This window comes from Phocaeicola coprocola DSM 17136 (assembly GCF_000154845.1).
GTDB lineage: Bacteria > Bacteroidota > Bacteroidia > Bacteroidales > Bacteroidaceae > Phocaeicola > Phocaeicola coprocola.
Genome location: NZ_DS981470.1, coordinates 1 through 57,671, shown reverse-complemented (window position 1 = coordinate 57,671; position 57,671 = coordinate 1). Strand labels below are relative to the sequence as shown.

The following is a 57,671-nucleotide window of genomic DNA, read 5'->3' as shown; positions in this document are numbered from 1 at the left end:
AAGGTGTAAGAAAATAGGACGTATCACTCCAATATTCTTACACCTTGTTTATATCCGATTAAATGATATGCTGCTTTTCCAATTCTTCAGCGACATTCTCCAATTCGGCATACCATGCTTCGCCAAATTTTCTTATCAATGGTTCTTTCAAGAACTTGTAAACCGGTACATTTTCTTTCTTTCCCAATAAAACCGCAGCCTTGCATACATCCCAGCGATGATAATTCACTGCCTTATAAGGTCCGTAATCGCCTACACGAATAGGATATAAATGACACGATACTGGCTTGTAAAAATTACAGCGGCCTTCACGATAGGCTTTCTCTATTGCACAATAACAATAGCCTTTATCATCGTAACAAGTAAACACACAGTCTTTGCCATTCACGATAGAAGTAACCAGATCTCCCTCCGAATCGGTATAGACGACTCCCTGCTTATCGATTACCGCACGAGCTTCCGGAGAAAGTTCGTCCCATATAACAGGAAGTACCTCTTCCAGCTTTTCTACTTCTTCCAGCTCTACAGGAGCACCAGCATCTCCTTCAATGCAGCACTCTCCCTTACAGGCATCGAGATTACAAACAAACTTCTCACGAAATACATCCAAACTGACTATTACATCATCTATCTGTACCATTTTCTTTTTATCTATATCGGTTAGTCATTAATGCTGCAAAATTACAAAAAAGTATGGTAAAGAAGCAAATAGCAGAATTATAACAGTCACAACCAAGATTTTTCAACAAAGAAATATACCTAAAAGTAGGTATTGCCCGTACGGTAAGAGAAGCGTACCTTTGTATTGTAATAATTACAAATTTAAAAATAATCAACTAAAAACATATAAATTATGACTACAATTATCAACTCTAGAGTACCTGAATTTAAGGTACAGGCTTTTCACAATGGTCAGTTCATTACAGTATCAAACGAAGACATCAAAGGTAAATGGGCTATTTTCTTTTTCTATCCTGCCGATTTTACCTTTGTTTGCCCGACCGAGCTGGTAGATATGGCAGAGAAATACGAACAGTTTAAAGCAATGGGTGTGGAAGTTTATTCTGTAAGTACCGATTCACACTTTGTACATAAGGCATGGCATGATGCATCCGAAAGTATCCGTAAAATACAGTATCCGATGCTTGCCGATCCGACAGGAGCTTTATCACGTGCATTTGGAGTAATGATTGAAGAAGATGGAATGGCATACAGAGGTACATTTGTTGTGAATCCGGAAGGCCTTATCAAACTAGTAGAAATACAGGACAACAGTATCGGACGAAATGCTGATGAACTATTGAGAAAGGTAGAAGCAGCTCAGTTTGTAGCTTCTCACGACGGTGAGGTATGTCCTGCTAAGTGGAAAAAAGGTAAGGAAACATTGAAGCCAAGCATCGATCTGGTAGGTAAAATCTGATAATGAAAGGGAGGACTGTTTATGTTGGATACAGCGTTAAAGAACAACTAAGACAGATTTTTGCCGGACTGGAAGCTGACTATGTATTCGACATTGCAGTACATCCTCAGCATGAGAGCCGCAATGAACTGATTGAGTTACTCGAAGATACAGCATCGTGTTCGGATAAAATATCGTGTACCGTCCGCGAAAGCGAAGGACTGGAGTTCCGGATTTTAAGAAATGGAGAAGACTTGCGTATCTGTTTTCAGGCAGTGCCCAACGGACATGAATTCAGTTCACTGCTGCTCGCAGTGCTGAATGCTGATGGCAAAGGGAAAAATCTTCCCGACGATGCTACCCGACGGAGAATTGAATGTCTGCAAGGAAATGCTACGGTAACAACTTATATGTCACTTTCTTGTACAAACTGTCCGGACGTAGTACAAGCGATCAATGTAATGACACTGCTTAACCCTCGGCTCTCACACCGTATCGTAGACGGGGCATTACATGAAAATGAGGTTCAACAACTCAAGATTCAGGCAGTTCCTTCTGTCTGGTTGAATGGAGAATCCATACATGTAGGACGCAGTAACCTGGGAGAACTGCTGGATAAGCTGGAAAGTAAAATGGGAACTGACTCTTCTTCTCAACCTACAACAGAAGAGCGACACTTTGATGTATTGGTAGCAGGAGGGGGTCCCGCCGGTGTTTCTGCTGCCATTTATTCAGCACGAAAAGGGCTGAAGGTCGGACTGGTTGCCGGACGCATAGGAGGTCAGGTAAACGAAACAGTAGGAATCGAAAACGTAACTTCCATTCCTTACACCACTGGAAAAAACCTATCTTCCGATTTACGGACCCATCTGTCGCATTATGAAAACATCACAATATGTGACAACCGCCAGATAGAATCATTCTCCTTGCAGGGCAGTGATAAGCAATTGACCGTTAAAGGTGGAGAAAAATTTCTTGCACCCGCTCTAATTATCGCTACCGGAGCTTCCTGGCGTAAACTGAATGTGCCGGGAGAAAGCGAATATATCGGTCGTGGAGTAGCCTTCTGTCCGCATTGCGACGGTCCTTTCTACAAAGGAAAACATGTAGCCGTAATCGGTGGAGGAAATTCCGGAGTAGAAGCGGCTATCGATTTGGCAGGTATCTGTGCAAAAGTGACCGTGCTGGAATTTATGGATACACTGAAGGCCGACCAAGTGTTGCAGGATAAATTACGTTCACTGGAGAATGTCGAGGTTTCTACTTCGATACAGACCCTCGAAGTACAAGGCAACGGAGAGGCTATGACTGCGTTGCGCATCAAGAACCGCCTGGATGAAACAGAAAGCATATTACCGCTTGATGGTGTTTTTGTTCAAATCGGGCTCGCAGCAAACAGCCAGCCTTTCGCCGGAGAGCTGGATACCAACCGCATGGGAGAAATCTTAACCGACAGAAATTGTCGTACAGCCATACCAGGTGTTTATGCAGCCGGCGACGTGTCCGACGTAGCATATAAACAAATTATCATATCGATGGGTGAAGGAGCTAAGGCTGCCCTTTCTGCCTTTGAAGACAGAATAAAAGGTATTTGCTAATATTAAAGTGAGTCTGGTATAAAATGCAAGATCTGTCAGTAAGAATCTACTTACAGTTTCCTGATTTTATATCAGACTCGCCTTATTTATCATTTCAAGTTCCTATTACTCTTTTCTTGTTCCACACTATTACTTATCAGAAGCTCATACACATCTCTTGCTTCTGCCTCTTTCAGACTTCTCACTTTGAATGAAGTTCCATTTGTAGAAATAATAAGATTTACCCGGTGAAAGAAAGGAGTGAATGGCGTTTGTTTAAGACTTACAAACTCAACATTCGTATATTTAATGTAGTTTCTGATATCGGCCAACTTACCGTTGTTTATTTCAAGATAATCCTCTTTTAAGATGATGCTGCTTCTGCAAGCGGCCAGAATTCCTTTTACTAAAGATATGAGCATATATACCACAGGTACTGCCAGCCATGAGTATAATTCGTAATAACATAATACGATACAGACAATCAGCGAAACAGGAATATCAAACCTGACAGTATACCCTATAACCCCTTTACCGGATTTCGCAGATATTATACTCTGCGAAGACACATAATCTTTGCCTAGCCACCAGTTCAGAAAATGTTCGGAAGTGTTCGATCCGTATATTTTCACATCACTCTCATTATCTTTTTGGGTTGCATTGAAGGCTTGCTTCAGCATAATCGTACAACAGCCCAGGCATTTTTCTATAATATTTTGTTTTACGTAAACTGTACAAACCTTATCGTACGAAAACCGACTGCTGAAACGAGTAAACAAACCACTCTCGAAAGATAACTGAGCTTTGTCTATCTGTACCTCCATATTGTAATACTGCATAAATACGTTCACAATCCACAATATCATTATGACAAGATATAATACGATAATGCATATGACAAATACCGTTACCGACAAAGAAGCATAATCGGCATGTTCATTGACATAATCGATGAAGAGATTCAATATTCTATCGCTTGCCGAAAGTACTTTATCGTAAAATGTAAACAGAATACCCAGCAACACAATCATTCCCCGGAAATGATTCTGACAGAAGGCCCCTTTTATCAGATTCAGATTACTCAGTTTCAGCGTGTATTTATTAGCAACAGGCTTTGCTTCTCGGATTACACAATTCTCTTCCGTCGGCTGTTTATCCTCCTCCGGCATTTGTTCCTGCTGTTCGATCCTTTCAATCAGGGCGTCCCAGTCCTTATAATCCAAAATGAGTTCTACTTCCGCTGCTTTGGACGCAAGTGTATCGAACGAAACACCTTTCATATCGAGCAGACGGTACATAAAGCCTCGTCGGGTTCTCAACGACTGTATTTTTTGCAACGGTATGACTGTTTCTTTCTTAAGAAATCCGTAAATAAAAATCAGATTTCCGTTTTTAATATAATACTTCTTGTAGTAATAACTGATAAATGCCGTCACTACAGAGAATACCAGATAACAGATAAACAGAAACAACAACATCTCCATTGTTTCCATAAGGGAACGCTGCCTGCCGGAATTGAACAGCTTGATAATAGCCCAAATAAGAAATGGACCGGCATAACTCAATAATTCCTTTACCAACAGGATGATAAAGGCACTCTTACTCATTCTGCGCGGTACAGAGAAGTCAGATCGTTCCATGTTGTATGTACTCCATTATGATTGTTTTCATTTCGTCTGCTCTCGCTTTCGTCAGTCCCGGGATAACTGTTTCAGCCTCAAACTGTGCTCCGTTGACTATAGCTATCGAATACAGACCGAAAATCTTGCTGATAGGATTCTGCTGTATACTCACTTGCTGTACCTTACACAAAGGAATCGTCACAATAGTAGGGAAAAAGAGGCCGGACCGGTAGGTGATATCGTGCTCACGGAAAGCAAACCCTTTATAGGCATATGCCTTGGGTAGAAGAATCAGATTGATAATAGCTGAACAAAGCAGCAAACCTTCCATACCGGCAACAATGAAAGTACGATAGGATAATTTTTCTACCAAAAGGATGAACAGCACAAGAAGCATCATACCGATATACGTCAATACAGTTCCTACGACCTGTACGTTGATGTATTTCTTTTCCAGAGATTCGTATGTAAGATTTTCTACTCTATGAATATTCTCAAAATTCAATTGTCGATTCGTCATAGCATATTTATATAAGTTCGATTTAAGATTGGAGCAACCTGTTAATTACTAAAATCATAAAGCTATCAAAACTGGCAATATCAATATAACAGGAAAAACAATTGCTCCTATTTTCAAAGTATAAAATTATGGAATTTTATTGTATCACAAAAGATTATTGCAAGGAGTTTTGTCGTACAACAAAGAAAACAGACACGAAAAAAGGCTCTGAAGACCTGAGCTGAGAAAAGAACATATAGATGTATCAATCAAAAAAAGGGAATAATCCAGTGAGATTATTCCCTTTTGATATAAAAAAGTATTTTATTACTTAATCAAATCTTTACCTGACATTTCAGCAGGCTGAGGCATTCCCATGATGTGCAGAATAGAAGGAGCAACATCAGCAAGTACACCGTTTTCTACTTTAGCATCCTTGTTTGCAGTTACATAAACAAACGGAACCGGATTCAAAGAGTGTGCTGTATTTGGAGTTCCATCTTCATTCAGTGCATGGTCTGCATTACCGTGGTCAGCAATGATGATAACTTCATAATCATTAGCTTTGGCAGCTTCTACAGTATCTTTCACGCAGTCGTCAATAGCTTTTACAGCTTTTTCGATAGCTTCATAAATACCAGTATGTCCTACCATATCACCGTTAGCATAGTTTACTACGATGAAATCGTACTTCTGAGTATTGATAGCTTCAACCAGTTTATCTTTCACTTCGTAAGCACTCATTTCAGGTTTCAAGTCGTAAGTAGCAACTTTCGGGCTCGGAACCAAGATACGATCTTCGTTATCGTACGGAGTTTCACGTCCACCGTTGAAGAAGAATGTTACGTGAGCATATTTTTCTGTTTCAGCAATGTGAAGCTGAGTCTTTCCATTGGCAGCCAGATATTCGCCCAATGTATTCTGTACATTTTCCTTATCGAACAGGATATGAACACCCTTGAAAGATGCATCATACGGAGTCATACAGTAATACTGCAATCCCGGAATAGTCTTCATACCTGCTTCAGGCATATCCTGCTGAGTCAATACAATAGTCAATTCCTTTGCACGGTCGTTACGATAGTTGAAGAAGATAACTACATCACCTTCCTTGATAGTACCATCGAAGTTTGCATTAACGATAGGTTTGATAAATTCATCAGTTACACCTTCGTCGTAAGATTCCTGCATAGCCTGAACCATATCAGTAGCTTTCTTTCCAATACCGTTTACCAACAGGCTGTAAGCTTCTTTTACACGTTCCCAACGTTTGTCACGGTCCATTGCATAGAAACGACCAACAATAGAAGCAATCTTACCAGCAGACTGTGCACAATGAGCTGTCAGTTCTTCGATAAATCCTTTACCACTCTTCGGGTCTGTATCACGACCATCCATGAAGCAGTGGATAAATGTATTTTCCAGTCCGTATTCTTTAGCAATGTCGCACAATTTGAACAAGTGATCCAATGAAGAGTGTACACCACCATTTGAAGTCAATCCCATGAAATGGATATTCTTTCCATGTTCCTTAGCATATGAGAAGGCTGAAACAACTTCTTTGTTTTGCATGATGCTACCGTCGGCACAAGCACGATTGATCTTCACCAAGTCCTGATAAACGATACGTCCTGCACCGATGTTCAAGTGACCTACTTCAGAGTTACCCATCTGGCCATCAGGCAAACCAACATTTTCACCGCTAGCCTGCAACTGTGAATGAGGATATTCTGCCAGCAAACTGTCCCAATACGGAGTAGGAGTGTTAAAGATCACATCATCTTTCTTGTGGTCGCCACATCCCCAACCATCAAGAATCATTAAAAGAGCTTTCTTAGCCATAATATTATTTTGTTTAAAAGTTGATATATCGAGTGTATGCTTTACAACATGCAAAAATACAAAATATCCCTCGTATTAAGCATAAGTTTTCACTCTTTTTATGTATCATCCCAACTGAATATATCCCCTGATAAACAGAACCGTCAATAAAAACAAATCCCCCTTTCTATCTTCACACAGACTGAGAGGGGGAATAATCAAAATAAAAAACAGGTATTTCTACAATTCTACTTCCTGTATAAAGATTTCACCAAATCGATTCTTTACTTCAATTTTTATTTTTTTTGCTTGTTTAGAAGGACATGCCCGGAATAAATGACGGGTATGATAGCCAGTACGCTTGCCCTTCTTCATTGTCAGATAGTCCTGGTCTTCGTCATCGAATTGCTGCATGGCACCTTTCAGCACTCCGTCTTCATACCAGTTTACAGTATAGGCTATATCCCAATCCCAAATATTGGCAACAACATATTGTTTCTGAGTTTCAAATTCGCCAGGCTTATATACACGGAACTGGTAGTCAGCCGGACGTCCGGTTGCCTTATAACGCCATTTCACATCATTCCCTTTGACCGTCACCACCAGATAACCATTAGGAGCACCGCAACGATTCACATCACCTGCCCACCAGGCTCCACAAGCTGCCCCGATGTTATGCTCATATATACCGGCAGCCGGAAGCGAGTTTTCATAAAAATGTGTATGACCCGAAAAGATATGAACCTTATAAGGCCGTAAAATACGGAACAATGCATTGGCATTACGCACATTGTCGCCCCCTTTTACCGTTGTATTCGCTACCGGAGCATGAATATTCAAAAAGACAGTTGTTCCTTCTGGTACATAACTTAAATCTTTTTTCAACCATTCAAGCTGCTCTTCGGTAAAACGTTCTACATACTTTTTCTTTCCTTCGTAATCTGTACTCTTCATTGCTATGACGTGTACCTTACCTATATTGAAAGAATAATTTGTTGGCCCGAATATCTCATAATAGTTCTTCTCTCCATATCCGTTTCCAGGATCTGCCGTACGTTCCATATCCGAATACAGTAAATTGAAATCATGGTTACCCATAACCTGAAACATAGTCAATCCCAAGTTGGATACAATTTTCCGGTAAGGAGCATACAAATCCATAGCATCCCATACCAGATCGCCCAATCCCATACCTACAACTTCTAAAGATTTCAGAGAATCGGCAGTATGAATCAAATCGGGAACGGTTTCTTTACGGAATCTATCCAACTGTGCTTCATTTTTAGCCTGAGGATCTGAAATAGGAATAAATACAAAATCATCGGTCTGTTTACTACGTTTCTGAAGAATAAAATCACAACGATTCCCCACTTTTGAAGTATCCTGATAGTGATAAAAGCCATCAGCCACTCCTTCCTTCTCGGGAAGAACATAATCAGCAGGAGTAGAAATATAAACCATTGGCTGACGGAACGGATCAGTATCCAACATATATATACCTTGTCTATCAGTAGCTGTCACATGCTTTCCATCTGTTACAACGACTCCTGCAATCGGATTGCCTTGAGTATCTTTCACAGTACCTGTTACCACCGCCTTATTTCCGGCAGCTTGCATCGTAATGTGGCAAAGCAGAGCCGCTATACCCAACCATTGTCTATACATTTTTTTCATATACTTACATCTGATTTATTGTTTGGGCAAAATAACGGAAACCATTTTAAGAATATACGACAGTACGTTTAATATAGGACGACAAAGGTGTTTCACCTCTATTACATCACTACAAATTATTAACAGCCTGTTGATAACTTCAGAGTTTTCAACAGGCTGTTAATAAATACTGGTTAATATAACCGTTTCTCTTTTTAAAAATCGAAGGAGAGTTGTCCGTCTCCCAGTAAATTATATGTCATCCGGTGGTAAGGAGTGGTCCCATAACGGGCAATTGCTTCCCGATGCTTTTTTGTCGGATAACCTTTATTCTTCTGCCAGTCATATAAAGGATACTCTTCTGCAAGCCGGTTCATATAGTCGTCACGATAAGTTTTTGCCAAAATAGAAGCAGCCGCAATCGACAGATACTTACCATCTCCCTTAACTACAGTCGTGTGAGGAAGATCCTCGTATTTATTGAATCGGTTTCCGTCAATCAGCAAATGTTGCGGACGTACCTTCAACTGGTCTATCGCACGATGCATTGCCAGAAAAGAAGCATTCAGAATGTTTATTTTATCAATTTCCTGAGGTGTCACTACCCCTACAGCCCATGCTATTGCATCCCTTTCTATCACTTCCCGAAGTGCATATCGCTGATGCTCTGTAAGCTTTTTGGAATCGTTCAGCTGCTGGTTCTCATAATCGGAAGGCAGGATTACTGCTGCCGCATACACGGCTCCAGCCAGACAACCACGTCCGGCTTCATCACATCCGGCTTCAATCAGGTCTTTATGCAAATAAGGCAATAACATATACGTCGTTTTATTTTCGGGGTGCAAAGGTACGGCTTTTTGAAGGAATTACGTATCTATTTTATTTCTAAGTTATCAATAACTTATCTACTATGATTGTTAATATTCTGTTTTTCATATCTTTTTTTTATGATTATAAGAGTTTTTATAACTTTGTAAAAATCAAAAAACAAAAATGAAAAACATCAGCTTTTATATAATAGGATTATTGTTCCTTTTTCTCCCCCAATTCATCCATGCCCAGACAACAGATACTGATGTCAACAGTTTCTTAGACAAGGCTGAGAAAGAATTGTATACGAATCCGCAACAAGCGGCATATTATGCAACAAAGGCACGAGCAATGGCAACCTCATCTTCTCAACAATCACAAGCACTCTATATTTATGCACAAGCTGAAAAATTACTTGGAGATTTCGACGGATGTATTCAAGCTTTATACGAAGCAGACGCATTAGTTTCCAAAAATGAGAATGACTTGAAAGGGCATATCTATAATTTAATGAGTGTAGGATACTGCAACTTGGGAGATTATACTAAAGCAATCAATCTAAGCGATAAAGCCATTTCACTGTTTAAAACGGAAAACGATTCCCTTAATTTAGCTTTATGCTATAACAACCGTGGTATCATACATACCTATATTAATGAATTTCAACAAGCGGAACGTTTCTTAAAACAAGCATTGGCCATTAACCGATCCTCAAAGAATCTTAAAAGCATAGCCAGTAATCTAAACAATTTATGTTTGTTCGAAGGTAATATAGAAGAACAGCTGGAATGGATAAATGAAGCAATCATTATCAACAAACACCTGAATGCGACATGGTCATTGGGAGAAAACTATAATAATCTAGGAAAACTTTATTATTATGCTCATAAATATCCACAAGCTATTGCTGCACTAGAGAAAGCCTATCAACTGGCCTTAAATATAGGAGCCAAAGGAGTTATATGTGACAATTACGAATATTCGGCATTAGTATATAGTGCCATAGGTGACTATCGGACTGCTTATGAAAAACAAACTTCACTGTATGCTTTAAGTAAAGAAATACAAAGTGAAAACAAACTTCGCACCGTAGAACAGCGCATTGCGCAGGAAAAGCTCCTGGCGCAACAGCAAAAAGAAGAGTTACAGCAACAAGAGTATAAAATCAGATTACTCCGACGCAATATCGTCACAATTCTGACTGTTGCTGCATTAGTGGCCATAATCGGTTTTCTACTACACCAGCGATTTAAACGTAAAAAGAAAATCCAGCTGCTTAATGCCCAATACCGAATAGAACAATCTGAACATGAAATAGCCAAACTCAAAATGCAAAAACAAAAGGCAGAGTTGGAAAATGTACAACATGCACTTGAAACCAGCAAACAAGAAACAACAAACTTTGCTGTATTCTTGCAAAGTCGTAATGAACTTCTGGACAAGATACAAGAGCAGGTGCGCCAAGGTTATCGGATGGAAAAGCAAGAATTAATCCCTCACCTAAAAAAGATCAATGCATTTATCAGCCAATATCAAGCCACCAACAAGAACAACAGCATGACACTACAGACAATAGACGAAAAAATGAAAGAATTTCTTGCTCACCTTACCGAACGCCATCCTAATTTGACGCAGGGAGAAAAGCATTTGGCAAGTCTATTACGTGTCAATTTGTCGACCAAAGAAATAGCTATGCTAACAGGAAACACACCAAAGACTATCAACATGAATCGTTATCGACTGCGTAAGGCATTAGGCTTATCCTCCGAAGAAGATCTTATCGCTTATATCCAGTCTATCTAAGTAAATCTCAAAATAAACTTATCTGATAAAAATCCCGGCAATAGTTACACAATAACCATTGCCGGGATTTTTACATTCTTAAACAAATTAAAACAACAGGAAGAGTAATCTGAACAGCAAGAAAAAGGATGTTTCTACGACTATTTTCCGTGACAATATCAAAATGCTCTTTTGTAGATATACAAGTAAAGCATATATTATTAATAATCAATACATTAGAATAACACGAGTAGACATAAAACAAGCGTAAAAATCCCTTATGTAGATACTTTGTAACAACAAAACATATTCACTTCAATGGCATTTTGAATATATTTGGATATCGAAAAAATCAGTTGACTAACCTTAACATAAACAAAAAACACAAATGAAAAAAGATGTTGTATCTAAAGTATGGCAGTTAATATTTCTGCTAGCTTTATCAATTCCGATGTCAGGATTTGCACAAGCAATCCAAGTGAAAGGAACGGTACTCGATGCATCAGGCATGACAGTTATCGGTGCCAGCGTATTAGAAAAAGGAACAACCAATGGAGTCATCACCGACATGGATGGTAACTTTGAATTAAGCGTGTCTCCTAAAGGTACTCTTGTTATTTCTTATGTAGGTTTCCAAACTCAGGAAATCGCAGTAAACAATCAACGCAATTTTAAAATTACACTTAAAGAAGATACAGAAGTTTTAGACGAAGTAGTCGTAGTAGGTTATGGTACAATGAAGAAAAGCGACATGACCGGAGCTATTTCATCAGTAGATGTTGACGAACTGACTAAGCGTACGACTACCAATCCGGCAGAAGCGCTGCAGGGAAAGATTGCCGGAGTCAATATCATGAAGTCGGGAGGTAATGCAGGAGCTGGAGTTTCTGTTAAGATTCGTGGTGTCAAATCATTCGGCGATAATGAACCTCTCTACATTATTGATGGATTCCCCGGTGATATCAACAGTGTAAACCCTGTCGATATTCAATCTATGGAAGTACTGAAAGACGGTGCAGCAGCTGCCATCTATGGTTCTGTAGCAGCAAACGGTGTAGTCATTATCACAACCAAGAACGGTAAAAAAGGTGAAACACACATTGATTTCAACACTTATCTGAGTATGACTACCGTAGCCAAACGTATGGAGTTCTTAAACGCAGAACAATATAAGTCTACTATCAAACAAATGTATATCAATGCAGGACGTGAAGACGAAATTCCTGCTTACTGTACAACCGACACAGGTGTAGACACTAACTGGCAAGACGAAATGATGCGCAACGGTCTTTCACAAAACTACATGTTCAGTGTACGTGGAGGTGGAGAAACAGCTCAATACTCTGTATCATATAATCATGCTGACGATAAAGGTATCTTCCTCGGAAACGATTTCCGTCAGGATAATGCGCGTATGAAACTCCACATGAGTAAATACATCTTTGATCTGGATGCTAACTTAGGCTTCCGCTATACAAAAAGTCATCAGCCGACTTATTCATTGAAAGAAGTCTACAACATTTCACCGCTTGTTCCGGTATACGATGAAAATGAAAAATATGGTTTCGGACTGACAGCCTCTCAGGGATTACCTTCGAACAATAACCCGATGGCAGACTATTACTATCAGGATGAAACAGAAAAAACATTCAGCACTACCGCAAATGTTTCTCTAGGTATTAAAATCACTTCATGGTTGAATTTCAAAACCAGCTACGCTTATCGTGGTAAACATTACCGTTACACTTTACATTATCCTGATTACATTTCAAATGCACAGCAAACACACTTATATCCTTACAACAGTGAATCTACTTATTATTGGGAAGAACAGACTATAGACAACATTTTAAACTTCAACAAGGAATTTGGCAAACACAGCCTGAACGCCATGATAGGTTCTTCTATCACTTCTACAAAAAATACTTCAAATGGTGTTGCAGTAGAAGGATTTGCAACCAGATATACAGTAGATAAAAACGGTAATTTGGTCAGCACCAACGAACCTTCAGGATTCCTGGATCCTAGTTTCGACACGATCGATGCAGGAAAAGGTGGTACATATACAGGAGAAGGAACAAAATACGAATATAACCGTGCCTCTTTCTTCGGACGTATCAACTATAACTTTGACAATCGCTATCTGATTCAGGCAACCATGCGTTACGACGGTTCTTCAAAATTCGGAAAGAACAACCGTTGGGGATGTTTCCCATCTATAGCATTAGGCTGGCGCATCAGTGAAGAAAAATTCTTCCCGAAGAATACATTTATCAATAACTTGAAGTTCCGCGTCAGCTGGGGACGTCTGGGTAATGAAAATGCATTAGGATATTACGATTTCCAGGCATTGATATCTTCTTACAATACTTATTACGGAGGTTACGTACAAGGTAGTGGAAGCAACCCATGGGCAGGTGCTGTTGCATGGAACATGGAGCGTAACGACTTGAAATGGGAAACAACAGATACCAAGAATATCGGATTCGACTACGCTATGTTCAATAACCGTCTGACTGGTAGCATCAACTACTATATCAACCAGACTGAAGATTTGCTGATTACCAAAAAACTTTCTCCGTCTGCCGGATATCAAAATCCGATTTTAAATGTCGGCAAAATCAGAAACAGAGGATTCGAATTAGAATTGAACTGGAACGACCGCATTAAAGACTTTGAATATGGCATCGGATTCAACCTCAGTACAACTCATAATGAAGTAATCAGCCTTGCAGATAAAGGTCAGGCCCTTTACTGTACAGGTCTGGTATATGGAACCGACTATACACCTGCTTATGCAACAGAAGGTAAGCCTATCAGTGCCTTCTACTTATATCGCACAGACGGTATTTTCCAGAGTGATGCTGAAGCAGCTGCATATGTAAATGCCAATGGTGAAAGACTTCAACCTAATGCTAAAGCCGGTGATATCCGTTTCAAGGATATCAATGGTGATGGAGTATTGGACGAAAACGACCGTGAATATTGTGGAACCGGTATTCCTAAAGTAGAAGCCAACCTGAACCTGACCGCAGGTTATAAAGGATTTGACCTGAGCCTTTTATTTGGAAGCGCATGGGGACATAAGCTGTTCAACGGTAACCGATATTTCTACGAAAGCATGCAGACACCGGGACAAATGCTGACCAGCGTGTTAGATGCATGGACACCGACAAATACGGATACAGACATGCCTCGTGCCGTGCTGAACGATCCTAACAGAAACGCACGTGAATCTGACCGTTTCCTCGAAAACGGAAACTTTGTCCGCTTGCGTCAGGCTCAGCTCGGATACACCTTGCCGACAAATATCCTGAAGAAGGCATATATCGAAAAATTACGTTTCTATATCAGCGGTGAAAATCTGTTTACTATCACGAAGTATTCTGGAACAGATCCTGAATTCTCAAGAAGCAGTCCTCTGGATACAGGTATTGACAGTTACATTTTCCCATTTACCCGTTCATTTACAATAGGAGCGCAATTAACATTCTAATACATACAAACTCAGCATTAAGAATATGAAAAAGATATTTTATTTAGCAAGTATAATATGCCTCGCCCTGTCATCTACTTCATGCGAGGACTTCCTGACCGTAGAGTCACCGGACGAACTGACAACAGACAATTACTGGAGAAATGAACAGGATGCACAAGCTGGACTGGCAGCAGCCTATTCACAACTCTATCATGGTGATACATATGCAACTAGTGAAGTGCGATGGCCAACCGAAGAATACCGTGCAGACATTGTCAATTTAGGTAGTGATGCCGGTAACTACGACCAGTGGGTAGCACTTTATTATTTCAACTATACCAATGGTAATACTCAGTTCTCTTATTATTATCAGGATTTATACAGAGGAATCAACTTTGCCAACCAGGTATTAGCCAATGTTCCGAATATCCCGAATCTGGATGAGAACAAGCGTAACGAACTTCTTAACGAAGCACATTTTCTGAGAGGATATTATCATATGATGTTACTGCTCAACTGGGAAAAAATCATCATCCGCAACGAATACATTAAAGAGTCTTCTCAATTGAACCGTCCGTTATCCGAACGTACAGCCTGCTGGGATTTCATTCTGGAAGAACTGGAAAACTACGCAGCCCAACTGCCGGAAAGCCGGAACGAAAATGAATTAGGACGTGCTACCAGCGGTACTGCTTATGCTTATATCGGTTTTGCCTATCTGACTCGTGCATACGAAGAACCAGAAAAGAAAAGCACTTATCTGGACAAAGCTCTTACAGCGCTGAACAATGTAAAAGGATATTCACTAGTAAGCGGAGAAAACCTGATAGGAATGTTTAACGGAACAAACAAAAACTGTTCTGAATCTATATTCGAAGTACAGTACAGCAAGAGCGAAGCAAATGGTTCTGTGCACTATTCTTACCTGAACCAATGGATTGGCGCGAAAGAGTTGAACGGATATGATGAAATTCTGCCTAGCAACATGCTGATGGAAGAATATATGAAAGAAGGTAAGTTGAACGACGGACGCTATGACGAACGTCTGTACAACACAATCTACTTCCAGTGCGACTACTTCAACGACGGAACAGGAAGAGTTATGGGAAAAGAATATGACGAATTGTTTGGAGGTGAGAATAAACCGGTATTCCGTAGATTTACCTCTCCGACACTTGAAGAGATGCAAGAAGCATGCGCTATAAACATTCCATTGATGCGCTATGTGAATGTATTGCTCATGAAAGCTGAAGTATTAAACGAACAAAACCATCCAGAACAGGCTATTCCTATTATCAATGAAATTAGAAGTGTACATGGTAATATGCCTCCGATGGAAGGTACAACCCAGCAAGAGGTACGCGATCAGATAGAACATGAACGCATTCTTGAATTCCCATTGGAAAGTTACCGCTGGTATGATTTACGCCGGTGGGGAAAGACAGCTTCTGCATTACAAAAGGCAGGTCGCACAGGATTCGATGAAAGCAAGTTGTTCTACCCAATACCTAAATGGGAGATTGACGCAAATCCTGAAGTAAAATAAAGAAATCTTCCGGTTCGGAAGATGTTGCTCTTCCGAACCCTTTTCTTTACTTTTGCCCACAAAAAAGATTACAAAAAAAGAATATGTTTACTGTTATCGGATTAATGTTAGGAGGTATGGCAATAGGTTTCCTGCTCCGTCGCCAAGAATTTTCGTGGATAAATAAAGTCATAACATCACTAATCTGGGTACTCCTTTTTTTATTAGGAGTAGAAGTAGGAGGAAATCGCCAGATAGTAGAAGGACTTGCAACTTTAGGAGTAGAAGCCTTTACCATTACGCTGGCATGCGTATTGGGAAGTTGTATCTTCGCTTGGGGGCTATGGTATCTCCTGTATAAAAAGAAAGGAGGAAAAGCATGAAAGGCAGTTTGATCATTGTCGGATTTTTTGTTCTTGGAACATTATGCGGGGCTTTTCATCTCATCCCTTTCGACGTAGCACAAAGCAATATCAGCTTCTATGCCTTATGTGCATTGATGTTCAGTGTAGGCCTAAGTATCGGAAACGATCCACAGACCTTGAGAAATTTCCGTTCGCTGAATCCAAGGCTGATCTTCCTGCCTGTTGCTACTATACTGGGAACCATATCGGCAGCTGCACTGGTGAGCCTCATTCTTCCCCACCGGAGTGCCGCCGACTGTATGGCAGTTGGTTCGGGCTTTGGTTATTATTCACTATCCAGCATCTTCATTACGCAATATAAAGGGCCGGAGCTAGGAACCATTGCTTTACTTTCTAACATAACCCGTGAAATAATTACTTTGTTGTGTGCCCCTCTACTGGTTCGGTGGTTCGGAAATCTGGCACCGATATCAGCAGGAGGAGCTACGACAATGGATACTACCCTGCCTATTATAACCCGTTATGCAGGTCAGCAATTTGTCGTAGTTTCCATTTTTCACGGATTCGTAACCGATTTTAGTGTACCATTTCTTGTCACCTTCTTTTGTTCCATCTAAGAAAAATACCAAATTCTATGAAGAAGCACTTTTTTTATCTAACATACATGTTTGCCCTTGCAGCTACATTGCCGGCTAATGCCGACAATGTGCCCTGGCAAAACCCACAGATAAACGAAATAAACCGTGAAGCAATGCATGCACACTTCATTCCATTCATCAATGAAGATGCAGCATTGGCACAGCAGGCATTACCTGACTTGCAACGTTTCGAAATAAACTCACAGACCGAACGACGCGTTTCACTTAACGGCACTTGGAAATTTCTTTTCTCCAAGAATAACGATGCTTGTCCTGCCGATTTTCATAAACCGGGATACAGCACACGCAAATGGAAAAACATAGAAGTACCAGGCAGTTGGGAACTTCAAGGATTTGATGCCCCCATTTATACCGACGTATCTTATCCATTCCCTTGCAATCCACCGTATGTACCAGCAGACTATAATCCGGTAGGAGCTTATGTCCGTGAATTCACAGTACCCGAAGACTGGAACGGAATGGATATCTTCCTCGACTTCGAAGGGGTAGAATCTGCATATTACTGCTGGGTAAACGGAGAACTTGCCGGATACAGCGAAGACAGCCGTCTGCCGGCTCACTTTAATGTAACCAAGCTATTAAAAAAAGGGAAAAACAAGCTGGCTGTCAAGGTATTCAGATACAGTGACGGATCTTACATGGAAGATCAGGACTACTGGAAATATAGTGGAATAGAACGAGATGTCTATTTGTATGCGCGTCCACAAAGCCGAGTAAAAGACTTCAAACTCACGGCCGAACTGATCAATCAATATAAAGACGGTGATTTTGATGTAAATATCACACTGAATCAGCCTCAGCAAGGTCAGCGTGTAGAGTTCAAATTACTGGATGCAAAAGGTAATGCTCTTTACACTCAGGATAAAGAAATAAAAAACAACACCGACACATTATTGTCTGGCAAAAAACTACTTAAGGATGCTCTGGCATGGACAGCCGAAACACCTAATCTTTACACACTGGTTGTCAACACATTCGACCAGCAAGGAAAACCGATGGAATCATTTGCACATCCATTCGGATTCCGCACTGTAGAAATGAAAAACGGACAACAACTTATTAATGGTGTACCCGTATTGTTCAAAGGAGTAAACCGACACGAACACGATCCATATAAAGGACGCTCCATCGATGTCGCAAGTATGTTGACGGATATCCGGCTGATGAAGCAATTCAACATAAACGCTGTACGTAACTGCCATTATCCAGACCACTACCAATGGTATGCATTGTGCGACAAGTACGGACTGTATCTGGTTGGCGAAGCAAATATCGAAAGCCATGGAATGATGAGTCACAAAGATGGAACACTTGCCAATTATCCGGAATGGGAACCTGCATTCATGCAACGCATGAGCCGTATGGTTATGCGCGACCGCAACTGTACAGCTATTGTTACATGGTCATTAGGTAACGAATCAGGTTATGGTAAACATTTCGAAACAATATACGACTGGACCAAGAAAACAGATCCTACCCGTCCGGTACAATACGAAGGTGGAGGTTACGAAGCTAAATCGGATATTTATTGCCCGATGTATCCCCGCATCTGGTCGCTCCGTCGTCACATTAATCAGCGCGATGCACGCCCGATGATTATGTGCGAATATGCTCATGCAATGGGAAACAGTGTCGGCAACCTGCAAGATTATTGGGATTTAATCTATAAGTACGACCAGTTACAAGGTGGATTTATCTGGGACTGGGTAGACCAGACATTTGCAAAGAAAGACGAAAAAGGAAAAGACATCTGGGCGTATGGAGGAGATATGGGCTATGTAGGAGTACACAACGACTCCAACTTCTGTGCCAATGGACTGATTGCAGCCGACCGTTCTTTACATCCGCATATTTATGAAGTGAAGAAGGTATATCAGTACATTCACTTCCGTCCTGTAGCCTTTACTGCCAATCGGATTAATATCACTAACTGGCATGATTTCATCGACCTATCCGGTTATCAGTTGCGCTGGACAATAGAAGCTGACGGTAAAAGCATTCAGCAGGGAGTAATGGATTTTCCACAGATACCGGCACGACAAAGCCGGGAGATCGTACTTCCTATGCAGACTATTGCCGCAAGTGAAAAAGAATATTTCTTGAAACTGGAAGCAATTACCCGCCAGGATGCTCCTATGATTCCGGCAGGACATATAGCTGCAATGGAACAGTGGCAACTGCCTGTAGAGCAGATAGCTCAAAACATAGAGCCAATTGACGGTTCACTAAGATCGGAAAGTACTCCGGAAAGCATCAGTCTGAGTGGAACTAACTTCCGTATCAGCTTCTCCACAGCCGACGGAGAAATGACGGCTCTAGAATATAACGGAAAGAATCTCATAAAAGAAGGTCTGCAAGCTAACTTCTGGCGTGGATTGACAGATAATGACGTAGCCAATGGCACTCCCGAACGTTGCAGAATCTGGAAAGAAGCAGGTAAGGATGCGAAACTGAAAGACTTGAAATTAAATGAAAGGAGCGACAAACGTCAGGCCATTGTCACTGCTACATACCGCATGGAAAAGCAAGATGCCGACCTTAATATTAATTATATAATCCGCCCTGACGGTGCAGTGAAAGTTACCATGTCATTTATCCCTGGTCAAAAACAATTACCAGAAATGCCTCGTCTGGGTATGCGTATGATTTTGCCTGCCGATTATGAAATGATGACATGGCTCGGACGCGGCCCACATGAAAACTATGCCGACCGTAAGAACAGTGCTGCAATAGGTGTCTACACTGCTAGCGTATGGGAACAGTATCATCCGTACGTACGTGCACAGGAAACAGCAAACAAATGTGATGTACGCTGGGTAGCATTACGTAACCAGTCAGGAGAAGGTCTGCTTGTCACCGGAGAAGAACCTTTGAGTATCAGTGCATGGAACTTCCCACTTGAAGACATCGGCTATCGCCCATTCAGCGTAGAGCGTCATCATGGAGGAAGCATAGAAAAACAAGATCTGGTATGGCTGAACATCGATCACATGCAAATGGGAGTAGGTGGCGATAACACTTGGGGAGCACAGGTACATCCTGAATATACAATAACTCCTCATGCATGGCAGTACAGCTTCACCATTCAACCTCTGGATAAGGAAATGGATGCAGCCTCACAGGCTCATAAGAGATTCTTCTAAAAGAAGCGTTTTTGGTTTACATACTTAAAAACATCAATCAACAATGAAAAAAAATACAATAAAGGTTTTGCTTCTGGGACTGGCTGCCGGCATTTCAGCCTGCACCACAGGTTCCCGACAGAATATGTCTCAGGAAAGAAACCGATATGAATTCAGCAATATCCTGAATATTGCGCTGACACCCGATTCAACCGTTCATCGCGCAGGATGTTTTACCGATGCAGGTTCGTGGATGGGATTTACCATACCGCAACAAGATAAATGGGTAAACGGATTTTGCGGTCCGTTCAGCATCGACAACCGGATATGGTTTGCCCAATCGATCGTGGAAGCCAGTCTTATAGGAGAAACAACAGCAATGACTCCCGACTCGGCATCTTACTTTCCAGGTGAAGTATATATATCCTCATCCTCCGGAACAGAAAGTATCAGCCAGCGCATGAATTTCATCAATGCTTCTACAGCTCTACTGCAAATAGAGAGTAACAGTGGAAAAGGACTTTGCTTTACAGCCAGACAATGGAATAATAATGTACATCTGGAAGCTGAGCGTAACATCGTTACAGTACGTCACTCCAACGGAGAGATTGTAACGTTAACGTTCGATTCTGACATCACGTTGACATGCGACGGGAAAAATTATGTTGCACAGACTGAACCCGGATGTAAGAAAACTGATATTGCCATTTCGTTCTTCGCTTCCGAAAAAGAACTTCCAGTAAGCGAACAACGCATACAAGCTCTGCTGAACAATCCTTCACAAGAGCTGAAGGCAAATGCAGACCGATGGAACGGATACTTACAAAAGATTCTACGCAACGACATGAAGCCTGAGTACGACCGTATTGCCGTAAAGTCTGCTGTAACACTGATTTCCAACTGGCGTACACACCGAGAAGGACTGTTACATGAAGGAGTTATTCCCAGCCATGCGGTAGGCTATTTCGTCGGATTCTGGGCCTGGGACAGCTGGCGTTTCTCAGCAGCTCTGGCAAGCTTTGCTCCCGAACTGGCGAAAAACAATATTCGTGCCATGTTCGACTACCAGTTGCCCGACGGTATGATTATCGACTGTATCTATACCAATTCGGCAGATAATAATGCCCGCGACAGTAAGCCACCTTTGGTTTGCTGGGCTGTAGATGAAATATTTACTCACACCCAAGATACCACCTTCGTAAAAGAGATGTATCCGCAACTGCTTGCCTATTACAAATGGTGGTATGCAAAACGCGACCACAACCGTAACGGCATCTGTGAGTTTGGTTCTACCGACGGCACCCTGGAAGCTGCCGCATGGGAAAGTGGTATGGACAATGCCATTCGCTTCGACAACACAAAGATGCTGAAAAATGCAGACGATGCATGGAGTATGGATCAGGAAAGTGTGGACCTGAATGCATATCTAGCCTACGAATGTAAATTACTGAAGAAATTTGCTTCGTTGATCGGCATTAGCTTTGATGGTCCCGACTACAGCGATAAAATCGCCGATTATTTCTTCGATGAAAAAATCGGATGGTTCTGTGACCGCCGGTTGAGCGATGGCAGCTTCATTGAAGAACCTGGATGCGAAGGATATACTCCGTTCTGGGTACAAATAGCCAGCAAGAAGCAAATGGATAAAGCCATTACACTGCTGACTGATACAACTAAGTTTTCAACTTATATCCCCTTCCCTACGGCTGCTGCCGATAATCCGAAATGTGATCCGAACGGATATTGGAGAGGTCCGATATGGCTCGACCAGACTTATCAGGCTATCAGGGGATTGCGTAACTATGGCTACGGAAAACTTGCAGATCAATATACGGAGCAAGTATTCGAACGCTGCCAAGGGCTGAAAGAAGATGCTCCTATACATGAAAACTATGGCACACACAACGGAGAGCGCCTCCAGGCTCCTCACTTCAGCTGGAGCTCGTCGCATCTGCTGATGATGTACGAAGATTACGGAAAATAACATAACTCTTCATCTTACTTCAACAAGGGAAGGCTACTTTGTCTATCGGGTAGTCTTCCCTATTTTTTATCCCCATATAAACCACTCATTTCTCCTATTTTATTTATTTAACTATAAAAATTAGTTTATAAACTATATATTTTAGTTATTTGCAAAAAACAAGAGAAATATATGAAAAGACTCACTGCAAAAGAAGAAGAAATTATGGGTTTCTTCTGGACGAAAGGTCCTCTATTTGTAAAAGAACTGCTGACTTTTTACGATGATCCTAAACCGCACTTCAATACACTTTCTACCATTGTACGTGGATTAGAAGAAAAAGGTTATCTCTCGCACGAAGCATTCGGGAATACATATCGCTATTTCGCCATAGTAACAGAAGACAGCTTCCGTACCCGGACGTTGAAGAGTGTTATCAGCAAGTACTTTAATAATTCTTTTTTGGGAGCAGTATCGTCACTCGTAAAAGAAGAGGATATTTCCATCGAAGAACTAAAGGAACTGATACGGCAGGTGGAAGAAGGAGAAAACGAAAAGAAACAATAAACAATTCTGGATTATGGGAGCATTTTTTGTCTACATACTGAAATCATCGCTCTGTCTGGCTGTATTTTACCTGTTCTACCGGTTACTGTTAAGCAAGGAAACATTTCACCGCTGCAACCGGATAGCCTTACTGAGTATCATACTGCTTTCGTACATACTACCTCTGGCAACAATCACAACCAACCAGCATACTATGGTCAGTACAGCTGTAACAACTGTAGAAGACTTGCTGATAATGTATGAGCAGAATGTGGTTCCCAATCAAGGATTGCAGCCAGAATTCGGTTTTCCCTGGCAAGAAATATTAATAATCTGTTATGTGGCAGGAGCTATATTTTTCATTCTTTGCCACCTCTGGTCGTTGGGGCGCATGCTCTATTTCATCCGTCACAATCAGCGAGAGCAACTCCCCGACGGAACGCTTCTGATAATTCACTCATGCAACTTTGCCCCTTTTAGCTGGATGAAATATATTGTTATTTCACAAGCCGACCTTAAAGAGAACGGACATGACATTCTGCTACATGAACAGGCACATATCCGTAATCATCACTCGTGGGATCTGCTGCTGGTTGAGGTTTGTAGCTGGCTACAATGGTTCAACCCCGCTATATGGCTACTTAAACAAGAACTGCAAAATATTCACGAATATGAAGCCGACGAAGAAGTCCTTCGTCAAGGAATCGATGCCAGACAATATCAAATGCTATTAATAAAAAAAGCCGTTGGCGCAAGGCTCTACTCTATTGCCAACAGCTTTAATCACAGTTCACTTAAAAAACGTATTACTATGATGATTCGAAAAAAATCCAATCCGTGGGCACGAGTCAAGTACTTGTATGTACTTCCACTGGCAACTGTTGCAGTTACCGTTTTTGCCCGTCCCGAAGTATCTCAACCATTAGAAGAGATTTCAAATGTCAAAGTTAGTGATTTATCGGATGCTATGAAAACGTATACCGACAAAAATCAACAAAACAATCAGTCTGCTCCGGATAAAAAAATACGTCTGAGCATGAAAGTCGTAGACGAAACCGGACAGCCAGTACCACAAGCTACAGTAGTCATCACCAATACATCCAATGGTACGCTTACAGACGATGACGGACATTTTTCACTGGAAGTAGGCGAAGATCAGAGTTTATGGATTTCGTATGTGGGTATGGAGTCGAAAAACATATCGGTAAAAGACTGTATCAAGCAGACGGATAAAACAATTCGACTAACAAGTGCTACCAATGAATTAGATCTGACAGTTTCTCCTTCTGCACCTAAACCTACTGTACAAAATGGAGAAACATTTACTGTAGTAGAACAAATGCCGGAATATCCTGGGGGAATGAAAGCATTGATGGGTTATCTCGCAGAAAACATACAATATCCGGCAGAATGTCAGAAAGCAGGCATTCAGGGAAGGGTTATTGTCCAGTTTGTAGTAAAGGCAGACGGCTCACTCGACAACTTCGAAATAAAGCGTTCTGTAAATCCGTTATTAGATGCAGAAGCTCTAAGAGTTATAAAAACTACCCCTAAATGGAAACCCGGAACCCAACATGGAAAGCCTGTTGACGTAAAATTTACTATTCCGATTACTTTCTCACTTCCTGACAAACAAAAAGGACATACACCAACAGGAAACATATCTGACAACTCGCTTACATTAAAGAAAACACTCTTTATCATTGATGGTAAAGAAGTTGAGCCCAAAGTTCTGAATGAAATAAATCCCGACCATATCAGCTCCATAAATGTTATTAAGGATGGAACGGGCGTAACCATATTCGGGCCCAAAGCCCGTGATGGGGTAATACTGATAACGACAAAAAGATCTTCTACAACTTCTCAAGGAGAGTCGCTGGTTACAGGCCGTGTTACAGATGCTGCCGGAAACCCAGTTTCGGGAGCATGTATTACCATAAAAGGTACTACAACACAAACTACATCCGACAACGAAGGCAGGTTCACACTTACCGTTCCCAGGAAAGATGCCACACTGGAGGTCAGTTCCAGCAATATGAAAACCGCTACAGTAGGTGCCCAGCCATTGCTAAAAGTCGCATTAGAAAAAGAATAGCAGCAAGTAGGCTTGCCTCTATTCAGGAGAGTAAAACTATAAGCAAAACAGTCTTCGTAAAGACTATTAAAAAGCATCAGCAACACCCGCGATTTTTTCGTACAAAAAATAAAAAAACTTCTCGATGTTTAAGAGAAAACATCGAGAAGTTTTTAGAAGTTTATGCTGATGATTTGACTAATATGCTACAAAGAGATTATAAACTGTAAAAACAGCTACTCAGAAAGAGATATAATACGTTTATAATCAAAAGTATAACAATAAAAAATCTCCTTATTCCATCTTGAGCACTTAATGTAAAGATTGGAATAAGAAGATTATTCTTTATGATACAGTCAAACAGCAAGTCCTGTTATCAAAACATCCGGCTTACCCGTTCTATACCTGCTGCCAGTGCATCAATTTCTTCCTTCGTATTATACAAACCCAACGAAGCACGTACCGTTCCTTCAATTCCCATACGGTGCATTAACGGCTCGGCACAATGATGTCCTGTACGTACAGCTATACCCAGACGGTCGAGCAATGTTCCCATATCAAAATGATGAATATTGCCCACCAGGAAAGAAATAACGCCTCCCTTATGTTCAGCCTCTCCGAAAATACGCATTTCCGGAATTTCCTTCAGTCTGTTCATGGCATATACTGTCAGTTCATGTTCATAGGCTGCAATCTTATCCATTCCAATTGCCGAAACATAATCGAGTGCTTTCGCCAGTGCTGTACTTCCAATATAGTCGGGAGTTCCAGCCTCGAACTTAAACGGCAGTTCGTTGAACGTGGTATGCTCGAAGCTGACATTCTTTATCATTTCTCCTCCTCCCTGATAAGGCGGGAGTTTGTCGAGCCATGTTTCCTTGCCATAAAGCACACCGATACCCGTAGGACCATACACCTTATGTCCGCTGAATACATAGAAATCGGCATCCAGATCCTGTACATCTATCGGCATATGAGGAATACTCTGTGCTCCGTCTATCAGAACAGGAACCCCGTGAGCATGTGCAGTGGCAATCATTTCCTTCACAGGATTGATTGTTCCAAGCACATTCGAAACATGCGCTACTGAAACCAGACGAGTACGTGGAGAGAAGAGCTTTTCATACTCATCAAGCAACAGTTCCCCACGGTCGTTCATCGGAATCACTTTCAAGACAATTCCTTTACGCGCTGCCTGCAACTGCCATGAAACAATGTTGCTGTGGTGCTCCATTACAGAAACAATCACTTCATCGCCTTCCTTCATCTGGCTGTCAGCAAAGGTAGATGCTACCAGATTGATGCTTTCGGTAGTACCACGTGTAAAGACTATTTCCGAAATGCGGCGCGCATTAATAAACTTACGTACTGTTTCACGCGAAGCCTCGTGCAAGTTGGTAGCCTGCTGCGAAAGGAAATGTACTCCACGGTGTACATTCGCATTGACCGAATAGTATTCGTCTGTTATTGACTCTACTACCTGACGGGGCTTCTGGGTAGTCGCTCCGTTATCAAGATAAATCAACGGCTTATTGTACACGCTCCGTGAAAGTATCGGAAAGTCCTCTCTTATTTTTTGTACATCGTAAAACATGTCACACTAATTTTATTTACAAATAGCACATCCCTGACATTTATTCAATTCGCCACGGAAACGTTTCTCAACAAGTAAGTGCAGACGGTCTTTCAACGCATCCATACGGATATTGTCAATCACTTCATTCACAAAGGCAAACATCAGCAGCAAGCGTGCTTCTTTCAGGCTGATACCACGCTGACGCATATAGAACAATGCATTTTCATCGAGTTGACCGACTGTTGCTCCATGCGAACACTTTACGTCATCGGCATATATCTCCAGCTGCGGCTGAGTATACATGCGAGCTTCACGTGTTGCACAAATATTACGGTTGGTCTGCTGTGAAGAAGTGTGCTGAGCTCCTTCACGTACCAATATTTTTCCGGCAAAAGCTCCTACAGCCTGATCGTCGAGTACATATTTGAACAACTCATTGCTGGTACAATCGGATACTTGATGATCAATGAATGTATTGTTATCCACTTGCTCGTTCTTGTCTGCAATAGCCATACCACACAAATTGACCTCTGCTCCACGTCCTGCCAGTGTTACTTCAGTTGTATTGCGTGTCGTACCGTTATGAAGCGTCATACCATTCAGCAATACGTTGCTGTTTGCCTCCTGATGTACGTACAGGTTGTTGAAACGTACTGTACTGTTATGTGTTTCTTCCAACTCATAAAGGTCGAATACAGCATTTTCACCGATAAAAGCTTCTACAACCTGCGTAGAGAGGAAATTCACCTCATCCATAGCATGGTCGCAAATCAGCAGCTTGGCCTGTGCTCCTTCTTCGAGGATAATCAGAATACGACGGTTCACCATCGTATTGACATCGGCACGCAGGATATTAACCAACTGGACCGGTCTTTCCATTACCACATTCTTCGGAACATACATCAGCGCACCGTCTTGTGCAAACATCGTATTGAACGCTACCACACCATCTTTCGACGTATCAGCCAACTTTCCGTAATATTTTTTCACCAGTTCCGGATGTTGTTCTGCCACATCCTTCAGACTGCCGAATATAACTCCTTCAGGTAATTGTGCAGAGGGATGTACGTGCTTGTCAAATGCATCGTTTACCACAAAATAGAGGGAAGTGCTCATATTCGGAACATCGCACTTGAACACTTCGTACGGATTGACCGGAAACTCCAGACGATTCAGGTTCAGTCCGTAGTCGGGAGCAAAATACTTGCTCACCTCCGTGTATTTATACTTTTCTTGCTTGCGTGTAGGGAATCCCAGACGTTCGAAGTCGGCAAAGGCTTTTGCACGAGGAGCATTCAGCACCTCTGCACTATGCCGGCAAATCATCGCCTCACACTGCGAGAAAAGATCAATATATTGTTGTTCTGCTTTCATGCTTATTCTCCTAATTCTTTCTTTATCCAGTCGTAACCTTTTTCTTCAAGCTCAAGTGCCAGTTCCGGACCGGCAGTCTTTACGATGCGTCCTTTGTAAAGCACGTGTACGATATCGGGCTTGATATAATCTAACAGACGTTGATAGTGTGTAATCACAATACAACTTGTTTCAGGAGTTTTCAGCTTATTCACTCCTTCGGCTACAATACGGAGAGCGTCAATATCCAGTCCAGAATCTGTTTCATCGAGGATACTCAATTTCGGTTCCAGCATAGCCATCTGAAAGATCTCGTTACGTTTCTTTTCACCACCCGAGAATCCCTCGTTTACAGAGCGGTTGGCAAGCTTGCTGTCCAGTTCCACAATTTCACGTTTCTGACGCATCAGTTTCAGGAACTCACTTGCAGTCAGCGCCGGAAGCCCTTTATATTTGCGTTGTTCGTTGACAGCCGCACGCATAAAGTTAACCATGCTTACACCAGGAATTTCTACCGGATACTGAAATGAAAGAAACAGTCCTTCATGACTACGGTCTTCTGCACTCATTTCCAGTAAATCCTTTCCATCGAAAGTTACCGATCCTTTTGTTACTTCATAAGCCGGATGTCCTACCAGCACATTACTTAATGTACTCTTACCAGAACCATTCGGTCCCATGATAGCGTGTACCTCGCCAGACTTTACAGTCAGATTGATTCCTTTTAATATCTCTTTGCCATTAATCGTGGCATGCAAATCTTTTATTTCTAACATAGCTTTCTTTTTTATTTATCCTACACTGCCTTCCAATGAGATAGAAAGCAATTTCTGTGCCTCTACGGCAAATTCCATAGGAAGTTTGTTCAATACTTCTTTCGCGTAACCGTTTACAATCAGACCTACTGCATCTTCGGTAGGAATACCACGCTGGTTACAGTAGAATAACTGATCTTCCGAAATCTTCGATGTAGTAGCTTCATGCTCTACTATCGCTGTTTCATTGTGTATATCCATATATGGGAACGTATGAGCTCCGCAATGGCTTCCTAAAAGCAACGAGTCGCACTGGCTATAGTTACGGGCATTGTCTGCACGTTCTGACACACGTACCAGACCACGATATGAGTTCTGACTCTTTCCGGCACTGATACCTTTGCTCACAATCGTCGAACGAGTATTCTTTCCCAGATGAATCATCTTAGTTCCGGTATCGGCTTGCTGGTAATTATTGGTTACTGCAACCGAATAGAATTCAGCTGTAGAATTATCTCCACTCAATATACAGCTCGGATATTTCCATGTAATGGCAGAACCGGTTTCTACCTGTGTCCACGATAATTTACTATCTACACCTTTACAATTACCTCGTTTTGTTACGAAGTTGTATACACCTCCCTTACCTTCTGCATCACCCGGATACCAGTTCTGCACAGTAGAATATTTTACTTCAGCACGGTCGAGTACAACGATTTCTACGATAGCAGCGTGTAATTGGTTCTCGTCACGCATCGGCGCTGTACATCCTTCCAGATAAGACACATAACTATCATCATCTGCAACTATCAGTGTACGTTCAAACTGTCCGGTATTTGCAGCATTAATACGGAAATAAGTAGAAAGCTCCATAGGGCAACGTACACCCTTTGGTATATAGACAAATGAGCCATCACTAAACACTGCCGAATTAAGAGCTGCAAAGAAATTATCTCGATAACCAACTACCGAACCCAGGTATTTCTTTACCAAATCGGGATGCTCACGTACAGCTTCGCTCATCGAACAGAAAATGATTCCTTTTTCCATCAGTGTTTCCTTGAAGGTTGTCTTGACAGAAACAGAATCCATCACGGCATCTACAGCCATTCCACTCAATGCCATCTGCTCTTCCAGAGGAATACCCAGTTTATTAAAAGTCTTCACCAGCTCAGGATCTACTTCATCCATACTCTTAGGTCCTTCCTTCTTTTTAGTCGGATCTGCATAATATGAAATAGCCTGATAATCTATTTCAGGAATATTGAGATGAGCCCATGTCGGCATTTCCATTGTCAGCCAGTAACGATAAGCTTTCAGACGGAACTCCAATAACCATTCCGGTTCACCCTTCTTGGCCGAAATCAATCGCACCACATCTTCATTCAATCCCTTTTCAATGATGTCTGTATGTACTTCCGTAGTAAAACCATATTTATACTTTTCCTGCGTCAGTTGTTTTACAAACTCATTCTTTTGGGATTCTTCCTTTTTATTGAGTTCTTCTTGCATATATTTTATTATATCAGTCTATTAGTTGTTTAGTAACATTCTTCACAGTAGGGAAAAAGACTCCCGAAAAGCCTTCTATCGGATAATATAACAAAGAAGTACGTTTTACGGTTGACTTTATTAAGTTATCTTTAGAATCGACAAACTCTATAAAATGTACGAATAGGCTGACAAGCAATATGTACTTCAAAGCTCCCAGTGCGGCGCCTAAAATACGGTTGACAAAACCTAAATGTACAATTTCAATCACTCGTGTCAAAGCTGAAGCAAGCAACAGAAAGACAAGCGGAACCAGCAACCATATCAGAATAAAGGCTACGACTTGGGCAAAGGTGAGTGATGTACCCAATTCTTCGGCAAGCTTTTCGCCTACAGAAGCAAATAATGCACGGGCCACAAGCAATCCAACTACCAAGCCTACAATAGAGGCTAATTGCCTTATAAATCCCTTTGTAAATCCAAGTATAGCTCCTATGCTTATTATTGCCACAATAATCCAATCGAGGACTGTCATACTCTATATCGTAATAAAAAAGGAAATGTCATGCTGAACGCAGAGAAGAATCTGCACACATCCGATAGCGTTCACAGATCCTTCGCTATGCTCAGGATGACATCACCTCATTAAATTTACTATAATGTAATTATAAAGTTTGTTTTACTTCCACTTCTTCATAAGTTTCAATAACGTCACCTACCTTCAAGTCATTGCAATTAGTCAGGCTAATACCACATTCAAAGTTAGTACCAACCTCTTTCACATCATCTTTAAAGCGTTTCAACGCATTGATGCTACCCGTAAAGATTACAATACCATCACGTATCAAACGAGCCTTGTCAGTACGTTTCACCTTACCAGTCTTAACCATCGCACCGGCAACCATACCGACTTTACTGATATTGAATACTTCACGAACTTCGATTGTTGCAGTAACCTGCTCTTTCAATGTAGGAGCAAGCATACCTTCCATAGCAGACTTCACTTCTTCGATAGCATCGTAAATAATAGAATACTTACGGATATCTACTCCTTCCTGTTCAGCCAGTTTAGCAGCATTGCTAGAAGGACGAACCTGGAATCCTACGATAATTGCATCTGATGCAGCAGCCAGTGATACATCTGATTCTGAAATCTGTCCAACACCTTTATGGATAACATTAACCTGAATCTGTTCGGTAGACAATTTAATCAATGAGTCACTCAACGCCTCAACAGAACCGTCCACGTCACCTTTCACAATTACATTCAGTTCATGGAAGTCACCCAATGCCAAACGACGTCCAACTTCATCCAATGTAAGCATCTTCTGAGTACGCAAGCCTTGCTCACGTGCCAACTGCTCACGTTTATTTGCAATTTCACGTGCTTCCTGATCTGTATCAAACACATGGAATGTATCACCTGCAGCTGGGGCTCCATTTAATCCCAAAATCAATACCGGTTCAGAAGGACCTGCCTCTTTCAAGCGTTGATTACGTTCATTAAACATAGCCTTCACCTTACCATACGAAGTTCCAGCCAGCACAATATCTCCTACATGCAGTGTTCCATTAGAAATCAACACTGTTGCTACATATCCACGTCCCTTATCCAGAGAAGATTCAATAATTGAACCAGTAGCCTTACGGTTCGGATTTGCTTTCAAATCCAACATTTCAGCTTCCAGCAATACTTTCTCCAACAATTCAGGAACGCCTGTACCTTTCTTTGCAGAAATATCTTGTGACTGATACTTACCTCCCCATTCTTCTACCAAGAAGTTCATAGCAGCAAGTTCTTCCTTAATCTTATCAGGATTTGCATTCGGTTTATCTACCTTGTTGATTGCAAATACAATAGGTACACCGGCAGCCATTGCATGGTTAATAGCTTCCTTAGTCTGAGGCATTACGTTGTCATCGGCAGCAACAATGATAATAACGACATCGGTAACTTTAGCACCACGTGCACGCATGGCAGTAAATGCCTCATGTCCCGGAGTATCCAGGAAAGTGATGCGACGTCCGTCTTCCAGTTTTACATTATATGCACCGATATGCTGTGTAATACCTCCAGCTTCACCAGCAATTACATTTGCCTTACGGATATAGTCCAGTAATGAAGTCTTACCATGGTCAACATGTCCCATGACTGTTACAATCGGAGCACGAGGCTGCAAATCTTCTTCAGCATCAGCTTCCTCTTCAATAGCCTGGGCAACTTCAGCACTTACATATTCAGTCTTATAGCCAAACTCTTCGGCTACCAAATTGATAGTTTCAGCATCCAGACGTTGATTGATAGATACCATGATACCCACACTCATACAAGTAGAGATAACCTGAGTTACTGAAATATCCATCATGTTTGCCAGCTCATTTGCAGTAACAAACTCTGTCAGTTTCAAGATCTTGCTTTCTTCCTGTTCAAGTTCCTCCTGCTCAAGCTGACGGTTCTGTATACTTTCACGTTTTTCCTTACGATATTTAGCAGCTTTATTCTTACCCTTATTAGTAAGACGAGCCAATGTTTCCTTTACCTGCTTAGCTACATCTTCATCGCTTACTTCAGGTTTTACTACCGGTTTCTTGAAGCGGTCTTTATTATGTTTGCCTCCACCCTGAGCCGCAGCATTAGAGTTAGCCTTTCCGCCTTTATCGCCGCGAGGTGAAACAATATTACCCGCTGCATTAATATCTACACGTTCTTTGTTGATACGATTACGTTTCTTCTTTCCCGAAGCGTCACTTTGACCACCTTTATCAGTTTTCTCGTCAGTCTTCCTTATTTCCTTGATGATAGCATCTTTCATCTGCTTACGCTGTTCCTGACGCAGTTTGTCTTTTTCCTCTCGTTCCTTACGTTTTTCTTCTTTTGTCTTCTTCTTCGGACGAGTAGACTGGTTCAATGCAGCCAGGTCAATCTGACCTACGACATTAATCTTCGACTTAAATTCCGTTGGACGGATTTTAAACACCTCATCTTCCTTGTCCTGCAGAACGGTTTGTACTTCGGGTACTTCTTTCTTTTCTTCCATTAAATCTGGTTTCAAATCTTCCGCCTTCTCCTGTTCCGGCTGTTTCTGTTGTTCATTAATCTGAGGTTGTGGTTGTACTGTTTCTGCTACAGGAGTTTCTTCCACATGTTGCGGTTCATTCTTTTCCACCGGTACAGATTCCTCTACCACTCCCTTTATTTCTTCCTTAGCAGGCTCCACCACAGCCGGCTTCACCTTCTTCTTATTAAGACTGTCCAAATCAATTTTGCCCACAGGCTTAAATTTCGGACGTGCATCTTCAGGCACAACTGCTTCTATCACCTCCGGCTTCGCTTCAGCCTGCAGGTCATCAATAGAAACAGAAGCTTTATTACGTTCTTTATTCTGCCGTTCTTGAAAAATCTTTTCAGACTCTATTTTCAAATCTTTGTCTTTGCTAAACTCTTTCACAAGTGCAGCATATTGTTCATCAGTAATTTTAGTATTCGGATTTGCTTCGATAGTATATCCTTTCTTTTGTAAAAAGTCCACCACCGTAGCAATACCTACATTCAAATTTCTTGTTACTTTGTTCAGTCTTATCGTCATAAATTCTTTTAGTTTTTAATAGAGTTCAGGAAAAAGTTTTTCAGTCACGGATAATCAATATGATTGACTATATTTATTCCTCGAACTCTGCCCTCAAAATTCTTAACACATCGTCTACTGTGTTCTCCTCCAAATCTGCCTTTTCAATCAGCATCTCACGTGGAGCGTTCAGTACACCTTTTGCCGTATCTATACCAATACCCTTGATGGCATTGATAACCCATTCATCAATTTCGTCTTTAAACTCATCCAGATAGATATCTTCGTCTGTTGCGTTTTCATCCAGTTCACGATATACATCAATGGTATATTCGGTCAACATACTTGCCAGCTTGATATTCATACCACCTTTACCGATAGCAAGAGATACTTCTTCCGGCTTCAGATATACTTCAGCTTTCTTCTCTTCTTCATGCATGATAATAGAAGAAACCTTAGCAGGACTCAACGCACGCTGTACGAACAGTTGTATATTCGAAGTATAATTGATAACATCAATATTTTCATTGCGTAACTCACGAACAATACCGTGAATACGAGAACCTTTTACTCCGACACATGCTCCAACCGGATCAATACGTTCATCGTAAGATTCTACAGCAATCTTTGCACGTTCACCAGGTATACGGGCAATTTTCTTGATAGTAATCAATCCGTCATTGATTTCCGGAACTTCCTGTTCAAACAGACGCTGCAAGAACATAGGCGAAGTACGGCTCAAAATAATCTTCGGATTATTATTCTTATTGTCTACCCGTGCAACTACTGCACGTACAGTTTCTCCCTTACGATAGAAATCGCTCGGAATCTGCTCAGTTTTCGGAAGCAGCAATTCATTACCTTCATCATCGAGTAACAAAATTTCCTTTTTCCAGATCTGATAAACTTCTGCAGCAATGATAGTACCGACCTTGTCAATATACTTATTGTACAAGCTGTCTTTTTCCAGTTCCAAAATCTTAGAAGCCAATGTCTGGCGAAGGTTCAAAATCGCACGGCGACCAAACTTTTCGAATATCACCTCATCTGTAACCTCCTCTCCCACTTCGTAAGATGCATCAATTTTACGCGCTTCAGTAAGCGAAATCTGCAAGTTCGGGTTCGTCAATTCATCATCAGCCACCACTTCACGATTACGCCATATTTCAAAGTCGCCTTTGTCGGGATTTACAATTACATCGTAATTTTCATCGGTTCCGAACATCTTTGCAATCACACTACGAAATGACTCTTCCAGTACGCTCACCATAGTGGTGCGATCGATATTCTTCAAATCTTTAAATTCCGAAAACGTGTCAATTAAACTGACAGTTGCTTCTTTCTTCGCCATAATTTTATTTAAAGCTTATTAAGTATTTGGTGTATTTTATTTCGTCATAAACAAAGGTTACATTCTGTTCTACCAGCTTCGGACGTTTTGCACCTTCCGGCTTTACTTTCACTTGTACCGTGATCGTAAAGTTCTCTTCATTGGCGTCCGTCAATACGCCGGTCCATTTTTTCCCATCCTTACCCAGCACTTCTACTTCTTTTCCGATATGGATTATATATTGCTGAAGCACCTTAAAAGGTTGTCCGATACCAGCCGACCCGACCTCAAGTTCATAATCTTCTTCCTCTCGGTTCAGCTTCGATTCGATATAACGGCTCAAGTCCACACAATCATCGATCCACACACCTTCCGCATGGTCGATTTCAACTACAATTTTGTCATCCGGAGTTACAGTGACATCCACCAGAAAATAATCTTTACCCTCCAGCCATTCTTCAACTATCCGGGTTACAACGTTTTTATCTATCATGTATTAACTATATAAGAACAAAAAAAGGAGCTTAACCGCCCCTCCACCTTTTCATCCATCTCGGTTGCAAAGATACAAATAATATAATGTACTGCAAAATATTAGAATAAATATTTCATTTTTAGCAAGATTTATCTTTTTAAGATATCTTTGTACACAAAATCAAACATAAATCTGCATTATGAACAATAAAAGCATCAACAGCAATAAACAGTTTATGATAGGAAACGGCATATTAGCCTTCGGAGTATTTTTCATTGTATGCCTGTTTCTTTATTTGAGTTTTCGTACTCCTCAAACAGCAGATCAGAGCAAAACATCTGCTGATTTATATACCATACAAGTAGAAAACAGTTTTGCCGGAGATAGCATTTCGGTTTATATAAACGACAGCCTTCTGCTCAACTGTACAATGGGATCGACAGCACTTACACTTCAGGTAAATCGCTTTGCCGAAGAAAATGCACTGATGATTGTCGATAACAAAAGCGACGAAATAACTCCGTTCAGCCTAAACCCGAAAGGGAGCATAGTCAACGTTGCGAAAAAGGACGGAAAAATATCAATACAAGAATCGGAAAGAGAATAAAAGACATCTACGTCATTCAAACTCCAAGACAAAAGTAGTATTCCAACCGTTCGTCCCTGGTCGCAGCAGGCTGATACTACCTCCCGACAACTTCATAATCTGTCGTGAAAGAGAAAGACCTATACCGCTTCCTTCACTACGGGTTGTAAAGAAAGGCACAAAAATCTGCTCTGCTTCTACCTCCGGTATAGCAGGGCCACCGTTACTGACATATACAAAGACATGCTCGTCAGCCGAGCTGTATGCACGCACGTGTATTCTTCCCTTCTCACCGCCAATCGCTTGTACCGCATTTTTAATCAGGTTGATGAGCACCTGACGTATCAGATTAGGATCAGCATAAAGCATTAGTTCGGCAGGTTCCACTTGCAAGGAAAGAATAATATTATCAGGGACAAGAGTTAACCCTTCAATTTGCCTGAGCAGATCCAACAAATAAAATGGTTCGGGTGAGGGTTTCTGTAAAGATGAGAACTTCCGGTAACTGTCAACAAATGAAATCAGCCCGACTGAAGTTTCATGAATAGCCCGAATACCATCGTACAAAGGTGTTCCTACCACATCCTTACGTTTCAAAAATGTTTCACTCAGCGAGGAAATCGGAGCAATGGAATTCATGATTTCATGTGTCAACACCCGAACCAGCTTAATCCACGAATCAAGCTCTTTTTCATCCAGCTCATTACGGATATCATTCAAAGCAAGAATACGCACTTTCCGTTCTCCCAGTTGCATAACAGAAGCCCGCACCAATAGCTGTACCTCGCCTTTCGAAGTAGACAGCTGTATATTACACCGCTCTCCAGCTCCCAATGAACGAAACACATGAGAAACTTCCGCTCCGTATCGTTCCAGCTGCTGCAAGGTACTCAAAACAGGAAGCCCCAAGAGGCGTGCTGCTGCCGGATTTGTCTGCACAACTTTCATACTTTCATCCAACACAATAATTCCCGACGTAACACTGGAAAGGATCTGTTCATAAAACCGTTCTCGCTGCTCCATCAGTTGTTTCTGTTCGCCCATCAATCCTCCGAAACGGTTAAGCGTATCTTGTAACACGCGTTCTCCTCCCGAAAAGCCATAAACCGGTAAACGAAACGAATAGTCACGATTTCGGATAGCCTCCAGCATCAGCCAACTCTTTTCACGCAGTTGCTGCTGCATTTTCCGGAAAATAAAAATGGAAGCGGCACATAGAAGAAGTCCTGCAACCAGCAATCCACCCTTCCCGTAGACAATCCCCAAAGTTACCAGTACAACTCCGCCAACAAGCAACAGTGTACGAACGGTAATCGAATAAATCCACCTATAACCCATAACGTTTCATTTTATTATAGAGTGTCTGACGGGTAATTCCCAACATAGCAGCTGCCTGCGAAAGATTCCCTTCACACTGATCGATAGCACGCTTCACCATGCTACGTTCCATTTCGTCAAGCGTATGGAAAGGCACTTCCGTTTCAGCATTTCCGGCAACAGGTTCAGGACCGGAGGCTGTAGAAGTGAGTTGCAACATATCCCCTCGCAACTCATCGCTATCGGACAAGATAACGGCTTTCTCTACCGTATGTTGTAATTCACGAATGTTACCATACCAGGGATGTTCCAGCAAACGGCGCGCAGCTTCAGGGCTGAAAGCTTGCACTTGTCTGCCATATTGCCTAGCATACTGTTCAAGAAAACGTTTCGCTAATGGAAGAATATCTTCCTTACGTTCACGCAAAGCAGGTATATGCAAATGAATGGTATTAATACGATAGAGCAGATCTTCACGGAACTCACCGTTTCTTACCATATCTTCCAAATTACGGTTGGTAGCACATATCAAACGAATATTAGTAGGCTGCTGCGTATTGCTTCCAACCTTTACGAAACACCGCTTCTGAATAGCCGTAAGTAGTTTCGCCTGCAGATGATAGGGCAGGTTAGCTATTTCATCCAAAAAAAGCGTTCCACCGTCAGCAGCTTCAAAGCGTCCTATGCGATCGGTATGTGCATCGGTAAACGAACCTTTCACATGACCAAACAATTCACTCTCAAATAAAGATTCCGTAATGGCGCCCATATCAACAGCTATCATCGGTCCTTCCTTACGATTGGAAAGACGATGTATCTCACGGGCCAGCATATCTTTTCCTGTTCCGTTTTCTCCTGTTATCAGAATATTGGCATCAGTCGTACTAACCTTCTCTACTAACATGCGCAACGGACGGATAGCCTGTGAATTTCCCCAATACATTCCGTCATCGGAAGCGACTGGTGGGACAGCTGTCTTTTTCTTACCCTTACGGGCTTCAACTATCCGGGAGTATGCTTCCTGAAGTGTCTGTACCAGCTGTGCATTTTCCCAAGGCTTTACTACAAAATCAGCAGCCCCCTCCTTTATTCCCGTAACTGCCAGGTTTATATCAGCATAAGCCGTAAAGAGTACCACTTCTGTCTGCGGACGAAGACGTTTTATCTCACGAAGCCAGTAAAGTCCTTCGTTTCCACTATTAATACCCGAAGAAAAATTCATATCAAGCAATACGATATCGACTGCCTCCCGATTCAGCAATGTAGGTATTGTAACCGGAGAATCTATTGTTATCACACGCTCAAAATATTCTCCCAGCAGATATTGTAACGAAGTCAGTATATTACGGTTGTCATCAACCACCAACAGGATTCCTTGTTTAGCCATATTCTTTTTATTTGCAGTATTGCAAAGATACGTAAAGATAACATAAAGAAACAGGTAACAGGTGACAAAAAATTAGACAGTGAGTGTCTAATTTTTTGACACATCGCTTAATGCACGCATTACCATACATACTGATTTTCAACAGCTTACCACTTTGGCACGATATTTGATTTTAATCAGGCAGATAAAAATGAAAACACATGAAAAAAAATAATAAGACCAAACAGTCATTGCTTCTGCTCGTAAGTCTGTGCAGCCTCAACATAACAGCTCAGGAGGTCTGGAATATCGACCAGTGTATGGCTTATGCAGTGGAACATAACCACATCGTAAAGCAGCGCCATCTGGAAGCAGACAATTACCGTATGGACCGTATGAAGGCTATCGGACAATTTCTGCCAGGAGTATCAGGAAATGTCAGCGCACAATATAATTTCGGACGTTCAGTCGACCCGGAAACTAATACATATATATCAAAATCAACCTTCAATAATGGTTATAGCATGGAAGCCTCCATTCCTATCTTCCGGGGAGGAAGCCTGATCAACCAAGTACGAAAAAGCAAAGCAAATTTACTGCTTGGCAAAGCAGCTCTGCAAGAAGCACGGGATAATACAGCTCTGGAAACATTTCAAGCCTACATTGATGCATTGTATTATTATGGCACTACCCGACTGGCAAAACAAAAGCTTGCGGAAAGTGATTCATTATTATACAAAACTCGCCGGCAGGAAACTCTAGGGTTAAAAGGAATGGCTGACGTTGCGCAAATGGAGGCACAGCAAGCAAGTGATGCTTACAACTTAACACATCAGCAAAACTTATATGAAACAGCTATGCTGACCTTAAAACAAAAAATGAATTTCCCCATTGAAGAGGCTTTGCTGCTCGACACCTGTCTGCTGGAGCAATCTACACTAGAGCAAGAACAACTGACCATAGAACATGCCGACAATGTATTCCGTCTTGCGTTAAACTGCAATCCGGTTTTGAAACAAGCCGAAATGCAGAAACAGTCGGCAAATATGGACCGTAAAATTTCATGGAGTTCATTTGTTCCATCCATCAGTCTTTATGGAGGAATTTCAAGTTCTTATTATAAAGAATTACATCAAACAGGATACCCTCCGTTCCATACACAGTTTGAGAATAACTTCGGCTCATATTTTGGAATCAGCATGAGTATACCTATCTTCAACCGTCTGTCGGGCATCGCCAACATGCGACAGGCACGAAACAACTACCGGATAGCAACCGAACAGTATGAGGCGCAGAAAGAAGAGCTTCAGAAACTGGTACAGCAAGCCGTACAAGACCGTGAAGGCTACCTGAAAGAAAGTATCCAGATGGAGAAGAAAGTAGCTTCCGACTCACTTGCCTACCACGTGACGCGACGCAAGTACGAAGAAGGGCTTATGACCTCACTCGATGTACAGAACAATGCTGCCACATTGTTGGAAAGCCAGACCGGACTGTTGCAGAGCAAACTTACCTACCTGATGAAATGCAGACTGGTAGATTATTATAAGGGACAAGATATTATCAGAAACAACGAATAAAAATATTACACACCATGGATATACAACTGGAAAAGAAAAAAGGCATTCAGAAGAGACACATTCCTTACATAGCCGGAGGAGCTGTTGTGATTTTATTATTAATCTGGATTATTTTCGGGAATCATGCATCAACACTGAGAGTAGACGCCGCTTCACTGAATATAGCCGATGTAACCTTCGGTAAGTTCAATGACTATATCCGTCTGAACGGACAAGTTCAGCCAATCTCCGTCGTCCAATTAAGTCCGGAAGAAGGAGGAATCGTACAGGAAAAGGTTGTAGAAGAAGGCGCCCATGTAAAAAAAGGAGATGTCATTCTCCGTCTCAGCAACTCAAACCTGGACTTACAGATTCTGAATGCAGAATCGGAACTTGCCGAAAAACAGAACTTACTGCGTAATACACAAGTAACCATGCAGCAAGATAAGCTGAACAATGAAACCGAAAAAGTACAGCTGGACATTGATACACGCCGAAAACAACGTACCTATCTCCAGTATGAACGTTTATATAAAGAACGTCTTATCAGTCGGGAAGAATATCTTCAGGCAAAAGAAGACTATGAAGTAGCACAGAAAAAGCACGGATTGATTACCGAACGTCTGGTACAAGATTCTATCTACCGTAACATACAGATGGACCAGATGGAGGACAATTTACAGAACATGAGAAAGAATGTACTGCTGATTCGTGAAAGAAAAGATAAACTGGAAGTCCGCGCTACAATCGATGGAGAACTTGGACTGCTGGATGCAGAGTTGGGACAGAATATCACTGCCGGACAAATGGTCGGGCAGATAAACGACCTTTCGGACTTCAAGATAGAAGCTATGATAGACGAACATTATATCGACCGTGTGACCAACGGACTGCCGGCTACGTTCGAACGTCAGGAAACCACATTCAACCTGAAAGTTCGCAAAGTATATCCCGAAGTACGTGAAGGACGATTCCGTACCGATTTTGTATTCGAGGGAAAACGCCCTGACAATATCCGGAGCGGACAAACTTACTACATCGATTTACAATTGGGGGAACCAACTGAAAGCGTACTTATTCCAAAAGGAACTTTTTTCCAAGTAACTGGAGGTAACTGGATTTTCGTAGTCGACAAAGAAGGGAAGAAAGCTTATCGCCGTCAGATACGTATCGGACGACAAAACCCACAATATTACGAAGTACTGGAGGGACTGGAAAAAGGAGAGCGTGTCATTGTATCCGGATACGAAAGTTATAAAGACAATGAAGTGCTTATTTTAAAATAATAAATACCTAAGATGAAAACACTTATCCGTAACTTTTCGCATACGTTCAGGCGTTTCTTTACCGCAAGCATACTGAACATTCTAGGATTAAGCATAGCCTTTGCATCCTTCTTCGTCATCATGACACAGGTGGACTATGACTATAATTTCAATAAAGGATATAAGGACTATGAAAAAATATTCCGGATAGAAATCAACCCTAATCCAGATTCAGGCTGGCAACTGTGGACCCCTCGTCCGTTATGTGAGCAATTACAATCCGCTTCACCCTATATAAAGAGTATTTCACAAGTTGAATCATATCAGTCTGAAGATGAATATGAAGTGAACGGAAACCTATTTAAAGCAACAACCTGCACTGGTTTCGGTAATTTTCTGGAAACATTTCAGCCGGAAATGATAAACGGCTCTGCCGATGCGCTGAACCAGCCTAAAACGGTTCTCCTGTCCGAATCGACAGCAAAGAAATTCTTTGGTACAACCGACGTAATAGGTCAGACAATATTCAGAGGGAAACAAGCAGACAATAATGCATGGACCATAGGAGGCGTTTACAAAGATTACCCGGAAAACTCACAGATAAGAAACTGGGTTATGATGCCCAAAGAAGCCGATACTGATAAAGGAAACTGGAAAAACTGGAACTATATCTGCTATATGCGTCTCGAAAGTCCGTCTGCTGCCCCGGAAATAGAAAAACTTATCTTGCAGATTTTTGTGAAAAATTTTCCGGAACTGGAACAGGAAAGTGATATTTCACAGTTCATCCGCCTCACGCCACTTGTCGACGCACATTTTTCTACAGTAGGGAATAAAAGCGCAAGCAGCCGCACAACACTTTATCTGCTGATATGCGTTTCTTTCCTGATCGTAATTATAGCCACCATCAATTTCATGAATTTCTCGTTGGCTGAAACCCCGATGCGCATCAAGAGTATCAATACGCAGAAAGTACTGGGAGCAACCACACGTTCTCTTCGCCTCACCCTGATAACAGAAGCTATGTTTATCAGCTTTATAGCTTTTATTCTCGCGCTTATATGGGTTGCGATACTTAAAGATTTTGGTTTACAGGAACTGGTAAATGCCCGGCTGACAATAACAGAGCATCCGATGTTGCTGCTTGCAACTTTCGGTTTGAGTCTGCTTATGGGACTGATGGCTGGACTTTATCCGTCTTATTACGTAACCTCTTTTCCGCCAGCACTGGTTTTGAAAGGCTCTTTCGGACTTTCTCCCCAAGGACGCATTCTACGTACCGCACTGGTATGTATCCAGTTCTTTGTTGCCTACATGCTGATTATCGGAGTAGGAATCATGTACCTGCAAAGCAGATATATCCGTACTTCCGACTATGGATATGACAAGGACGCGATTATTGTAGGGAACATGACTAAAGAAACCCAATCACAAACGGATGCAGTAGTGGGAGAACTCTCTCAGATACCAGGAGTTAAAGGAGTGGCCGTATCGGAGTTTATCTTGAGTTCCGCCGACAATTACATGCATTGGGGACGTTCTAATGGTGACAAATATATCCAGTTCGATGCTTTTCCGGTAGACTGCCACTATCTGGAAGTTATGGGGATTCATATCGTCGAAGGGAGAAGCTTCAGGCCGGGTGATGAAGATGTCTATATCTTCAATGAATTTACACGTAAGAAATACCCGTGGCTAAAAGTCGACCAGCCCGCTCCGGACGACAATTTAGTTATAGGTTTTTGCGAGAACATCAAATACAGCAGCTTCCGCAATGATGACACCAATCAGACAATGGCTTTTCTTATCCCCGGCAAGAAGTTCGCCCAATGGGGATGGGAGTGGCGAAATTTCGTCAATGTCCGTATTTCGGCAGGTGTAGATAAAGTTGAGGTTATCCGCTCACTCCAGAAAACAATGGAAAAGTTTACCCCCGGACACGACTTCAATTTCCGGTTCATGGATGAAGTGCTCGATGCCAACTACCGGAACGAACTGCGTTTCACCAAGCAGATCCTGCTCTTCTCACTCATTGCCATTGCCATCAGCCTGACGGGAGTGTTCGGACTCACCATGTTCGAAAGCGAGTATCGAAAAAAGGAAATCGGAATCAGAAAAATCATGGGAAGCTCGACCACACAGATTCTGTACATGTTCAACCGAAGATATATACTTATACTCGCCGGATGCTTCATCGTGGCAGCACCGTTCGGATGGTGGATCGGGCAGCACTGGCTGCAAGGATTTGCAGAAAAAACACCCGTCACTCCGTGGATATTCATTTTGTCATTCCTGCTGGTTACACTCATTACCATGATTACCATTACTGTACAAAGCTGGAAAAATGCCAATGAGAATCCGGCAAACAGCATCAAAACCGAATAATATTATTTCTCATGAAAACACTTATCCGTAACTTTTCGCATACGTTCAGGCGTTTCTTTACCGCAAGCATACTGAATATTTTAGGGCTAAGCATAGCCTTCGCATCCTTCTTTGTTATTATGACGCAGGTAGACTATGACTATAATTTCAATAAAGGATATAAGGACTATGAAAAGATTTTCCGGGTAGAAGTTAAACCCACACCTGCCTCCGACTGGCAATTGTGGATGCCTCGTCCGTTATGTGAACGGATACAGACCTGTTCACCACACATAAAGTCAATATCCATAACCTATGCATTTATGTCGCAAGTCGACTATGAGATAAACGGAAATATATTCAACGAAACGACTTGTTGCGGCTTTGGAAATTTTCTGGAAACTTTCCAGCCAGAAATGATAAGTGGTTCTGCCGATGTACTGAATCAGCCTAAAACAGTTCTCATCTCCGAATCGACAGCAAAACGTTTATTCGGAACAGCAGATGCGGTTGGACAAAGCATTTTCAAAGACAAACAGTCCAGCAACAATGAATGGACTATCGGAGGGGTGTACAAAGATTTTCCAGAAAACGCACAGATAAGAAACTGGATCATGATGCCCAACGATCCCAAAGAAAATAAAGACAGGTGGAACAACTGGAATTACATTTGTTACATACGTTTGGATCATCCGGATTCAGCCCCCGAAATAGAAAAGCTTATCGAGGTAATTTTCAGAAAGCATAATCCCGAATATACATCAGAAGAGAATGACAGCCTTCCGTCCTCTGTAGTTCATTTATCACCATTGACGGATGTTCATTTTTCTACCATAGCAAACAAAAGTGCAACCAGTCGTACTACGGTTTACCTGTTGATATGTATTTCTTTTCTGATTGTGATAATAGCGACTATCAATTTCATGAATTTCTCGTTGGCTGAAACCCCGATGCGCATCAAAAGCATCAATACTCAGAAGGTATTGGGAGCAACAACCCGTTCACTTCGCTTCAGTCTGATAGCAGAATCCGTACTCATCAGCACCATTGCCTTTATGCTTTCTCTGATAGAGGTACTACTATTGAAAGATTCCGGTCTGAAGGACCTGGTAAGCGCCGGACTACAGCCTTTGGAACATCCTATACTGCTCACCATTACTTTCTGCCTGAGCCTGCTCATGGGATTCTTAGCTGGCATATATCCCTCCTATTATGTTACATCGTTTGCACCAGCACTGGCACTAAAAGGCTCTTTTGGTCTTTCTCCTAAAGGACGTACTTTACGTACAGCCTTGATATGTATCCAGTTCTTCGTTGCCTACATGCTGATTATCGGAGTAGGAATCATGTATCTGCAAAGCCGGTATATCCGAACTTCCGACTATGGATATGATAAAGATGTCATCATCACAGGAAACATGACAACGGAGACTCAAGCACAGAATGATGCCGTGGTAAACGACCTCTCCCGTATTCCTGGAGTAAAAGGAGTAGCTTTTTCAATGTTCATTCTAAGCTCTGCCGACAACTATATGAACTGGGCTATGGATGATAACAATACAGTCGTGCGATTTGACGTAATGCCTGTAGATTACCATTTTCTGGATGTAATGGGAATCCACATTACAGAAGGCCGAAACTTCAAACCTGGTGATGGAGATGTTTACATTTTCAACGAAGCAACCCGTAAAAAATACCCCTGGCTGAAAGTCGGCCAGACCGCTCCGGACGATCATTTAATTGTAGGGTTCTGCGAGAACATCAAATACAGCAGTTTCCGTAACGATGACAATACACAGCCTATGGCCTTTTTTATTTATGGAAAAAACTTTGAGAGAATAGGACATCAATGGCAGCAAACCATCAATGTTCGTGTATCGGCAGGAGTAAATAAAATTGCTATTATCCAATCGCTCCAGAAAACAATGGAAAAGTTTACCCCCGGACACGACTTCAATTTTCGGTTCATGGATGAAGTGCTCGATGCCAACTACCGGAACGAATTGCGTTTTACTAAGCAGATCCTGCTCTTCTCACTCATTGCCATTGCCATCAGCCTGACAGGAGTGTTCGGACTCACCATGTTCGAGAGCGAATACAGAAGAAAGGAAATCGGAATCAGAAAGATTATGGGAAGCTCAACCAGACAGATTCTGTACATGTTCAACCGAAGATATATACTTATACTTACCGGATGCTTCATCGTGGCAGCACCATTCGGATGGTGGATCGGACAGCACTGGCTGCAAGGATTTGCAGAGAAAACGCCTGTTACCCCGTGGATATTCATTTTGTCATTCCTGCTGGTTACACTCATAACTATGACTACTATTACTGTACAGAGTTGGAAAAATGCCAATGAAAATCCGGTAAACAGTATCAAAACCGAATAACAATAAATCAGTTCAGGGCATTTCTTTCTCGAAAATGTCCTGAACTGATTCACTCTTATTTTATTTCTATAGCCCCAATAAAACTGTTTATATGTTCACACGAATATGATTTGCAGATATATCGCAAAGTTGCTTCACAAACTTCTGCTTATCTTTCGGAGATAGTACAACGCAATTCTTACCATACGTTATCTCGATTCTGTCTAAGGATGCTGCTGGAGCTGATAGAAACGTATGGGTATTGACAATCTCTGTTATCTCGTCAATATTAATGCGCTCGCTATAAAAAAAGGAATAATCAACACGTAAAGTCTTTCCTTCTATCGTGTATTTTATACTGAAGAGAAGTGCCAATGTAAGCACAAGCATAAACAAAACAACACTGAATTTCACTACTGAAAACTCGTTCCAAACTATAAATGTCAACGGTATGCCCCAAGCTGCCAGAATCAATATCAGCAACCAGATATCTATTTTTGATCTATATACTTGTTTCATAGTTTATCGGTTATCATTTAACGTGAATATAAGAGCATGTAGAACCTACCGGAAAAGAAAGACACGGCAATTAGGATATAAAATTTATAGTGCTAAATTACCACTTTTTCCTCAGAGTCTAAAGTTACAGAGATTTATTGTACAGCCGATGATTTCTGTAAGGAATTTACGTTACGACCGGGAAATATATGATTGCAAACAAGAATCCAGACACCGCTTCTTCTGCAACTTTGTTGTCAACTTCTCATCACCTATCGCAACATACGGTTTCGCAGCCGCAAGTAAACACCTTATCATCAACAGATTAAAAATGGCGAAATCATAATTACCGGAATTCCATAAAAGCCTTGCAGACACACAAAAAACAAGCTCCTGAATATCCTCTATTTTTTTGTACAAAAAATAAAAAAACATCGAGATGTTTTCCTGAACATATCAGCATGTTTTTCCTAAAAGATGCTGATATTTTATTTCACCTATGTCCGCTTCCGGTAAATACATTGCAACTTCCTCTTCGGCATCAGGAAAAAATTCGTTTGCTTTTGGTTATTCCGTGAAAAAGACTAACTTTGTTATTTAATAAATCTCTAAAAACATCACACAATGAAAGAGTTTTTGAAATACACCTTCGCCACCGTCTGCGGTCTGATTCTGACGGGAGTAGTCTTCACAATATTAGGTATTATCAGTCTTGCCGGAATGGTTGCTTCAACTTCCGGAACAGAAACTATAGTGAAAGACCGTTCGGTATTTGTACTCGAACTGAAAGGTAGTGTAATGGAACGCTACCAGGAAAATCCAATCATGCAATTTTTAGGGGAAGACTATGCGACTTACGGGCTGGATGACATTCTGACCTCTATCCGCAAAGCTAAAGAAAATGACAAAATAAAAGGTATCTATATCGATGCAGGTGCTTTCGCCTGTCAGACAGCTTCCATGCAGGCTATACGACGTGCATTGGTTGATTTCAAAGAAAGCGGGAAGTTTATCGTCGCTTATGCCGGAGCATATTCACAAGGTACTTACTATATTGCAAGTGTTGCCGATAAGGTAATAGCCAATCCTTCGGGAAGTATAGGCTGGCACGGACTATCTGCACAGACCATGTTCCTGAAAGGTCTGCTCGACAAAGTCGGAGTGGAAATGCAGGTATTTCGTGTAGGAACATACAAATCGGCAGTAGAACCATATATCGCTACTGAAATGAGTCCGGCAAACCGTGAACAGACACAAGCATTCATCGGCTCTATCTGGCAGCAGATTCTGAATGAGGTTTCCGAATCAAGAAAGATTTCTGTTGACTCCCTGAATGCTCTTGCCAGCCGTAATATGGATCTCCAGCCGGCAGAACTTTATCTCAGCACCGGCCTGGCAGATACACTAATGTACAAAGATGAAGTACTGGCCTACCTGAAACAGCTGACCGACTGTAAGGAAGATGAAAAACTGAATACACTTTCGCTTGAGGATATGGTAAACGTAAAACGAAACGTACCGAAAGATAAAAGTGGGAACGTCATTGCCGTATATTATGCTTATGGTGAAATAGACGGTGATGAATCTGCTGACGGAGAAGGTATCAACTCCGAAAAAGTCATAAAGGACTTGCGTAAGTTACGCGAAGATGAAAGCGTGAAGGCAGTTGTACTGCGTGTTAACTCTCCGGGAGGAAGTGCCTACGGTTCAGAACAGATCTGGCGTGAAGTTTCACTGCTGAAACAGGAAAAACCCGTTATCGTTTCTATGGGTGACTATGCCGCTTCGGGCGGTTACTATATATCCTGCGCTGCCGACTGGATTGTAGCCGAACCGACAACCCTGACAGGTTCTATCGGAATCTTCGGTCTGGTTCCGAATGCAGAAGGACTCCTGAAAGATAAGCTGGGGCTGAATTTCGATGTTGTAAAAACAAACGAACTGGCAGACTTGGGAGATTTGACCCGTCCGTTCAATGAAGAAGAAAAGGCTCTGATGCAAGGTATGGTCAATAAAGGATATGAACTCTTTACCAAACGTTGTGCCGACGGCAGAAAAATGAATATCGAAGATATCAAAAAGATAGCTGAAGGACGTGTGTGGACCGGAGAAATGGCCAAAGACCTGAAACTGGTAGATGAGCTGGGTGGACTGGATGAAGCTGTTGAAGTTGCAGCCTCACATGCTAAAATAGAACGTTATACGCTGGTAAGCTATCCGGAAAAAGAAGATTTCCTGACTTCACTGCTTAATACCCGGCCAAGCCGTTATATCAGCAGCCGTATGCAGGAAAATTTCGGTGAATATTACAACGGACTCCGTTTTGTAAAAAATCTCAAGGATGCCGATCGCCTGCAGGCGCGCATGCCGTTTGATGTGGTTATCAAATAAAGCATCGGCTGCCTGATGAAACTTGAAAGAAAAATAAAGATTTACCACGGACTGTTGCCATTAGCATGCCTCTACCGTCTGGGAGTAAGTATACGCAACTGGATGTTTGACAGAGGCATACTTCATTCACAGTCATTTCCGCTACCCGTTATCTGCGTGGGTAATATCAGCGTGGGAGGAACCGGAAAGACTCCACACACAGAATACCTCATCCGGTTGTTACAGAATGAATTTCAGGTAGCTGTACTCAGCCGTGGATATAAACGTAAATCGAAAGGTTTCGTTCTGGCTACTCCCGAAACAGATGCCGGGCAGATTGGCGATGAGCCTTATCAGATGGCGCACAAGTTTCCGGATATCTATGTGGCTGTAGACCGGGATCGCTGTCACGGCATTAATCAGCTAACAGATGGACATACAGCTCCCGGCATAAAGGTTATTGTTCTGGACGATGCTTTCCAGCATCGCTACGTGAAGGCAGGACTGACCATTCTGCTTATAGATTATAACCGTCCGATACATCTTGACCGGATGTTACCAGCCGGACGACTGCGGGAGCCGGAAAGTGGAAAAAAGCGTGCCGACATCATCATCGTAAGTAAGTGTCCGGCACAAATGAGCGAAGCAGAACAACAGGCGTTGCGATATGATATAGCACCCCTCCCCTGTCAGCAACTTTATTTTACAACGCTGGCATACGGAAAACTACAGCCTCTCTTCTCGGAAGAACCGGAAAAGAAGCTTGAAGAAATCCGAAACGATGACCATATCCTGCTGGTTACAGGTATAGCCTCACCGGCAGCCATCATCAGTAAACTGTCGGCTTATACGCAGTTTGTTACTCCGTCGACTTTTCCTGACCATCACGATTTTGATGCAACGGACATGAAACGGATAGAAGATGCGTTCAGAAAACTGCCTGAGGGTAAACGTTTCATCATCACAACCGAAAAGGATGCGGCACGGCTCATCGCTCATCCGCTACTGAGTGAAACGATGAAACCTTATATATATGTATTGCCGGTAGAGGTAGAATTTCTGAATAAAGAAGAACATTTATTTAACCAAAATATTATCGAGTATGTTAGAAAAAATTCAAGAAACAGCAGCTTTTCTAAAAGCTAGAATGCACACTCATCCCGAGACAGCCATCATTTTAGGTACAGGTCTGGGCAGTTTGGTACACGAAATTACCGATAAATATGAAATAAACTATTCCGAAATCCCCAACTTTCCGGTATCGACCGTAGAAGGCCATAGCGGTAAGCTGATTTTCGGTAAACTGGGCAACAAGGATATTATGGCCATGCAAGGTCGCTTCCACTTTTACGAAGGCTATTCAATGAAGGAAGTTACTTTTCCTGTACGTGTCATGCGCGAATTGGGTATCAAGACTTTGTTCGTTTCGAATGCAGCAGGAGGAACAAACCCGAATTTTGAAATCGGTGACCTGATGATTATCACTGACCATATCAACTTCTTCCCTGAACATCCGTTGCGTGGCAAGAACATCGAATACGGCCCCCGCTTCCCGGATATGAGTGAGGCTTACTCAAAAGAACTGATCGCAAAAGCTCTCGAAATTGCCGAAGAAAAAGGAATTAAGGTACAGCAGGGAGTATATATCGGAACACAGGGACCAACTTTCGAAACTCCGTCGGAATATAAGATGTTCCACATTCTGGGAGCCGATGCAGTAGGTATGTCTACTGTACCTGAAGTTATCGTAGCCAACCATTGCGGTATTAAGGTGTTCGGCGTTTCAGTTATCACTGACTTGGGAGTGGAAGGCAAAATTGTCGAAGTATCACACGAAGAGGTACAGAAGGCTGCCGATGAAGCACAGCCGCGCATGACTACCATCATGAGAGAACTTATTAACAGAGCGTAAAAAAACTATGCACGAAGGAAATAGAACTGAAATATCAACTCTCGGTGAGTTCGGGCTGATAAAGCATCTCACCACAGATATCAAACTACAGAATGAAGAAAGCAAGTATGGAATAGGTGACGATGCTGCCGTACTTGACTTTGCAGGAAAGCAGGTGCTGGTTACAACCGACTTGCTGATGGAAGGTGTTCATTTTGATCTGGTCTATACTCCCCTGAAGCATTTGGGATATAAATCAGCAATGGTAAATTTCTCGGATATCTATGCAATGAACGGTACACCTAAGCAGATTACCGTATCTCTGGCTGTATCGAAGCGTTTTTGCATAGAAGATCTGGAGGATTTTTACGATGGACTGAAACTGGCTTGCCAGCTACATCACGTAGATATCGTAGGCGGTGATACTACTTCTTCTGTAACAGGTCTTGCAATCTCCATTACCTGTATCGGTGAAGCTGACAAAGATAAGGTGGTTTATCGTAATGGAGCCAAAGATACAGATTTGATTTGCGTAAGCGGAGATTTGGGAGCAGCTTATATGGGACTTCAGCTGATGGAACGTGAGAAAGCTGTTTTTCAGGGAGAAAAAGACGTCCAACCTGACTTTGCCGGCAAAGAATATCTGTTGGAACGCTTCTTAAAGCCAGAAGCACGCCGCGACATCATCGAACGACTGGCTGAAGCAGGCATCCGTCCAACAGCAATGATGGATATATCCGACGGCCTCTCTTCTGAACTGATGCATATCTGTTCGCAAAGTCAGACAGGCTGCCGTGTGTACGAAGACCGTATTCCTATCGACTATCAGACCGCAGTCATGGCAGAAGAATTTAATATGAATCTGACAACTTGCGCCCTGAATGGAGGTGAGGACTATGAACTGCTGTTCACTGTACCTCTGACCGATCACGAAAAAGTCTCACAAATAGAAGGAGTAAAAGTTATCGGACATATCACAAAATCGGAGTTAGGTTGTGCCCTGATTACTCGCGACGGCAACGAACTTGAATTAAAGGCTCAAGGATGGAATCCACTTAAAGGTGAATAATAACAGCCCACATACAGTTAAAATCCCACTATTTTATGAGTAATAGTGGGATTTTTCATAAAAATCCGCCCTATTTTAATTTTTTCTCATATTTTTTTCGAGAATAGTTTGCAGTTTCAAAAACTTTGCTTACCTTTGCAACCGCAAACGAGAAAGATTGGTGCCATAGCTCAGTTGGTAGAGCAAAGGACTGAAAATCCTTGTGTCCCCGGTTCGATTCCTGGTGGCACCACTTTTACAAAACGAAAAATCATGAAAACCGCTGAAATACAGTTATTTCAGCGGTTTTTTCTTTATGTGCTGTCCGCAAAAATGTGCAATCCGGTGCAATAAAAAATTGCTGATTCGGTGGCTTTTTTTGAGTCCCATGAAAAAACCACCGATATGTACCATACTTCACTTATTCTCAACGATTTGCGTGAATCATTTTCAGGGATGAAATTCTACATTTGCATACCCTACTGAATGACGGATGAAATACAACGTCTGCTAAAGGCTTTCTTATCCGATGATAATGATTGTACCTACAGGCGGATAATAGTAAGAGAAACAAAAAACGGTGGTTTTTTAGAGCCGGCAATAATAAAAGCCACCGAATTTAACATTTCTCTCCAGCCATCCCCTCAATTCAGGATTGACGAAATAACCGAATGTGCAACTTCAAAAAGAAAATGATCATGAAACAAGGAACAATGAACATTCTATTTTTCGTTCTGAAAACAAAACTGCTGAAAAATGGCGAGGCTCCAATCCTAATGAGGATTACCATCAACGGGCAATATGAAGAAATAAGAATACAGAGAAGCGTTCCATTAAAGAACTGGAATCCGGCCAAGGGATGCAGCAAAGGAAAAGACAGGGCTTCCATCGAACTGAACAACTATATTTCCGCCCTCACTACACGCGCATACGAAAAGCACAAGGAACTGAACTTTGAATCGGCACTGATAACTCCAAAGACGATATTAAAGCGTGTGTTCAGAAAGGATGAGACTGTCCGGACGTTGCTTGGAACAGTCAAAGAAGAAATTTCTTCTATGGAGAAAGTTGTTGACATAGACTATTCTCCCGTCACCATCAACCGTTATAAGAATGTGCTCAGAAAACTTGAAACGTTTGTGCCATGTTTTTATGAGAAGGATGATATTACATTCCATGAACTTTCCCCTGATTTCATCAAGGCTTTTGATGTTTTCCTGAAGACAGAAGCCGGACTGTGCCGCAACACAATAGTCCGCTACATGAAATGCCTGAAGAAAATCACCAATATGGCAATAGCCAAAGAATGGATGCGGAAAGACCCGTTTTACGGATATAAGATGGAACAGGACGAGACAGATCCGGTATTCCTGACAAATAACGAGCTTCAGGCTATAATGAACAGGGAATTTGATATTCCGAGGCTGGAGCTTGTCAAGGACATCTTTTTGTTTGCGTGCTTCACCGGTCTGGCGTTCGCTGATGTATCCACATTAAGACCGGAACATCTGGAGCAGGACAATAACGGTGACTGGTGGATAAGAAAAGGACGTGTAAAGCTGGAGAGAAGAAGAAAGTCAAGTTCCATAGCAAATGTTCCGCTTCTTCCTGTTCCATTGGCAATACTTAAGAAATACGAATCACATCCGATATGTCTTAAACAAGGGACTTGCCTTCCTGTTGTCTGCAATCAGAAGGCAAACAGCTACCTGAAGGAGATTGCGGACTTCTGCGGCATCAAAAAGAATCTGACCACACATGCAGCCCGACATACATTTGCTACGACCGTCACGCTGGCCAACAACGTTCCATTACAGGAGGTCTCTGCCATGCTCGGACATGCTTCCACAAGAATGACACAACATTATGCAAGAGTCATGGACAGGAACCTGAAGGACAACATGAATATAGTAAGGAGCAAGATGGGATTGTAGATGGTAAACTTGCCCATGGCAAAATTTATTAGTGCATATTTGATTCTGTTCTACGGTTTAGTGTTTTTACATCATACTATTAAAGTTGTCAGGACATTATATTGACATAATACTATGTCCTGACACTATTATAATATAGAGGTGCTATGTTATTGCATTATTATGTTATTAGGGTATTATGTTGTTATGTTATTGTGTTATTGCAATATTATGTTATTAGGGCATTATGTTGTTGTGTTATTATGTTATTGCAATGTTATGTTATTACGTTGTCAGGGTATTACACTATTGCAATATTACAACAGAATTTATTTTATATACACACTGATTATCAATATATTACGGTATTTATTAAGCAGCGCATACAACCTTACTATAAAATCTACATACTATTATATGATACAGATTGATAGGTAATATCTGTAAATCAGGATACCATAGTACAATACAGCATAAGACTTTCAATATTGAATATTTAAATTTCGGCAAATAACTAAATATCAGGCACTCCATTCATACGATATTCAACTCTGCATACAGGTTTGCCACAAACAAACTGATATTTACATTTTTCATCAGGTAAATATGACTCTATTTTATAGCTATAAATGGGCATGGAGCCACAATCCACTTTAAGTGGATTTTCTGTTCAAACGAACAGAGCAAGTTGTGTTTTTGTCCGACAGAAAGTATTCTGCCAGACAAAAACCAACTTGCCCTCTCTCACGGTCGGGGGATTTTCCTCCGAAGTCGGAAATCCATAAAAGGGAATTTTAGTTTATTTTCAATGAGATTCAAGTATCCATAGGTATAATTTCCATATGCCGATTTTATTTTTTACTGTATCGGTTATTGATATAGTTTGCTTATTGAACTAATTGATTTTTTCAGTTTTCACCTATTTCATAATGAAAGCTTGTATTCATATTTTCAGAATAATAGTATATCTGAAAATCATATAGTATAATATCCTCTCTTTTCATCAATAATGTTATAGTTTTCACAATACTATCTAGTTTGTTTTTTAAACCTTCCTTGCTAATAGTACCATTTGATGCGTATATTGTAAGACAATACGAGTATTTTCCCCTGTGTCTATTAAAAAAACTTGCTTTATAAATCTGCCTATCTATTGAATCTATAGGTATATTATACAACACCTTCTTAAAAATACACATCTCACTGACAGCAATAGCTTTATCCTCTTCATGTTGTGCCACGCAAGCAACAGCGAAGAATGAATATGAGAAAATAAAAAAAGACATACGCTTTTGTATGTTAATTCTTTAAGAACGGCACCAAATTCCATACTGTTCCTCCTTTTGTATAAGCATGATTTAATGCATCTGTATTTTTTACTTCAATATAGTGTTCTGGCAACATTTTTTCTATCATATAAGCACAGGAAGAATCCAAATATGGTCTTCTTTTTACCAAAGATATGAAAATGAAAAAAAAGACAACTATTGTTCGCTTAATTTTTTATCTATGATATGTTTAGAAACACAACTTACCTATTTAATTATCTGTTAAATATTCATCTTTATGACAATAAATTTTGGAATATCCCTATTTTTTCCGTACTTGCATTTTGGAACTTTAAATATATTATTATGGCGGCATACAAAACAATAATGAGAACTGGCAGCATTTTTAATACAAATTCTGACGGTACTGCTATCTTCACGGATGTCTTTGAAGTAGAAAGCATGGAGTACTCTTTTGACAGAGGCATCAGCGATAACGGCAAACCTTCCACTCCTATCGTTGGTGGCATGGCTACCGTTGCATTCAGAGGATTTCCTCCCCAATATCTTCATAAATGGATTCTTAAGAGTAAAGAAAGGTTAAATGTGCAACTCGAAGTATTGAACTTGTCGGAAGAAAGTATACCAGAAGAGACATTGCAATTGCTCAATGCGGCATGTATTTCAATGAAGTTTTCTTATGAAGGGCTCGGTGAACAAGGTCTTGTCACAACCATACTCACATTGCAGGGTGAAGATGTCACATTAGGTTCAGACACGCTGTATTATGAATGGCAGGAAAGCCGGGACAAACCACAACGGACAGCATCTATATTCGTCTCAACATTTAATGCAAGCAAAGCAATTCCTATTGTCGTCGATCCATGTATCAAGGCATTTATGGAGATTGACGAGGACAGTGCACAGAAGCCGTATAGTTTGGATTCTTTCTCCATAGAATTTATGCAACGTGTAGATCATAAAGGAGAACCCGCCTGGGAAGAAAAAGGAGGCTTGTTTTCAATATCGCTGAATCATCCATCAAATTATCTGCTTAACCATTGGGCAATGTATAAGCACAAGCAGAAACATTCCGGCTATATAGTATTCAGGAATCCTGACGGGATGTCCAGTGCTGTCCTTTCCATCCGTTTTGAGAACGCATATTGCATAAGCTACAAAAAGTCCGTATCAGCCGCAACCGATGGAATCCTTTTGGAAATGATTATCACACCGGAGTCCCTGAAGTTCGGGAATATAGATTTTAACAATGGTAAATGGGCTGAAGACTGATATGGAACATAAGAATACAAATGACAAGAATGAATACCATTTCCAGCTGCCGGAAGTGGTAGTGAAAGGCAAAATGCCGGGATGGATGCGCAGGCAATTGGGAATGGCACTTCACCGGAATCCTGCATTATTTAGAAAATGCATGAAAAATGCCACTTCATTAGAGGAAAAACAGTTTTATTTCAATCTGGCTTTCAATGCGGCAAGGGAAGAAGCAGGACAGCAGTTTGTTCAGGCTGCTTTGACGGCAGCAGGCGTTATCTCTGCAATATCCACGGCTGGTGTATCACTTGCCGCTGCAACTTCATTTGGACGTCAGGCTGCATTGCTTGGACGTGGAGCTTTATTGAAAGGAAGTACATATGCAGGTAGAATTGCTTCTTCCATAGAAGCAGCTTCGTTGAGAGGTGGAATGGCTGTTCAAAATACAATAATGCGTTCTGCCACACACTTAAGAACACTTAGTAATATTACAGGCAGAATGCTTTATCCAAAAGGCTTGAGTTTTGATACGATGTTATTAATGGGTGGAACAGATTTTACTCTACAATGGGGAGGCAATACAATATATAAATACACAGAAGAGAATAAAACTTTTATTAATTCAATGTATGAGTCTTTGAATGATGTTAATTTAGTAAGCACATTAGCTAGTTCAATGAAATTACCATTTTTATGTAATGCTGTATTTGGTTCAAGTTTTAATGTGAATCTAAGAGGAAATACAAAAACTGTTTTTGATGGTGGAATTTCTACTCATGAGTTCTTGATTGATTTAGGTTTTGGAATAGGGCTAGGAAAAGTCGGAGAAAATACTTATTCTAACTTTTTCAAAAATAATACTTCTAAAGTGAGAAGATATATTCCTTATCCTTATGTGGAGAGAATCTCAAAACAACCAAAAATAACCAGAAATATTCAAGCGTAAGTCTTTATCTATCAGAATATTCTAAAAATTAACACTTTTCGGCTGCTTTTTGATGCTTCCCAAATTTCCACATATTTTTGAGACGTATTTCTGACGTGGAGAATTTGCGGAGCTTGTTTTTTGCCACATCGTGCGGACAGTTGACAAGGGTTTACAACCGTTTACGATGAGCGACAACAACCGCCCTGATAT

40 protein-coding genes and 1 tRNA gene are annotated in these 57,671 nt (G+C 41.4%); 24 read left to right on the top strand and 17 right to left on the bottom strand.

Annotation, left to right across the window (positions count from 1 at the left end; genetic code table 11):
• Positions 1–58: 58 nt before the first annotated feature.
• A complete protein-coding gene (locus tag BACCOP_RS08495; protein ID WP_007568272.1) occupies positions 59–640 on the bottom strand; it encodes a DUF3109 family protein in 582 nt (193 codons plus the stop codon).
• Positions 641–853: 213 nt separating this feature from the next.
• Between BACCOP_RS08495 and ahpC the strand changes: the two genes are divergently transcribed.
• A complete protein-coding gene (gene ahpC, locus BACCOP_RS08490; RefSeq protein ID WP_007568270.1) occupies positions 854–1,420 on the top strand; it encodes an alkyl hydroperoxide reductase subunit C in 567 nt (188 codons plus the stop codon).
• Between the two features lie 2 nt (positions 1,421–1,422).
• Complete coding sequence (gene ahpF / locus BACCOP_RS08485) at positions 1,423–2,997, top strand: alkyl hydroperoxide reductase subunit F (RefSeq protein ID WP_007568268.1); 1,575 nt, start codon at positions 1,423–1,425, stop codon at positions 2,995–2,997.
• Between the two features lie 89 nt (positions 2,998–3,086).
• Here the strand turns inward: ahpF and BACCOP_RS08480 are convergent, their stop codons facing one another.
• From BACCOP_RS08480 to BACCOP_RS08460, 5 genes are all read right to left on the bottom strand, one after another.
• On the bottom strand, positions 3,087–4,616 hold the full coding sequence (locus BACCOP_RS08480; protein WP_050756961.1) for a PH domain-containing protein: 1,530 nt from the start codon (positions 4,614–4,616) through the stop codon (positions 3,087–3,089).
• On the bottom strand, positions 4,603–5,118 hold the full coding sequence (locus tag BACCOP_RS08475; protein ID WP_007568263.1) for a PH domain-containing protein: 516 nt from the start codon (positions 5,116–5,118) through the stop codon (positions 4,603–4,605). Before BACCOP_RS08475 ends, BACCOP_RS08480 begins: the two co-directional genes overlap by 14 nt.
• Positions 5,119–5,424: 306 nt before the next feature.
• Positions 5,425–6,939, bottom strand: coding sequence for a 2,3-bisphosphoglycerate-independent phosphoglycerate mutase (gpmI, locus tag BACCOP_RS08470; protein WP_007568260.1), 1,515 nt, complete (start codon positions 6,937–6,939; stop codon positions 5,425–5,427).
• Between the two features lie 219 nt (positions 6,940–7,158).
• Complete coding sequence (locus tag BACCOP_RS08465) at positions 7,159–8,592, bottom strand: calcineurin-like phosphoesterase C-terminal domain-containing protein (RefSeq protein ID WP_007568258.1); 1,434 nt, start codon at positions 8,590–8,592, stop codon at positions 7,159–7,161.
• Between the two features lie 194 nt (positions 8,593–8,786).
• On the bottom strand, positions 8,787–9,389 hold the full coding sequence (locus BACCOP_RS08460) for a ribonuclease HII (RefSeq protein ID WP_007568256.1): 603 nt from the start codon (positions 9,387–9,389) through the stop codon (positions 8,787–8,789).
• Between the two features lie 175 nt (positions 9,390–9,564).
• Between BACCOP_RS08460 and BACCOP_RS08455 the strand changes: the two genes are divergently transcribed.
• From BACCOP_RS08455 to BACCOP_RS19260, 9 genes are all read left to right on the top strand, one after another.
• A complete protein-coding gene (locus BACCOP_RS08455; protein ID WP_007568254.1) occupies positions 9,565–11,184 on the top strand; it encodes a tetratricopeptide repeat protein in 1,620 nt (539 codons plus the stop codon).
• A 367-nt stretch (positions 11,185–11,551) separates the two neighbouring features.
• Positions 11,552–14,659, top strand: a complete 3,108-nt coding sequence (locus tag BACCOP_RS08450; RefSeq protein ID WP_007568252.1) for a SusC/RagA family TonB-linked outer membrane protein — start codon at positions 11,552–11,554, stop codon at positions 14,657–14,659.
• 25 nt (positions 14,660–14,684) lie between these two features.
• On the top strand, positions 14,685–16,187 hold the full coding sequence (locus tag BACCOP_RS08445) for a RagB/SusD family nutrient uptake outer membrane protein (protein ID WP_007568250.1): 1,503 nt from the start codon (positions 14,685–14,687) through the stop codon (positions 16,185–16,187).
• Between the two features lie 83 nt (positions 16,188–16,270).
• Positions 16,271–16,549, top strand: a complete 279-nt coding sequence (locus BACCOP_RS08440) for a LysO family transporter (protein ID WP_007568248.1) — start codon at positions 16,271–16,273, stop codon at positions 16,547–16,549.
• Positions 16,546–17,148: a LysO family transporter gene (locus BACCOP_RS08435; protein ID WP_007568246.1), complete on the top strand. Its 603-nt coding sequence runs from the start codon at positions 16,546–16,548 to the stop codon at positions 17,146–17,148. Before BACCOP_RS08440 ends, BACCOP_RS08435 begins: the two co-directional genes overlap by 4 nt.
• Positions 17,149–17,165: 17 nt before the next feature.
• Positions 17,166–20,333, top strand: coding sequence for a beta-galactosidase, LacZ type (gene lacZ, locus BACCOP_RS08430; RefSeq protein WP_007568244.1), 3,168 nt, complete (start codon positions 17,166–17,168; stop codon positions 20,331–20,333).
• 43 nt (positions 20,334–20,376) lie between these two features.
• The gene (locus BACCOP_RS08425) at positions 20,377–22,296 is read left to right on the top strand and encodes an MGH1-like glycoside hydrolase domain-containing protein (RefSeq protein ID WP_007568242.1); all 1,920 of its coding nucleotides are present in this window, start codon (positions 20,377–20,379) and stop codon (positions 22,294–22,296) included.
• Between the two features lie 171 nt (positions 22,297–22,467).
• Complete coding sequence (locus BACCOP_RS08420; RefSeq protein ID WP_007568240.1) at positions 22,468–22,842, top strand: BlaI/MecI/CopY family transcriptional regulator; 375 nt, start codon at positions 22,468–22,470, stop codon at positions 22,840–22,842.
• A 13-nt stretch (positions 22,843–22,855) separates the two neighbouring features.
• Positions 22,856–24,916 carry a M56 family metallopeptidase gene (locus BACCOP_RS19260; protein WP_083779564.1) on the top strand — a complete coding sequence of 687 codons (2,061 nt, stop codon included), beginning with the start codon at positions 22,856–22,858 and terminating at the stop codon, positions 24,914–24,916.
• 355 nt (positions 24,917–25,271) lie between these two features.
• Here BACCOP_RS19260 and BACCOP_RS08410 read toward each other — a convergent pair whose 3' ends face one another.
• The 8 genes from BACCOP_RS08410 to rimP all read right to left on the bottom strand — a co-directional run bounded on the left by BACCOP_RS08410 (position 25,272) and on the right by rimP (position 35,459).
• A complete protein-coding gene (locus BACCOP_RS08410; protein ID WP_007568236.1) occupies positions 25,272–26,489 on the bottom strand; it encodes an aminotransferase class V-fold PLP-dependent enzyme in 1,218 nt (405 codons plus the stop codon).
• A gap of 12 nt (positions 26,490–26,501) precedes the next feature.
• Positions 26,502–27,845: a Fe-S cluster assembly protein SufD gene (gene sufD, locus BACCOP_RS08405; protein WP_007568234.1), complete on the bottom strand. Its 1,344-nt coding sequence runs from the start codon at positions 27,843–27,845 to the stop codon at positions 26,502–26,504.
• Between the two features lie 2 nt (positions 27,846–27,847).
• Entirely contained in the window at positions 27,848–28,600 is a 753-nt protein-coding gene (gene sufC, locus BACCOP_RS08400) for a Fe-S cluster assembly ATPase SufC (RefSeq protein ID WP_007568232.1), read from the bottom strand.
• Positions 28,601–28,615: 15 nt separating this feature from the next.
• Entirely contained in the window at positions 28,616–30,091 is a 1,476-nt protein-coding gene (sufB, locus tag BACCOP_RS08395) for a Fe-S cluster assembly protein SufB (protein ID WP_007568230.1), read from the bottom strand.
• Positions 30,092–30,104: 13 nt separating this feature from the next.
• On the bottom strand, positions 30,105–30,605 hold the full coding sequence (locus tag BACCOP_RS08390; RefSeq protein WP_007568229.1) for a CvpA family protein: 501 nt from the start codon (positions 30,603–30,605) through the stop codon (positions 30,105–30,107).
• 130 nt (positions 30,606–30,735) lie between these two features.
• Positions 30,736–33,657 carry a translation initiation factor IF-2 gene (gene infB, locus BACCOP_RS08385; protein WP_007568226.1) on the bottom strand — a complete coding sequence of 974 codons (2,922 nt, stop codon included), beginning with the start codon at positions 33,655–33,657 and terminating at the stop codon, positions 30,736–30,738.
• A gap of 73 nt (positions 33,658–33,730) precedes the next feature.
• The gene (gene nusA / locus BACCOP_RS08380; protein WP_007568225.1) at positions 33,731–34,987 is read right to left on the bottom strand and encodes a transcription termination factor NusA; all 1,257 of its coding nucleotides are present in this window, start codon (positions 34,985–34,987) and stop codon (positions 33,731–33,733) included.
• Positions 34,988–34,991: 4 nt separating this feature from the next.
• Positions 34,992–35,459 carry a ribosome assembly cofactor RimP gene (gene rimP, locus BACCOP_RS08375; protein WP_007568223.1) on the bottom strand — a complete coding sequence of 156 codons (468 nt, stop codon included), beginning with the start codon at positions 35,457–35,459 and terminating at the stop codon, positions 34,992–34,994.
• 181 nt (positions 35,460–35,640) lie between these two features.
• Here rimP and BACCOP_RS08370 point away from each other — a divergent pair, with 181 nt between their 5' ends.
• Entirely contained in the window at positions 35,641–36,048 is a 408-nt protein-coding gene (locus BACCOP_RS08370; RefSeq protein WP_007568221.1) for a hypothetical protein, read from the top strand.
• Between the two features lie 12 nt (positions 36,049–36,060).
• Here BACCOP_RS08370 and BACCOP_RS08365 read toward each other — a convergent pair whose 3' ends face one another.
• Positions 36,061–37,365: a sensor histidine kinase gene (locus BACCOP_RS08365; RefSeq protein ID WP_007568219.1), complete on the bottom strand. Its 1,305-nt coding sequence runs from the start codon at positions 37,363–37,365 to the stop codon at positions 36,061–36,063.
• Positions 37,355–38,731 (bottom strand): sigma-54-dependent transcriptional regulator, encoded by a 1,377-nt coding sequence (locus BACCOP_RS08360; protein ID WP_007568217.1) that lies wholly within the window; start codon positions 38,729–38,731, stop codon positions 37,355–37,357. Before BACCOP_RS08360 ends, BACCOP_RS08365 begins: the two co-directional genes overlap by 11 nt.
• 200 nt (positions 38,732–38,931) lie before the next feature.
• Between BACCOP_RS08360 and BACCOP_RS08355 the strand changes: the two genes are divergently transcribed.
• From BACCOP_RS08355 to BACCOP_RS08340, 4 genes are read left to right on the top strand one after another with little or no spacing between them, the layout of a single operon-like run.
• Positions 38,932–40,290 (top strand): TolC family protein, encoded by a 1,359-nt coding sequence (locus tag BACCOP_RS08355; RefSeq protein ID WP_007568215.1) that lies wholly within the window; start codon positions 38,932–38,934, stop codon positions 40,288–40,290.
• Positions 40,291–40,304: 14 nt separating this feature from the next.
• Positions 40,305–41,555 (top strand): efflux RND transporter periplasmic adaptor subunit, encoded by a 1,251-nt coding sequence (locus tag BACCOP_RS08350; RefSeq protein ID WP_007568213.1) that lies wholly within the window; start codon positions 40,305–40,307, stop codon positions 41,553–41,555.
• A gap of 12 nt (positions 41,556–41,567) precedes the next feature.
• Positions 41,568–43,919 (top strand): FtsX-like permease family protein, encoded by a 2,352-nt coding sequence (locus BACCOP_RS08345; RefSeq protein ID WP_007568211.1) that lies wholly within the window; start codon positions 41,568–41,570, stop codon positions 43,917–43,919.
• Between the two features lie 11 nt (positions 43,920–43,930).
• On the top strand, positions 43,931–46,291 hold the full coding sequence (locus BACCOP_RS08340) for an FtsX-like permease family protein (RefSeq protein WP_007568209.1): 2,361 nt from the start codon (positions 43,931–43,933) through the stop codon (positions 46,289–46,291).
• Positions 46,292–46,378: 87 nt separating this feature from the next.
• On the opposite strand, the gene BACCOP_RS08335 is transcribed toward BACCOP_RS08340, so the two are convergent.
• Positions 46,379–46,789 (bottom strand): PH domain-containing protein, encoded by a 411-nt coding sequence (locus BACCOP_RS08335; protein WP_007568207.1) that lies wholly within the window; start codon positions 46,787–46,789, stop codon positions 46,379–46,381.
• Positions 46,790–47,392: 603 nt separating this feature from the next.
• Between BACCOP_RS08335 and sppA the strand changes: the two genes are divergently transcribed.
• The 8 genes from sppA to BACCOP_RS08285 all read left to right on the top strand — a co-directional run bounded on the left by sppA (position 47,393) and on the right by BACCOP_RS08285 (position 57,479).
• The gene (sppA, locus tag BACCOP_RS08325; protein ID WP_007568203.1) at positions 47,393–49,159 is read left to right on the top strand and encodes a signal peptide peptidase SppA; all 1,767 of its coding nucleotides are present in this window, start codon (positions 47,393–47,395) and stop codon (positions 49,157–49,159) included.
• A gap of 15 nt (positions 49,160–49,174) precedes the next feature.
• A complete protein-coding gene (gene lpxK / locus BACCOP_RS08320; protein WP_007568202.1) occupies positions 49,175–50,284 on the top strand; it encodes a tetraacyldisaccharide 4'-kinase in 1,110 nt (369 codons plus the stop codon).
• The gene (locus BACCOP_RS08315) at positions 50,241–51,050 is read left to right on the top strand and encodes a purine-nucleoside phosphorylase (protein WP_007568200.1); all 810 of its coding nucleotides are present in this window, start codon (positions 50,241–50,243) and stop codon (positions 51,048–51,050) included. Before lpxK ends, BACCOP_RS08315 begins: the two co-directional genes overlap by 44 nt.
• 7 nt (positions 51,051–51,057) lie before the next feature.
• Complete coding sequence (gene thiL / locus BACCOP_RS08310) at positions 51,058–52,098, top strand: thiamine-phosphate kinase (RefSeq protein ID WP_007568198.1); 1,041 nt, start codon at positions 51,058–51,060, stop codon at positions 52,096–52,098.
• A 159-nt stretch (positions 52,099–52,257) separates the two neighbouring features.
• Positions 52,258–52,330 (top strand) — tRNA-Phe (locus BACCOP_RS08305).
• Positions 52,331–52,775: 445 nt separating this feature from the next.
• Positions 52,776–54,011, top strand: coding sequence for a site-specific integrase (locus tag BACCOP_RS08300; RefSeq protein ID WP_085960426.1), 1,236 nt, complete (start codon positions 52,776–52,778; stop codon positions 54,009–54,011).
• Positions 54,012–55,624: 1,613 nt separating this feature from the next.
• Positions 55,625–56,551 carry a type VI secretion system tube protein TssD gene (gene tssD / locus BACCOP_RS08290; RefSeq protein WP_118164622.1) on the top strand — a complete coding sequence of 309 codons (927 nt, stop codon included), beginning with the start codon at positions 55,625–55,627 and terminating at the stop codon, positions 56,549–56,551.
• A gap of 1 nt (position 56,552) precedes the next feature.
• Entirely contained in the window at positions 56,553–57,479 is a 927-nt protein-coding gene (locus BACCOP_RS08285; protein WP_040311956.1) for a hypothetical protein, read from the top strand.
• Positions 57,480–57,671 lie beyond the last annotated feature (192 nt).

Bases quoted from the DNA above. Each gene is read 5' to 3' on its own strand.
- BACCOP_RS08455 (WP_007568254.1), top strand. From the start codon at position 9,565: ATGAAAAACATCAGCTTTTATATAATAGGATTATTGTTCCTTTTTCTC.
- sufD (WP_007568234.1), bottom strand. From the start codon at position 27,845: ATGAAAGCAGAACAACAATATATTGATCTTTTCTCGCAGTGTGAGGCG.
- BACCOP_RS08370 (WP_007568221.1), top strand. From the start codon at position 35,641: ATGAACAATAAAAGCATCAACAGCAATAAACAGTTTATGATAGGAAAC.
- BACCOP_RS08350 (WP_007568213.1), top strand. From the start codon at position 40,305: ATGGATATACAACTGGAAAAGAAAAAAGGCATTCAGAAGAGACACATT.
- nusA (WP_007568225.1), bottom strand. From the start codon at position 34,987: ATGGCGAAGAAAGAAGCAACTGTCAGTTTAATTGACACGTTTTCGGAA.
- BACCOP_RS08410 (WP_007568236.1), bottom strand. From the start codon at position 26,489: ATGTTTTACGATGTACAAAAAATAAGAGAGGACTTTCCGATACTTTCA.
- tssD (WP_118164622.1), top strand. From the start codon at position 55,625: ATGGCGGCATACAAAACAATAATGAGAACTGGCAGCATTTTTAATACA.
- BACCOP_RS08420 (WP_007568240.1), top strand. From the start codon at position 22,468: ATGAAAAGACTCACTGCAAAAGAAGAAGAAATTATGGGTTTCTTCTGG.
- BACCOP_RS08475 (WP_007568263.1), bottom strand. From the start codon at position 5,118: ATGACGAATCGACAATTGAATTTTGAGAATATTCATAGAGTAGAAAAT.
- BACCOP_RS08335 (WP_007568207.1), bottom strand. From the start codon at position 46,789: ATGAAACAAGTATATAGATCAAAAATAGATATCTGGTTGCTGATATTG.
- sufB (WP_007568230.1), bottom strand. From the start codon at position 30,091: ATGCAAGAAGAACTCAATAAAAAGGAAGAATCCCAAAAGAATGAGTTT.
- BACCOP_RS08495 (WP_007568272.1), bottom strand. From the start codon at position 640: ATGGTACAGATAGATGATGTAATAGTCAGTTTGGATGTATTTCGTGAG.
- BACCOP_RS08440 (WP_007568248.1), top strand. From the start codon at position 16,271: ATGTTTACTGTTATCGGATTAATGTTAGGAGGTATGGCAATAGGTTTC.
- infB (WP_007568226.1), bottom strand. From the start codon at position 33,657: ATGACGATAAGACTGAACAAAGTAACAAGAAATTTGAATGTAGGTATT.
- BACCOP_RS08465 (WP_007568258.1), bottom strand. From the start codon at position 8,592: ATGAAAAAAATGTATAGACAATGGTTGGGTATAGCGGCTCTGCTTTGC.
- gpmI (WP_007568260.1), bottom strand. From the start codon at position 6,939: ATGGCTAAGAAAGCTCTTTTAATGATTCTTGATGGTTGGGGATGTGGC.
- BACCOP_RS08340 (WP_007568209.1), top strand. From the start codon at position 43,931: ATGAAAACACTTATCCGTAACTTTTCGCATACGTTCAGGCGTTTCTTT.
- BACCOP_RS08360 (WP_007568217.1), bottom strand. From the start codon at position 38,731: ATGGCTAAACAAGGAATCCTGTTGGTGGTTGATGACAACCGTAATATA.
- thiL (WP_007568198.1), top strand. From the start codon at position 51,058: ATGCACGAAGGAAATAGAACTGAAATATCAACTCTCGGTGAGTTCGGG.
- sppA (WP_007568203.1), top strand. From the start codon at position 47,393: ATGAAAGAGTTTTTGAAATACACCTTCGCCACCGTCTGCGGTCTGATT.
- sufC (WP_007568232.1), bottom strand. From the start codon at position 28,600: ATGTTAGAAATAAAAGATTTGCATGCCACGATTAATGGCAAAGAGATA.
- lacZ (WP_007568244.1), top strand. From the start codon at position 17,166: ATGAAGAAGCACTTTTTTTATCTAACATACATGTTTGCCCTTGCAGCT.
- lpxK (WP_007568202.1), top strand. From the start codon at position 49,175: ATGAAACTTGAAAGAAAAATAAAGATTTACCACGGACTGTTGCCATTA.
- rimP (WP_007568223.1), bottom strand. From the start codon at position 35,459: ATGATAGATAAAAACGTTGTAACCCGGATAGTTGAAGAATGGCTGGAG.
- BACCOP_RS08300 (WP_085960426.1), top strand. From the start codon at position 52,776: ATGAAACAAGGAACAATGAACATTCTATTTTTCGTTCTGAAAACAAAA.
- BACCOP_RS08425 (WP_007568242.1), top strand. From the start codon at position 20,377: ATGAAAAAAAATACAATAAAGGTTTTGCTTCTGGGACTGGCTGCCGGC.
- BACCOP_RS08435 (WP_007568246.1), top strand. From the start codon at position 16,546: ATGAAAGGCAGTTTGATCATTGTCGGATTTTTTGTTCTTGGAACATTA.
- BACCOP_RS08355 (WP_007568215.1), top strand. From the start codon at position 38,932: ATGAAAAAAAATAATAAGACCAAACAGTCATTGCTTCTGCTCGTAAGT.
- BACCOP_RS08315 (WP_007568200.1), top strand. From the start codon at position 50,241: ATGTTAGAAAAAATTCAAGAAACAGCAGCTTTTCTAAAAGCTAGAATG.
- BACCOP_RS08345 (WP_007568211.1), top strand. From the start codon at position 41,568: ATGAAAACACTTATCCGTAACTTTTCGCATACGTTCAGGCGTTTCTTT.
- ahpF (WP_007568268.1), top strand. From the start codon at position 1,423: ATGAAAGGGAGGACTGTTTATGTTGGATACAGCGTTAAAGAACAACTA.
- BACCOP_RS08445 (WP_007568250.1), top strand. From the start codon at position 14,685: ATGAAAAAGATATTTTATTTAGCAAGTATAATATGCCTCGCCCTGTCA.
- BACCOP_RS08480 (WP_050756961.1), bottom strand. From the start codon at position 4,616: ATGGAACGATCTGACTTCTCTGTACCGCGCAGAATGAGTAAGAGTGCC.
- BACCOP_RS19260 (WP_083779564.1), top strand. From the start codon at position 22,856: ATGGGAGCATTTTTTGTCTACATACTGAAATCATCGCTCTGTCTGGCT.
- BACCOP_RS08365 (WP_007568219.1), bottom strand. From the start codon at position 37,365: ATGGGTTATAGGTGGATTTATTCGATTACCGTTCGTACACTGTTGCTT.
- BACCOP_RS08390 (WP_007568229.1), bottom strand. From the start codon at position 30,605: ATGACAGTCCTCGATTGGATTATTGTGGCAATAATAAGCATAGGAGCT.
- BACCOP_RS08285 (WP_040311956.1), top strand. From the start codon at position 56,553: ATGGAACATAAGAATACAAATGACAAGAATGAATACCATTTCCAGCTG.
- BACCOP_RS08450 (WP_007568252.1), top strand. From the start codon at position 11,552: ATGAAAAAAGATGTTGTATCTAAAGTATGGCAGTTAATATTTCTGCTA.
- ahpC (WP_007568270.1), top strand. From the start codon at position 854: ATGACTACAATTATCAACTCTAGAGTACCTGAATTTAAGGTACAGGCT.
- BACCOP_RS08460 (WP_007568256.1), bottom strand. From the start codon at position 9,389: ATGTTATTGCCTTATTTGCATAAAGACCTGATTGAAGCCGGATGTGAT.